Source organism: Saccharopolyspora soli (assembly GCF_022678645.1).
Lineage (GTDB): Bacteria > Actinomycetota > Actinomycetes > Mycobacteriales > Pseudonocardiaceae > Saccharopolyspora > Saccharopolyspora soli.
On record NZ_JALBWV010000023.1, the window covers coordinates 57,452 to 114,923 of the forward strand.

Below are 57,472 nucleotides of genomic sequence, written 5' to 3' on the forward strand. Positions count from 1 at the left end.
CAGCATCTTCGGGCCGAGTGCGCTGAGCCAAACCGGGAAGTCGGCACCGTAGGTGAGCTGGTCGCGGGTCGCCGTCAGCTTGTCCAGGAATTCAGCGGCATGCGTCAGTGGCGACGACGGGTACGGCTCGCCGCGGCGCCGCATCGCCACGGGATGGGACACCCCGCAACCCAGCACGAAGCGGCCGGAGGAAGCTTCGTGCAGCGAGGCGGCCGCAATGGCCATGCTGTAGTAAGGCCGAACCACGGTGGCCGCCACACCGGGTCCCGCGCGCAGCGACTTGGTGGCTCGAAGCGCCGCCGCCGCGAGCACGAACGGATCACGCCCGGTGATCCGCCACGGCGCGGCATGACCGCTTTCCGGAAAGAAGATGTCGGTGAAACCGGCCTGCTCGGCGAGACCTGCGATGCGCTCGACATCCAACGCCGGAAGGTCGCGCAGGACAAGGCCAAGCGCGGTGTTTGCGGTCGTCACCGTTATGCCCTCCATACCTGGGGAACGCAATCTTGTCGCGCTAGAGCTCGGGCAGGACCTGCTCGGCAAAACGCGACATGGAATCCATGGCCTGCCCGAGCGGCATCCCAGGCCAGTTCATCCGGAAGTGGGCGTACCCGATACCCAGATCCAGGTACCTGCGCACTTCGCTCGCGCAGTGCTCGGCATCTCCGACGATGAACCGATCCCGGCTCAGTTCCCGCACCGGCGCGGTGAAGTCGTCCCGGCCCGGCAACGCCTTGTGCTGGCCCCATCGCGCATAACTGTCGTACTTCGCCGCCAGGTAGGGACCGGCCTCCTGGAAGGCGGTCTCCTGACTGCTGCCGCAGTACATTTCCCGCTCGATCGGCAACGCGATGTCCGGATCGTGTCCAGCCGCCGCGGCTGCGGCCCGGTACAACCGGACCTGACGGGCCACGGTGGTCAGGTCGGCGTGCGCGTTGATGTTCCACGGGAGTCCCCAGCGGGCCGCGCGGGTGATCGCCGCGTCGGCGTTGGCGGCGATCCAGATCGGCGGGTGCGGCCGTTGTGCCGGTCGGAGCGTCACTTTGGCATTGCGCAACTGCCACCACGGCTCGTCGCTGCTGACCTCCTCCCCCGACCACAGCGCCCGCAGGGTGCGGATCACCGCTGCCATCCGCTCGACCCGCTCGGCGCGGCGCACCCCGAACGCCAGGTACTCCTCATCCCGGTAGCCGAGCGCGAAGGACAACGTGAGCCTGCCGCCCGAGAGCACATCCAGCGAGCCCAGCGTTTCGGCCAGGTCCACCGGATTGTGCAGCGGCGCAAGCAAAGTCGGCGCCAGACGCATCCGGCCGCTTTCCGGGATCAGCCTGGCCAGCACCGGCACGGCCTGCAACTGTTGCAGCGGCGTGGTCAGGAAGTGCTGACCGGTGGTCAGGTAGTCGAAGCCGTGGTCGCGCGCGTGGTGCACCCAGCGCAGCGTCTCGGCCGACCGCGCCGCCATGTCCTCTCCGACCGGTTGCTGGGTGAGCCCCAACAGCGATACCCCGAACGCCGTCGTCGTTGCCGCCACACCAGGACACTGACACGACATCGTTCATCCTGGCAAACTTGTTGGCACTATTTGAAATTCCGCCATCGAATCCGCGGACGCCGAGCTGCTGCCACCTGCTGGGCGGAGCAGCGCCGATGCGGTGGCACGAAAGCGGTTCCGCCGCCGCGTCGATGACGGGGAGGTGCCCGCCTCGGTATTGACGTCCGTCGCCATCCATCACTAGGGTAATTTCAGATTATTCAATTATATTTCACTATTTGAAGAATCGAAGGCCGGTTGCGGGTCTCGCCACGGAGCACGTCCTCGCGCACTTTCCCGGCCTTCCACAGGGAAATCAGCGGAGTCGCCGTCGGGGAACCCGGTCGACGCCGTGCCGGACGCACACCGGAGTTCGCCGTCCGACACGGGCCGATCCGAGACGAGGTGGAGGAAACTGATGATCATCGACCTGCACCGGCACCTGTGGTCCATCTTCGAGCGGTACTCGGCGGTCCGCGAAATCGCCGCTCGCGCCGGCACCGGCGGCATGAACCAGCACTCGGCCGCAACAGCGCAGGACGTGACCCAGCGCGCGGCGGAAATCCGCGCGGAGATGGACAAAGCCGGTGTGGACCGATCTTGCCTGCTGCTCGGCGACTACGGGCTGCGCCTCGGCGAAGGAGACCAATCCATCCAGGCCGAAAACCAACTGGCAATCGACCTGGCGGCCGACGACCCGGACCACTTCATCGCGTTCTTCGGCGTGGACCCGCGCCGACCGGAAGCGGCGGAGCTGTTCCGCGACGCGCTGGACGCCGGTGCCAAGGGGCTCAAACTGCACCCCTGCGCGGGTTTCTACCCAAACGACCCCGTGTGCCGACCCCTGTACGAGCTGGCGGGCGAACGCGGCGTGCCGGTCGCCGTGCACACCGGGCCGATGGCCTCGCCGCTGATCAGCGCCCCGGCCAGCCCGATCTACCTGGACGAACCTGCCGCCGACTTCCCGGACACCACGTTCGTGGCGCTGCACGCCGGGCAGCGGTGCTGGTTCTCGCTGGCGCTGGACATCGCGCGCTGGAAACCGAACCTCTACTTGGAACTGTCGCTGTGGCAGGGACTTCTGCTGGAGGACGAAGCCCGATTCGTGCACCACCTGAGCGAGATCAAACACGGAATCGGGCTGGACAGGGTGGTGTTCGGCAGCGACTGTCCCGGAGTGTCCGCCGTGATGCCGCTGGACCGGTGGGTGCGGACCTGGCAGGACCTGCCGGAGATCGCCGCACGGCACGGCTTGCAGGTCACCGACGACGAGGTGGCCCTGATGCTCGGCGGCACCGCGGCCCGCCTGATGGCCTGGAATGAGTAGCCCTGTGTCAACCCCAGTCCTCCCCAACCGCAGCTCAGGGGACCGTGACGCAAACCAGCCACAAGAAACCACGAAACGCGAGACTCGGCTGGACGCAACCACCACTGCAAATCGCGGAGAGGCGGAACTGGAGGCGGCACAGTATGACGGAACCGAATCCGCGACGGTTGGACGGGAAGGTCGCCATCGTGACCGGCGGGGGCTCCCGAGCCGCTGGCATCGGCACCGGCCGTGCGGCGGCGGTGCTGTTCGCCCGGCACGGCGCGAGCGTGTTGGTGGTGGACCGGGAGATCTCCGCCGCCAGGGACACTGTGCGGATGATCGAGGAAGAAGGCGGCCGGGCCGTGCCGCACCAGGCCGACCTGACCTCGGAGGACGACTGCGCGGCGATGGCCGAGGCCGCAGTGCGGCGGTGGGGCCGGATCGACGTCCTGGACAACAACGTCGGCACCGAGGGCGCGGGCACGATTCTCGATGTTTCGCCGCAGCAGTGGGACCAGGTGCTCGACGTCAACGTCAAGACGATCATGCTCGCCAGCCGGGCCGTGGTGCCGGTGATGGCCGACACCGGCGGCGGTGCGATCGTGAACCTGTCCTCGATCTCGGCGTTCCGGCCGCGGGGCCTGACGCCGTACACCGCTGCCAAGGGAGCGGTGATCGCGTTGACCCGAGCGATGGCGATCGACCACGCCGGGCAGGGGATCCGGGTGAACTGCATCGCGCCGGGTCCGATCTACACGCCGATGGTCTACGCCGACGGGATGGATCCCGAACTGCGGGACCGCCGCCGGGCTGCCTCGCCGCTGGGCGTCGAGGGCACCGGGTGGGACGTCGGGTACGCCGCGTTGTACCTCGTGTCGGACGAGGCTCGCTACATCACCGGATGCACGCTGCCGGTCGATGGCGGGGTCTCCATCCGCAGCCCGGACCGCTGATCGCGTCCGCCCGGGAATGTCATCAGCGAGGATCGTGGGGACGGGATGAGTGAGGACAGTACGAAAGGGACGCGGATCCGGTCGGTGTCGCGAGCCGCACGTCTGCTGATGCTGATCGCGTCGCTGCCCGAGCACGAGCGCTCGGTGAACCGGTTGGCCAAGGAACTGGGCACCTCGCTGCCGACGGTGTACCACCTGCTCAACACGCTGGTCGATGCCAAGCTGCTGGTCAGGGACGAACGGAAGCAGTACCGCTTCGGACTGGCCATGGAGGTGCTCTCCATCGCCTACGCGCAGCAGACGGTGCCGTCACCCGAACTGCTCGCCCCGCTGCGCTGGATCACCGAAACCACCGGGGAGAGCGCCTATCTGACGGCGTGGCGCGGTGGCAATCCGGTCGTGCTGGCGCACCTCAGCGGGACGCACGCGGTGCAGGTGACGAACCTTCGGCCGGGTTATCGAGGCGCGGCCAACGCGCGGGCGTCCGGCAAGGTCCTGCTGGCGTTCGCCGAGCCGGGAGACCGGGAGCGGTACCTGGCGATGCACCCGTTGGAGCGGGTGACCGAGCGGACGATCGTCGACCCGGAGGTCTTCGCCAACGAGCTCAAACAGGTGGCGGAGCGGGGCTACGCGACCGATGTCGAGGAGTTCTCGATCGGGGTGGCATGCCTGGCGATACCGATCTGGAGCAATGGGGTGCTGGTGGGCTCGTACACCATCGCCGGGCCCGTGGAGCGGTATCGCAGGCAACAGGAGCATTATCTCGCCTGCCTGCGGCAAGCCGTCGAGATGCTGGACCAGAGCCAGATCGAGGACTCGCCTCAATCCGCCGCTTCGAGCAACGTCGCCGCGTCGCGGAGGCAGGCCAAGTAGTGCTCCTCGTTCTCCCGGTAGCGGTGGACCGGGGCGGAAATGGTGTAGGCACCGACCAGAGTTCCGGAACTCCACACCGGAACCGAGATGCAGGCGACTCCGACCGCGAATTCCCCTCACGGGCTCATGACCCGCCCGCAGAGCCATGCTGCCGGAGACGACCCAGCCCGTTGTCGGCGCTCAGGCCACGCTCCCAACCCATCGCAGATGGCTGCGGACGATGTCGCTGAACTCGCCTGGTTTCTCCAGGAACGCCATGTGCGGCGCGTCCATCGTGACCAACCGGGCATGCGGCAGTCCCTCGGCCAGTTCGGTCATCACCGACAGCGGCGTGGACACGTCCACCAGCCCCGCGACACACGTGGTCGGCGCCTGGATCTCCGGCAGGCGGTCGCGGACGTCATGGCCAGCGATGGCCCGCCAGGTGTCCGCCAGCGCCCCCGCATCCGCGGCGATCAGACGATCGCGCGCATAGGCCACCTGCGGATCAAGCGGCTTGCGCGCCAGTGCGTCGGCGGTGAACCACCTGGTCAGCGTCTCGTCGAGCATGCCTGCCGACCCTCGTTCCGCTGTCGCATCGGCACGGCTGCGCATCACCTCGGGATCACCGGCGGCAGTGGTGCAGGACAGCACGAGCGACCGCACCCGGCTCGGATGCTGGAGCGCCAGGTGCAGTGCCACCATGCCCCCGAGGGATGCGCCGACGACGTCGAGCGGACCGGTCGTCCACCCCACGATCTCGTCCGCCATGTCCTCCAGGCGCAGACCTGTCCGGGCGCGAGCGCGCGCACCGTGGCCGGGGAACGTCACAGCGCGCAACTCCGGGATGTCGAGCCATTCGGTGCTGTGCGCGTCGAGGCCCACCGGATGCAGGAAGAGCAGCGTCATGGCGTGATCTCGCGGTACACGTTCCGCACGAAGTGCGTGAAGTGCGAGGTCACCCGACGGGTCCACTCGGTCGGCGGCACCAGGCGCTGGTACTCCTCGCTGTCCAGGACCTCCGGGTTCTCCAGTTCGTAGAGCGCCAGGTACTTGGGTTCTCCCTCCACCGCGACGAACCTGCGCGCCGAGAGAAAACCGGGGCAGCCCCTGCGTTCAGCGAGGTGTTCCTCGTCGTACCAGCGGTTGAGGTCCTCCTCGTGCTCCGGATCCACGTCGATCATCACCAGCAGCAAACCGGTTCCACGGTCACTCATCTCGAACCTCCCTGTGTTGTCGCGGCGATCGTGTACGTGTCCGCGACCAGCTCCATCACCTCGGCCATGTCCGTCATGGACGCCATCGGCGGTTCGCCTGCCGCCAGCCTGCGCAGCACATCCCGCACGAAAACCGGGTAGTGGGCGACGTTGGTGGTGTGGGCACGCAGTCGCTCGTGGCGGCCATCGGGCGCGAAGACCTCCATCTCCTCCGGGCCGGTCGCGATGACGTAGTGGTCGCGGGCCCTGATGCTGAACCGCATGTCGAATTCGGAGTGCCTGCCGGGCCGGAGGTAGCCCGTCTCGACAAGCGCGGTTCGCTTCCCGTTGCGCAGCACGACCAGCGAGTAGTCCTCGATGGGCAGCCCGTAGGCGCGGTTGGACATCACCGCCGTCGCGACCCGCGTCGAGTGCTCCCCGAAGATCACGCGGGTGAGATCGATGAGGTGCACGCTCAGGTTGACCGTGCAGCCACCACCGGAGCGCGCGGGATCCAACATCCAGTCGCATCCGGAGTCCGAATACCGCGTCGGCGGCCCGGCAATCCACCGCAGCGACAGGTAGTCGACGGCGGACGGATCGAAACGGGCACGCATCTCCTGCAGGAGTTCACTGTGCCGCCAGACGAACGGTACGGCGGCGAAGGCGTTTTCGCGCTCGCACCGATTCGCCAGGGCGCGCACCTCCGCCGCGTTGAGACCGCAGGGTTTCTCCATCGCGAAGGGAATTCGGTGGTCGAGCAGGTGGCTGGCTTCCCCGAACATCTCCGCGTGCGTGCCGAGGGCGAGCACGAACTCCGGGCGAGTGTCCGCAGACAGTTGTGCGTACGACGGCGACCAGGCACAACCGAGTTGTTGACCGACGCGACGTGCCACCTCGGCCGACGGGTCGCTGACGCCGATGATGTCCACCTGGTCCATCGCCAGCAACGTCGGCAGGTACAGGTCCAAGTGCCAGTGGGACACCCCGAAGATCGCGACCCGGACCACCGTCACACCGCCCGATCCGGATGCAGCCCGAGGTTCATCACGGGGCTCCGAGCGGCAGCGCCGGAGTCGTCGCGACGTTGGGCGGGTGGACCGTGCGCAGTGCCCCGCTCTGCCACTGCACCAGGATGGGTTCGATGAACCTGTTGGCACCGGTGGCGTCGTAGCCGACCTTGCCCGGCGGCACGGCCGCAGCGGGGCCGGAAGCGAACTCGGTGCCAGCGAGTCCGTCCCGGATCTTGACCGGATCGCAGGTCGCACCGCTGTCCATGACCTGGGCCAGTTCGTGCACGGCGGCCCAGGACTCGCCAGCCTCCTGGGGCATGAAAGTCCCGAACCGCTGCTGGTAGGCGGCCGCGGCCTCGGCCACACCAGGCAGCTTCAGGTCGCTGTTCCAGGCGCCGGTGCCCATGATGCCCTCGGCCTCGGGGCCGAGCGCCTGGGCGAATTGCGGAGTCAATGCTCCCCCGCCGCCGGATGTCGCGATCGGTGTCCGAATGCCCCGGGACCGCAACCCCTTGATGATCAGCGAAAGGTCCGAGACGTTCCCGCCCAGCGCGACCACGTCGGGCCGGGCGTCGGCGAGCCGACTCACCACGGAGGTCGCGTCGCTGAGCCCGTTGCGGAAGATCACCGTGTCCGCGACGGTCAATCCGAGCGCACGGGAACCGTCGACGACTCCCTGCGTCTGAGCTTTCGTGGATGCGTCGTCACTTCCGGCGACCGCCACCGTCCTGAGTTGCTTGCCCTGCTGCTCGAAGATCTCCTGAACGCCCTCCATCGTCTTGCTGCCCAAGGTGGACGCCTTCGGCGGAATCTGGAACAGGAAGCGGTAGCCCTTCTGCGTCAGATCATCCACATAGGACTGTGTCAGCAGCGGGACCTGCCTGGTTTCGGCGGCCACCACCGTCGTCAACGTCATGCTGCTCAGGTAGGAACCGACGAGCGCGGCAACGTTCTCCCGTTGCAGCAGGTTCTCCGTGACGGCCTTGGCCTGCCCTGGGCTGTCGGAACTGGTGTCGACGCTGACGATCTTGAGCTTGGCGCCGCGCAGTGCCTTGACGCCGCCAGCAGCGTTGATCTCGTCCGCGGCGAGTTCCATGCCGTGCAAGGAGCCTTGGCCGTTCTCGGCCCAGACACCCGTGAGCGGGTAAGGGGCGCCGATGGAGATTTCACCGCCGCAGTCGGCCGTCGCGGATTGCTGACTTTGCATCGCGACACCGCAGCCGCAGGTGGACAGCAACAACGCGGACGAGAAGACCACCGCCGCCGTCCGGCCCATCACGCCGCTTCACCCGCCGTGGCCGAAGCCAGCAACTTCCGCAGGAACGCCACCGATGCGGTCAGCCGCTCGCGCTGATCGGCGACGCCAGGATGGTTGTCCAGCCCTTCGATGGAAAGCAGGTACGGCCCGTCCTGCTGGGTGGCGACCAGCGCACCGACCAGGGCTTCGAGGTCGGCGACCCCTTCACCGGGATAGCAGTACTGGACGTCGAAACCTCGCCGGTGGAAGCGATCTTCGACGTAGTGCGAGACCAGCCGGTAGTCCTTGGCGTGGCCAGCGGGTGCCCACGGAGCCAGTTTGCGCACGACCGGAAGGGGATCCCGCAGCATGCTGACCGGATTGATCACGTCCAGGAACACGGCGACGCGGTCGGAACCGACTCCTTCGATGATCTCCACGTATTCTTCCGGCGTGAAGTCGGAGTGGTTCTCCAGCAGAACCCGCACGCGGCCCGGAGCCTGGCTGGCCGACGCCGCCAGCACGTCGGTCACATAGCGTTGTTCGGCGCGAATCCGCTCCGGGAATCCGAGCAGTTCGTTGCGGTAGAAGCCGGAGGAGACGCGGACGAACGGACTACCGAGGCGCTCGGCCAGCTCCGCCCAGCGCAGCACCCGACGCACGCCGGACTCGACGCTGTCACCCTCGGCGGCCCGCCCGACCACGTCGCCTGACAAGGTCAGGCCCAGCGACAGTTCCGCGGCCAGCGCGCGCAGGCTGTCCAGTTGATCCGGTGAGCGGTCGCGGAGGTGATGCGCGTTGAGCTGGACGAAGCTGCCACCGCAGTCCACGACCTCGCGGAACACCTCTTCGAGCGCGATGTCGCCGTCTTCCAGTCGGCAGTGGTAAGAGAGCGTGTCTACGCCTAGGACAACTTCCATGACTGTCCCTCCACGTCGTTGTGGTGGTCGAAACGCGATGTGTCAGGAATGGACCAGTTTCCGCAGGGATTCCGCGATGCGCGGCGCGTCCGGCATGAGCCCGGCCACGAGACTTGGCGCGGCGGGCACGCGGCTGTCGGGCAGCCCGATCCGCAGCGCGGGCGACCGCAACGCTACGCCCGCCTCCGCCATGCGAACAACCACCTCGGCGCCGAAGCCGCCGGTGACGTTCGCCTCGTGCACCACGGCGAGCCGACCGGTGGCGCTCACCCTGGCGGCCACCTCGTCGGTGGGGAACGGATTGAGCCAAGGCGTCTCCACCACCTCGACCGAGATCCCCTCCCCCGCAAGGAGTTCAGCTGCCTCCAGCACCTTCGCAGTGATGGCTCCCCACGTCACCGCAGTGACATCCGTGCCAGCGCGGCGCACGCGGATCTCGCCCATCCGCTGCACCGGGCCCGCCAGCACGACTTCCTGCTTCCCGGCGTTGTAGAGCGTCCGATTCTCGATGACGACAACGGGATCGTCGCTGTGCACAGCGGTGACCAGCAGATCGTAAGCATCCTGCGCTGTCCACGGTAGACAGACGCGCACACCGGGGACGTGCAGGAACAGCGCCTCCAGGCTTTGGCTGTGTTGTGCGCACGCTCCCGGTGCCGAGCCCTGCTGGGTGCGGATGACCACCGGTGCGTGGAGCAAACCCTGGCTGACGTAGCGCACGTTCGCAAGCTGGTTGATGATCTGGTCGAAGGCCACCATCGCGAAGTCGATCCACATGATCTCGACGATCGGACGGCGGCCGAGCATGGCCGCGCCCACCGCGGAGCCGAGAATGGCTGACTCGCTGATCGGCGTGTCGAAGACGCGGTCCCCGAAGTCGCGGTGCAGTCCCCTGGTCACCCCGAAGACCCCGCCCGGTTTCGCCACGTCCTCGCCGTAGAACAGGGTCTCCGGCAACTCGGTCAGGCAGCGGCGCAAGGCAGCGCGGACGGCTTCACCGTAGGTCAACTTCTCGCTGGCCAGCGTTGTGTCAGGCATAGAGGTGGTCCTTCGCGGTCGCGGGATCGGCATGTTCGGACCGAAGCGCTTCGGCGGCGGCGGATTCCATTTCCTCGCGGGCCACCAGCTCCGCCTGCTCGATATCGGCATCGGCGGCGCCGTTGCGACGTGCCTGCTCGGTCAGCTTGGTCACCGGTTCGTGCCGCCGCGCCTCCTCCAGTTCGCCGGGACGCCGGTACTGCTCGGCATCGCCGATGTAGTGCCCGACCAAGCGCGCGGTCATCGCCTCCAACAGCGTCGGGCCACCGCCGGTCCGGGCGCGCTCGAAAGCGCTGGCGAGGTGGGTCCGGACCACATCCGGGTCGTTGCCGTCGATTCGTTCGCCGGGCAGGCCGTACGCCGCCGCCCGGCGGTACAGCCTGTCGTCGCCGACCATGTCCGAGATCGGGGTCAGCTCGGACCACGAGTTGTTCTCGCACAGGAAGACCACCGGCAGCAGCATCGCCGCCGCGAAGTTCATCGCCTCGTGGACCGCGCCCTGGTTCATCGCACCATCGCCGAACACCGTGAGCACGACCCGGTTGCTGTGGTCGTAGCGGCCAGCAAGCGCCGCGCCAACCGCGATCGGAGCTCCCGCCCCGACGATGCTGTTCTCCCCGAAGAAGCGGTATCGCGGAGCAGTCAGGTACGCGGAACCGCCCCGACCACCATTGATCCCGCAGGTTCTGCCCAGCACCTCCCCGAACAGGTTCTCCGGCGGCACTCCGCACGCCAGCGCCCACGAATGGCCCCGGTACGTGGCGAACACCGCGTCGTCCGAGCCGATCAGCCCCGCGGCACCCACCGCGATGGCCTCCTGCCCGATCCCCAGGTGCACCGAGCCGACCACTTCTTCGGCCAGCCGGAGCTCGCGGACCTTCTCCTCGAAGGCGCGCATCCGCCACACCTGGTGCAAGTCTGTCAGTTCCCGCATGGCCATGAAGGTGCTCCCTTTCCCCGTGCCCGCCGGTCGTTTCAGCCCGTCACCAGGCTCTGGCCGCCGTCGACGGTCAAAGTCGCGCCGGTGATGAAGGAAGCCTCCTCCGATGCGAGGAAGAGCGCGGCGCGTGCGACGTCCCAGCCCGTGCCCATCTTGTTTCCCAAGGGGACGTGGGAATTCCGTTCCGCGATGACCTCTTCCCGGGTCGCGCCACCGCGTCCGACGCGGTTCTCGATCGCCATCGGAGTGTCGATCAGTCCGGGCAGGATGACGTTGGCCCGAATGCCGTACCGCGCGTTGGTGATCGCGATGTGCTGCGTCATCGTGATGACACCGGCTTTGGACGTGCGGTAGGCGACGAACGGGTAGTTGATCACAGCCGCGAGCGACGAGATGTTGACGATGGCACCGGATCCCTGCCGTCGCATGACCGCCAGCGCGTGCTTGCAGCTGATGACCATGCTCTGGAGGTTGACCGCCGTGACGCGGTCGAAAGCGGCTGCATCGATCTCGGAAATCGGGGCGTCCCCGCCCGCGATGCTGATGCCGGCGTTGTTGTGCAAGATGTCCAGGCGGTTCCAGCGGTCGACACAAGCCGCGATCATCGCCGTGATGTCCGTCTCGCTGGTCACATCTGCCTGCACGGCGAACGCTTCGCCGCCCTCGGCGCCGATTTGGTCCACTGTGGCCTGAGCGGCATCCAGGTCGCGATCGACGGCGACGACGCGGGCGCCTTCCCTCGCGAACAAGATGGCGGTAGCCCGCCCATTGCCGATCGTCCGTCCCGGTGTTTGTCCGGCGCCCACCACCATGGCCACCTTGCCCGACAGTCGAAGATCACTCATCGCGATCCCTTCGCGCACCGTCAACGCCCGATGTCACCGACACCGAGATCGACCGCGAGTTTTTAGAGTGCGCGGATTGGCTTGCGTGGCGGTGCCGGTAGCGGAACCTCAGAGGTCTTCTCGACTCCGGGATCCCCGACTCATGTATGTCCAATACACCACGTCGGGGCTGTCCTCGCGGGGAGAACCCCAGAGGGGTGGGCCACCGTGAACCCGCAGCGGCGCAAGCCGCGAGCGTCGAAGGAAGCGGCTCGCCGCCGCTTGCCTGACGACCACCCGCGGCACACCAATCCGCGCGCCCTCTTTTTCATATTATGAATACTTGCATCATTTTATGAAGGACAGTAATCATGGACCCGCAGCACGTCAAGAACCGTCCAGGCCCTGCCAGCGAGGGAGCGCCAATCCATGGCACTGGTTCCGTACCTTTCCGAATCCGACCTTTCGGCAGCTGATCGACCGCTGCTGAAACGGCCGATCAACCTCTTCCGCGCGCTCGCGAACAGCCCCGGTGCGCTGCGCAGCCATTCGGTGCTCGGCGAGTGGATCCGCTGGCACTGCGAGCTGGATCCCCGGTTGCGGGAACTGGCCATTCTGCAGGTCGGCTATCTGACATCAAGCCGCTACGAATTCAGCCACCACGTTCATATCGGACATCAATTCGGCGTGACGGACGACGATATCGACGGACTCATCGCGGCCACCGCCGGTGACGAACACGGGCTGGGTGAAGTGGAATCCGCGGTGCTGTCGGCCGCCCGCCAGCTCAGCGGCGGCACACGGGTCGACGAGGAAACGTGGGAAACGCTGACCCGGCATCTCGACAACCAGGGACTCGTCGATCTCGTCATGGTTATTTCCTTCTACAACGCCGTGGTCCGGATCCTCGAAGGGCTCCAGATCGACGTGGAACCGGAATACCAGCACTACCTCGATCGCTTTCCGCTTCCGGACGACCGCAATGCCGGGAATCAACGGCCGAAGTAAGCCTGCCGGAGATACTCGCTGCCCATCACCTCCTCGCGCGTTCCGGTCGCGCTGACCTGGCCCGTGGTGAGAACAACGGCTCGCTCGATCACTTCCAACGCCCTGGTCGCGTTCTGCTCGATCAACAGGATGGACGCGTCCAGCTGGCGGTGGATCTGGTCGAGGCGATCGAACATCTCCTCCACGACCACGGGTGCGAGGCCCAGCGACGGCTCGTCCAACATGAGCAGCCGGGGCCGCAACATGAGGGCGCGGCCCACGGCGAGCATCTGCTGCTCGCCACCGCTGAGCGACCCCGCGAGCTGGGTGCGCCGCTGCGCCAGCTTCGGGAACAGGCTGAACACGTCGTCGAGCAATTCCCTGCGGGCGACATCGGGCAACGTGGTGTACCCGCCAAGCGTCAGATTGTCCACAACGGACAGTGAGGGGAAGACGCGCCGACGTTCCGGAACGTGCGCGATCCCCGCGGCGGCGACATCGTGCGGTGCGAGGTCGGGCAAGGACAACTCGCCCAGCTTGATGGTGCCCGCCGTCGGCGGGACCAGCCCCGAGATCGCCTTGAGCAACGTCGATTTCCCCGCTCCGTTGGCGCCGAGCACCCCCATGAACTCTCCGGGATGGAGCTCGAAGGACACGTCGGCGAGTGCACGAATGCTGCCGTAGTCGACGCACAGACCTTGAACGCGCAATGATGCGGGCTCCGGTGCTCGGCGGGAGTCCGCGCGGATCCGCCACGGCGACTTCACGCGGACTCCCCCGAGGTGCGTGAACCGCTCCGTCCCAGGTACGCCTCGACGACTCGTGGATCGCTCATGACCTCCTGCGGCCTTCCCCGGGCGATGAGCACCCCGTGATCGAGGACGAGCACCCGATGGCTCAACTCGTTGATCACCTGGATGACGTGTTCGATGACGATGACGGCCAGCCCCCTGTCGTTGAGTTGCCGGATCAGGCCGATGATGTCGCGCGTCTCCTCGGGGTTGAGGCCGCTCATCATCTCGTCCAACAGCAGGACCTTCGGTTTGAGCGCCAACGCACGGGCGATCTCCACGCGCTTCTGGTCAGCCAGCGGCAGCGCGTCGACCTCCTTGTCCCGCGAGGATTCCAAGTCGAGCAATGCCATGACCTCGCTGGCCTGCGCCCGCGCGGCGCCCATCGAACGGCACACCAAGACGGCGGACAGCGTGACGTTCTCCGCGACCGTCATGGCGCGGAACAGCCGCACCGACTGGAAGGTCCGGGCGATGCCCAGCCGCGCCACTTTCTCCGGTGGACGACCCGCGACCGTGGCACCGTCGATCCGGATGGTGCCGGAACTCGGCCGACACGCTCCGGCGATCGCGTTGAAGATCGTCGTCTTCCCCGCCCCGTTCGGCCCGATGATGCCCAGCAGTTCCCCCGCACCGACGTCGAAACTCACCTCGTGCACAGCCGTCAACCCGCCGAAACGCACGGTCAGATCCCGAACCTGGAGCAATGCGGCGCCCGTTGTCATGCTCGGCTCCTCGACGACGCGGCACGCTGCTCGACATGGGACTGCGGCGTGTCCCGCTTGCGGTGCCGAGCGCGCCACAGCCTCGCCCAGCGAATAGACATCAGTCCCCGCGGTTCGATCCAGAGGACGACGAGGACGACCATCGCGTAGACGACCAGGTTGAACCCGGCCGGGTAGGCCGAGAGCTGGGAGTTCAGCAACTGCTGCAACGGGACCAGGAGGGCGGCGCCGATGACCGGCCCCCACAGCTGGCCCGCGCCCCCGACGAACGCGATCAGCGCGATCTGGGTCGCGATGGTGGGACCGAAAGCGCTGTTGGGATCGATGAACTGGACGTACTGGAGGTACAGCGACCCCGCCAGGGAAGCCAGCGCGGCGGAGTATGCGATGGCTGTCGTCTTCACCCGCAGCGCCCGGACGCCGCAGGCTCGGGCGGCGTCCTGATCGGCTTGGATCGCGCGCAGTTGCAACCCGAGGCGGGACCGCAGCACCATCCACGAGGCGACGAAAGCCGCGCTTGCCAGCGCGAGAGCCACGTAGTAGTAAACGAGCTTGTTGGTGAATGACAACGCACCGGGATTGTTCCCCAGCAGCGGCAGGGTGATTCCGACGTCACCGCCGGTGAAGTCCGCGAAATGGCTTGCCAGGATCCCGAACACGAGTGTGAGGGCGAAAGTGGCCAAGGAGAAGTAGATGCCCCGCAGCCGCATGGTGACCCACTCCAACAGCACCGCGACGACGACCGCGAGGACCACACCCAGCAGCACGCCCAGGTAGGCGTTGCCGTGGTACCGGGTCTGCAGGATGGCCGTGGTGTATGCGCCGATCCCGAAGAAAATGCTGTGCCCGAACGAGATCTGCCCGCCGAACCCGCTGATGACGTTCCAGCCCAGCGAAGCCGTCATGAAGATCAACGTCAGCGTCGCCACGCTGAGGATGTAGTTGGTCTGGATGAACCAGAACGGCAAGCTCGCGATCAGCAGCAGGACGATGAGTCCGCGTCGGCCGGTGGCATTCATACCCGCGCCCTCCGACCGGTGAGAATCCCCTGTGGACGAAGGGCCAGGACCAGCACGAAGGCCAGGAACAGGCCGACATCCTGCAGGTCGACGGCGACGTAGATGGCGGTCATCTGCTGGATCACCCCAACCAGCAGACCGGCGACGAAAGCGCCGACGATGTTGCCGAGCCCGCCCATGATGACCGTGACGAACGCGATGACCAGGAAGCTGCCGCCGGTCGACGGCGTCACCGGGTAGTACGTCGCGAGCACGCATCCGGCGACACCGGTGAGCATGCTCCCGACGCTGAAGGTCACCGCGTAGACGCGATGCGTGTCGATCCCCACCATCGCCGCCATGTCCCGATCGTCCACTGTGGCCCGGATCGCCTTCCCGTACAAGGTCCTGGTCAGCACGGAGTACAGCACCAGGAAGATCACCACTGCGATCCCGAACGAGACCAGCCGGGCCTCGGCGATGAACACGCCGAACACGTTGTAGACCGCGGGCAGGACCCCCTGCACGGCTCGCGGAGCCGGGCCGAAGATCATCAACAACCCGTTGGCGAGCAGGATCGACAGACCCAGCGTGAGGACGAGTTGGCCGTGCTGCGCGTCCACCGCGCTGATCCCCTTGATGGCCAACGTTCTTCGCACGATCAGCTGGTAAACGAGCACGCTCAGCAGGAGCGAGAAGACCGCAACGGGCACGATCCCGACCAGCGGGCTGAGCCCGAAGCCGCTGAACAGCAGCACGGCGCCGTACATGCCCAGGGTCACGAAATCGCCGTGCGCGAAGTTGATGACGCGGGTGATGCCGAAGATCAGCGTCAGGCCGCTGCTGAAAAGCCCGTACAGGCCGCCGACCAGGATGCCGCTTACGAGCGTTTGCAGGAGAGTGGTCACGGTAGAAATCACGCTCCAGTTCGCCGCCGAGCGTTGCCCATCACGCGATCGAACCGACTTGGAAAGCCGCGACTTCGAATTTCACATCATGAATAACTTGTGCGCGACGTGAAAAAGTTAGCGTAACCCAGATCACAAGTCAAGGACGGGTCATCCGCGCTTCTCCATCCATTGTGGATCGTGCCTCATCCGCGTCCGACCCGATCTCGGACGCCCGCGGTCACCGGCTTCGCCAGCCGGGGCGGTCTCAACAGCAGGAAAGCAACCGTGCCGAGCGCCGTGATCGTGGCCAGCGCGCCGAATGCGGCCGGGTACCCGCCGACGCCGCCAGCGATCGCGGTCGCCAGCAGCGGGCCGGACATCATGCCCAACGAGACGAAGCCCATCGACCAGCCGATGATGGTGCCGAACGAGGCGAGCCCGAAGTAATCGGCGCGCAGCGAGTTCATGATGGGACCTCGCAGCCCCCAAGCCAGACCGTGGACCACCGCTGCCGCCACGACGGCCACGCCCGGCAGCGCGGCCAAGCCGACGAGCACGGCGGTTTGCACCACCATGCACGAGATGGCGAAGCGCCGTTTGTCGAAATGGTCCCCGATCATTCCGGTGATGATCTGTCCGACCAGTTGGGCCACGGACATCGCCGCCACGGCGACGCTGGCGACGGCCAGTGAGAAGCCCCGGTCCCTGGTCATCAGCGGGATCAGGTGCAGGTTCACGGCGCCGACCGCCATCAGCGCGGAGCCGTGGCCCGCGACCAACAACCAGAACGCCGACGTCCGCACCGCGCTGCGCAGATCGTGCCCCGGCACCGGAGTCGACGGCACCTCCTCACCGGGCGGCGAGACATCGCTGGTGCGGTTGGTAGGCAGCACCGCGCCCGCGACCAGGCCGATCACTGCGATCGCTACCGCAACGGTCAGGAAAGTCGCGCGCCAGCCCATGAGCGTGAGAGACCAGACGACCGCGGGAACCAGCAGCCCGCCCAACGCCACGCCGCTGGGCAGCAGGCCCAGTGCCAGAGTCCGGCGTTCGGCGAGGGCTTGAACCACCGCGACGGTCAGCGGCGTCATGCCCGCCGCCGAACAACCCAGCGCGATCACGCATACCGCCCCGACGAACAGCCCGCCCCCGTCCGCCCGACTGGCCAGCGCGCATCCCGCCGCCGTCACCGTGGTGCCGATCTGCACCACGGCGCGGGTCCCGAGGCGGTCGCAGCACCAACCGGTCACCGGGGAGAGGGCTCCGTTGCCCAGCTGGACGATCGCGAACCCGATGGCGATCACCCGCGGATCCCAGCCGGTGTCCTCGGTGATCGCGACGAAGTACGCGCCGAACGCACTGATGATCAAGCCGTTCTGCAGGGTCAGCAGGATCGCACCGCCCGCAACGATCCACCAACCGCTGCGCCGACGTCCGCACCGTCGCTCCTGGACCGCCCCAGCCCCCATCACCGGGAGCCGCGCGTCATCGCGCTGGGATCGGGCAATCGGATGAGGCACGTCGCTGATGTGGTCCTGGCTGTGCGGCGTACAACGCCGTTGTGGACCAGCATTCAGCCTCCCACCGAGGGTGTCGGCGCCGCTTGCACCCGCTCCGCGACATCAGCGTCGAGGATCGGGTGGTGGCATGCGGCGAGGCGACCCGGTGCGACTTCGCGCATCTCCGGCACCTCGGTCGCACACCGCTCGGTGGCCAGCGGACAGCGCGTTCGGAATCGGCAGCCGCTGGGCGGTGACATCGGAGACGGCATCTCGCCTGCGCCGACTTCGCCGTCGCTCGTCGTTTCCACGGACGGGATGGAGGAGACCAGCAGCCGGGTGTAGGGGTGCACCGGCTCGTCGAAGACCGCCTCGGTGTCGCCCAGTTCGCAGATCCGGCCCAGGTACATCACCGCGACGCGGTCGCTGATGTTGCGCACCACGCCGAGGTCGTGCGCGATGAACACGAGCGTGAGGCCGTAGCGCCGCTTCATGTCCTCCAGCAGGTTGAGGATCTGCGCCTGGACCGACACGTCCAGCGCCGACACCGGTTCGTCGCAGATGAGCACCTCGGGTTCGAGCACCAAAGCGCGGGCGATGGACACGCGTTGGCACTGACCACCGGAGAACTGGTGCGGTCTGCGGTCGGCCACCTGCTTCGGGTCCAGCCCGACCGCTTTGAGCACCTCGGGCACCACTGTGGACTGTTGCGCCTTGCGGCCCCACACCACCAGCGGATCACCGACGATGTCCGGAATCTTGCGCCGCGGGTTCAGCGACGAAATGGGATCCTGGAAGATCATTTGCATCTTCGACCGCACCTGGCGCATCTCCGCGGCGGACAGCGTCGTCAGGTCACGACCGTCGAAGTGCACCGATCCGCTGGTCGGCCGGAGCAGCTGCATGATCGCCCGACCCGTGGTGGACTTGCCGCAGCCGGACTCACCGACCAGCCCGAGGGTCTCGCCACGGCGCACCTCGAGACTTATCCCGGACACGGCGTGCACCGTGCGCCCGTCGCCCGCCGGGAACTCGACGACGAGATTTTCCAGGCGGAGCACGAAGTCCAGGTCCTGCGTTTCGCTCATGACAGTTCCGCCTCTCCGCGATTCACAGTGGTGGTTGCGTCCAGCTCAATCTCGCGTTTCGTGGTTTCTTGTGGCTGGTTTGCGTCACGGTCCCCTGGGGTGCGGTTGAGGAGGACTGAGGTCGACACAGAACTACTCAAGTCAGCGCTACCTTCTCGTCGACCGGCATGCCCGCCGCGGTCTTGCCGCGCTCGACGTTCCGGCGCCGTGCGTCCTCCCATTCCGGACTGCCCAGCGGATACCAACATCGGAACGCGTGGTCTCCCGACCCGACGGCGCGCAGTGGCGGGTCCTCCGCGAGGCACCGCTGCTGCGCGTAGGGACAACGGGTGCTGAACTTGCATCCCGCGGGCGGGTCGAGCAGGTCCGGTGGTTGTCCGGGAATGACGTGCAGCCGGGCATGGTTCGGACCCGTGATCGGCGGCACCGCCTTCATCAGCGCCTCCGTGTAAGGCATGCGCGGCGCGGCGAAGAGTTCTGCCGTCGGCGCGGTCTCCACGATCTTGCCCGCGTACATCACCGCGATCCGGTCCGTGCGGCTGCGCACCACCCGCAGGTCGTGGGTGACCAGCAGCATGGCCATGCCAAGACGGGACCGCAGGTCGTCCAGCAAGTCGAGGATCTGCGCCTGGACCGTGACGTCGAGCGCCGTGGTGGGCTCATCGGCGAGGAGCAGTCGAGGGCTGTTGGCCAGCGCGATCGCGATCGTGACGCGCTGGCGCATGCCACCGGAGAGTTCGTGCGGGTACTGGCGAACCCGGCGCTCCGGCTCGGAAAGCCCAACCGAGCGGAGCAAATCCACCGCACGCGCCTTGGCAGCTCGCTTGGTCACGCTCTGGTGCAGCAGGATCGACTCGGTGATCTGCGCACCGATCCGCTTCACCGGGTTCAACGACGTCATCGGATCCTGCAGGATGAGCGCGATCTCCGCGCCCCAGATCCGGCTGAGACCGGGTCTGTCCAAATCGGTCAACTGCGTGCCGTCGTAGGTCACCGCGCCGGACACCTCGGTGCCGCGATCACCGGAGATCAGGCCCATCAGCCGCCGGGTCAGCACGGTCTTGCCCGACCCGCTCTCGCCCACGACGGCCAGCACCTCGCCGACCCGGACGGTCAGCGAGACCCCGTCAACCGCGTGCACCACGCCTGCCTTGGTGTGGAACCGCACCTGGACGTCCTCGGCCGTCAGGAGGTCCTGGGACAGCTCCGCGTCGTCGTCCTGCCGTCCTGCCGTGCTCGTCGGCTGCGTCGATGGCTGCATCAAAGGTTGCTCTCCCTGAATTCGAACAACTTCCGGGTGCGCTCGCCGATGTAGTTGATGGACAGCACGGTCAGGAACATGACCGCGGCGGGGAACAGCGAGATGTGCGGGTAGTCGATCAGCTCCGTGCGACCCGCCGCGATCATGCCTCCCCAACTGGGCGTGGGCGGCGGGATGCCCAGACCGAGGAAGCTCAGCGACCCCTCCACGACGATGAACGTGCCGACCATGATGAAGGCGACCGCGGCGACCGGGAGGACGACGTTGGGGGCGATCTCCCGCGCGATGATCCGCAGTGGCCGACTCCCGTACGCCCGCGCGGCCAGCACGAACTCGCGCTGGGTCGCCACGAGCGTCGCCGCTCTGGTCAACCGGATGAACGTCGGCACGGACAGCACCGCCAAGCCGAGGATCAGGTTGGTCAGGTTGGGCCCGAGGATGGCCACGATCGCGATCATCAGCACCAGGCCCGGAAACGCCAGCACGATGTCGGTGACGAGGGCTAGCACTCGTTCCGTCCGACCGCCGAAGTAACCCGCGATCATGCCGAGTATCCCGCCGACGACCGCGCCGAGACCCACCGCGCAGATGCCGACCAGCAGCGACGCCCTGGCACCGTGGATGACTCGGGAGAAGGTGTCCCGGCCCAGGGTGTCCCCGCCCAGCCAGTGCTGCGGAGTGATCCCGCCGAAGACGTTCTCGTAGTCGGGCACCGCCGGGTCCCACAGCGGCAGCAGCGGGGCCAGGACCGCCGCGAGGACGACCGCGCCGAGCCAGGTCCAGCTCAGCCACCAGCCCAGCGGGGCACGAGCACCGTTGCGGCGCGTGGCCGTCTGCGGAACCGAAACGTCTCCCGCCGACGGGGCGGCGGTGGTCGAGGTATCACGCATCTCTACGCACCCTGGGGTCCAGGACCAGGTAGACCAGGTCGATGATCATGTTGATGACGACGTAGGCGACCGCCACGAACAGCAGCGCACCCTGCAGGATCATGTAGTCCCGGTTGAACACGGACTGCACGATCAGCTGCCCGAGACCGGGGATCGCGAACAGGGTCTCCACGATCACCGTGCCACCGAGCAACCGCCCGATGTTCACTCCGGACAAGGTGATCAGGGAGAAGGAGGACGGCCGCAGCGCGTGGCGGAGCAGGATCGTCCGCGGGCTCAGCCCCTTGGACCGGGCCATCAGGATGAAGTTCTCCTGCAACGTCGAGATCATGTCCGAGCGCAGCAGTTGTCGGTAGACAGCGGCCTCGGCGATCATCAGGGTCAGGCACGGCAGGATGATCGACCGCAGGTTGCCCAGTGGGTCGTCGAAGAACGCGGTGTAGCCGGTGGCGGGCAGGATGCTGGTCATCCCGCCCGCGAACAGCACGATCAGCACCATGCCGAAGACGAACTGGGGAATCGCGGCGGCGCCGAATCCCAGCGTCATCGATGTCCGGTCGACCAGCCGCCCCGGACGGTAGGCCGAGTACACCGCCAGCGGCACCGCGATCAGCAGGGCCAGGATCTGCGCGGTGATCGCGATCTCGAAGGAAACCGGGATGCGTTGCGCGAGCGCCTCGGCCACCGGCTGGCCGGTGCGGAACGACCGCCCGAGGTCACCCTGCACCACCCCGCCGAGCCAGTCGAGGTAGCGCACCGGCAGCGGCCGGTCGAGCTGCAGCTCGGCTCGCACCTGCTGCACCTGGGCAGGCGTCGCGTTGTCCCCGGCCACGACGACGGCGGCGTCGCCCGGTAGCAGATCGACGGCGACGAAGGACAGGAACGTCACCGCGAGCAGCACGATCAGCAGGTGCACCAACCGGTTTCGGACCCGGCGCGCGACCACGCTGCGGCGCCGGGCCGGTGCCTCATCCGGGCCGGGTGCGGACCGAGTGGTGTCCTCGGCTGCCTTCGGACTCGTGTCGGTCACGGTGGACCTCAACTCGACCGCGGCGGAAGGTCGGCGACCAGCGGCGTGTCGGCGTCGACCGGGCCCAGCACGTTAGCTCCGCCGGGGTCACCGATCGGCTGCTCCCGTCCGGGTAGCACGTCGTAGAAGAACGCGGCGTTGTCGGCGAGGTGGACGGCCTCCTCGTCGGTGGCTTGCTGCTCGATCACGATCGCTTCGACCGGGCACTCGGGTTCGCACGCGCCGCACTCGATGCACTCGGCCGGGTTGATGTAGAGCTTGCGGGCACCCTCGTAGATGCAGTCGACGGGGCAGACGTCGACGCAGGTGCGGTCCTTGAGGTCCACACAGGGTTCGGCGATCAGGTAGGTCATACCGGCACATTCCTCCCGTGGCGAAGTGCGATTCGACGGCCGTCGGGCCGGGCGGTGGTCATCGGTCGAGCCACGTCGTCGCGTAGAACATGTCGCGGGACCCGTAGCGGTCGATGCCCTTGACGTCGGCCTTGGTGATGGTGGACAGGTAGCTGCGGCTGAAGAACGCGACCGCGAGGTCTGCCCCCGCGATCAGCTCGACCTGTTGGTACGCCTGCTTCCGCACGGACTCGTCGGTGGTGCTCGCGGCCTGGTCCAGCAGGGCGTCCACCTGGGGATTCGAGTACTTGCCGTAGTTCGTGTTGGCGCCGGTGCGCAGCAGCCGCATCGCACCGGGATAGGGCGAGTCGAACGCCCCCACCCAGGTCGTGAGTTCGAAGTCGTTGCTCTGCACGACCGACGACGAGAATTGCGCCAGGTCGTAGAACTCGACCTTCACGTTGAGGCCGACCGCGGCCAGCTGCGCCTGGATGTACTCGGCGAACGGCCGTCGGGCCGTCGTCGTCTTGAAGGTGAAGTTCGGGTTGCCCCCGCTCGCCTGGTATTCCTGGATGAGCTGTCTCGCCCTTTCCGGGTCGAACTTCGGCCACGCGTCGGACGCCGCCTGCGTGTGGTACGGGCTGTCGGCGTCGAAGAGGCTGTCCGCGTGGACCAGTCGGCCGTTGTACTGACTCGCACCCAATGCGTTGAGGTCCAGCGCGCGAATGATGGCCTCGCGCATCCGGCGGTCGTTGAACGGCGCCCGGTTGAAGTTGAAGTACAGGTACTCGCCCGCGTTGCCCGGCCCGTAGTAGACCTTCAGCTTCGGATCCTGGATACCGCGGACCAATTCGTCGTTGTAGCCGCCGAAGATCACGTCCACGTCGCCGTTCTGGATCGAGGCGTACCGGGATTCCGTGTCCGGCAACGGCCGGAACTCCAACCCGTCCAAATACGGCTTACCAGCCTGCCAATAACCCGGATTGCGCGCCAGAACCAGCTTCGAGTCCCGCACCCAGCTGACGAACTTGAACGGACCAGCACCCACCGGATTGCTCCCGATGTCCTTGCCGTACTTCTGCAACGCCGCAGGCGAAACGATCATCCCCAACGACCCGTAGGTGATCGGCTGGGCGAACACCATTGGAAACGCTCCCGACGGGGACTTGAGCGCGAACTCAACGGTCGTGGGGCCGACCGCGCGCATGGACGCGATCTGCGCCGCGTAGGCGTGGGCTGGCGACGACACCTTGTCGATGTGCCGCTGCACGTTCACCATCACCGCATCGGCATCCAGATCAGTGCCATCCGAGAACTTCACCCCGGGCCGCAACACCAACCGCCACGTCGACCCGCCGTCCGGACTGTCCATCGACTGGGCCAGGTACGGTTCGGCGGACCCGTTGGGCGTCAGCTTCATCAGCGAGTCGTAGACGGCCAGGGCGGCCATGTTCGAGTTCTGCACGGTCGGGTCGAAGCTGACGATCTCCCGGTCCATGCCCAGCAGCAGCGTGCCGCCGGATTTCGGCGTGCCTTCCGCGGCATGGTCGCTGCCGAAGGGATTGATCGCCGCCAGCGGGGCGGCGTCGTTGCCCGGCCCCTTTCCGATCGCGCCGCACGAAGCCACCAGGGCGAGGCTGAGCACGGCCGCCAGTGCACCGGCCGCTCGCAATGGAAAACGTCGCAAACCCATCGTCGAACACCTCATCCTCTTGGGGACCGCGGTCCACGCCGACCGCGCTGTCGGCGGCGTCCGGCCGCCGGTGAACGTCACCGATCGAGCCAGGTCGTCGCGTAGAACATGTCGCGGGACACGTACCGGTCGATGCCCTTGACCTCGGGCTTCGTGATAGTCGACAGGTACCCACGGCTGTACCAACCCAGGGCCAGGTCCTGGTTCGCGAGCAGTTCCACCTGCTGGTAGATCTGGTTGCGCTGGGCCGGGTCGCTGGTCGAGATCGCCTGGTTGAGCAGATCGTCCATCTTCGGGTTGGAGTACTTGCCGTAGTTGCCGCTGCCCCTGCTGCCGAGCAGGCGTTGCGCCGCTGGGTAAGCCGAGTCGAACGGCCCGCCGACCCAACTGGTCAACTGGAAGTCGCTGCTCTGGACCACCGACGAGGAGAACTGCGCGAGGTCGTAGTACTGCAGGTCGACCTTGATGCCTATCGCGGCCATCTGCGCCTGGACGAACTCGCCGAACGCGACCCGGTTCGGCGCGTTCGTCGTCTTGAACGTGAAGTTCGGATCTCCGCCCGTCGCGACGTAGTCCTTGACCAGTTGTTTGGCCTTCTCCGGGTCGTAGGTCGGCCACGCGTCCGAGGCCGCCTTCGCGTGGTACTGGCTGTCGTCGCCGAAGAGGCTGGCCGCTGGCTCCAACTGGTTGCGGTACTGGCTGGCGCTCAACGCCCTGATGTCCAGGCCCCTGATGATGGCCTCGCGCATCCGGCGGTCGTTGAACGGCGCCCGCGTGAAGTTGAAGTACAACCATTCCGCGCCGTTGCCCGAGCCGTAGTAGACGGTGAGCCTCGGGTCCTCCGCGGCCCGCGACAGCTCCGTGATGTAGCCGCCGAAAATCAGGTCCACGTCGCCGTTCTGGATCGAGGCGTACCGGGATTCCGTGTCCGGCAACGGCCGGAACTCCAACCCGTCCAAATACGGCTTACCAGCCTGCCAATAACCCGGATTGCGCGCCAGAACCAGCTTCGAGTCCCGCACCCAGCTGACGAACTTGAACGGACCAGCACCCACCGGATTGCTCCCGATGTCCTTGCCGTACTTCTGCAACGCCGCAGGCGAAACGATCATCCCCAACGTCCCGCCGAAGAACGGCTGGGCGAATCCCGTGGGGAAATCACCCGTCGGTTGCGCCAGATCGAACTCGACGGTCAGCGGATCCACCGCACGCATCGACTTGATCCGCTCGGTCAGGGCATGGGCTGGCGACGACACCTTGTCGATGTGCCGCTGCACGTTGACGATCACCGCATTGGCATCCAGATCAGTGCCATCGGAGAACTTCACCCCTGGCCGCAACACCAACCGCCAGGTCAACCCGCTGTCCGGACTGTCCATCGACTGGGCCAGGTACGGCTCGACCTTTCCGCCGGGGCCCAGCCTCATCAGCGAGTCGTAGACGGCGCTGGCCGCCATGTTGGTGTTCTGGACCGTCGGGTCGAAGCTCACGATTTCCCGATCCTCGCCCAACAACAGCGTTCCGCCGCGCTTCGGCGTCCCTTCCGCCGCGAAGTTGCCGCCGTAGGGGTTGGTGGACTGAACAGTCCGCTCCTTGGGCTCGCTGTTCTGGCCCACCGCACCACAACCGGTCATCACCAGCGCGGTGCTGAGCACGACCACCACGGCTGTGACGGCCCCCGACAGGCGTGATCGCATCCACATCGTGCAAACTCCTCGTTGAGTTTCGACGGGCTCCGCGTTCCGGCACGGGTGGCTGGAACGCGGAGCGATGCCGGGGCCTCGGACGCCGGATCAACCGCGGGAGGCGTCGGTGTTGGGCGAGCGCACGCACTCGGCTGGGAACTGCCGCGCGTGCGTCGCCAGCGTGCCCGTGCGGGACGGGCTATCGGGTCAGGATCGGGTCGCGGGGATTCCGTCGACGTCCATCTCTTGCACCATCGGGTCGTCGTTGGTGCCCAGTATGCGCCAGTCCTCGCCCTCTTCGAGGATCTTCTCGGCGGATCGGATGCTGCGGTAGTCGAGGTCGCCCGCGACAGCTGGCGGTTCGCCGCCATCGGCGACCTTCTTCGCCGCCGCGATCAGCAGTCGGCGCATCCGGATGAGCGCCTTGTCACTGGTGCCCAACCGCTCCTGCTCGCGGTCGTAGATCGGGCCCATCGACTCGGTGACCATCAGGTCCTGGCTGACGAACTCGGCGACACCCGAGAAGGTCCGGTGGCGCTGCTCTTCGCGGTCGATGCCGTAATCGTTCTCAGCGGTGTACTCCCGCGGGATGATGCCGTTGCCGTTCACCTCGGCGCGGCCGAACTTGAACGGGGCCACCGAGAACAGGTTGGCGCCGCCGATGTTGTTCGGGTTCTCGACGTTCCGGGTGGTGAAGCTGTACCGCCAGCAGTTCTCGTCGTCGATCGGCACGAACAGGCCCTGCCTGCAGCCGAACGGCACGGTCGCGATCACCGTGTGGTACGGGTAGCAGAACGCGCTCATCCGCACGTGGGTGAAACCGTTGGGGGTGGTCCGGATCCCGACGTACTTGAACCCGTACCAGGTGTCCTCGACTTCGAGCCGCGGCGCCCGGTCGTAGGCCCAGAACTTCCAGGACATCGGGTTGGACGGATAGCCGGGCTTGTCGCTGCCGTCGTCCTGGATGTCCTTGACGCCGTTGAACTGGTGCAGCCAGGAGATGTGCGAGGTGTCGAGGTTGCCCTCCATGGCCTGCACCCAGTTGCACGTGGTGTGCAGCTTGGTGGCCGAGACGTGTTCCGGGGCGAGGGTCTCGGTGCCGAAGTCGCGGAACGGCGTCATCTTCTCCGGCGGTCCCATGTAAGTCCACACGATGCCGCCCGACTCGTGCGTCGGGTAGGACTTCAGCCGGACCTTGTCCTTGAACACGCTCGTCGGAGGCTCGCTCGGCATGTCGACGCATGCGCCGCTCGCATCGAACTTCCAGCCGTGGTACGGACAGCGCAGCCCGCATTCCTCGTTGCGTCCGAAGTAGAGGGAGGCACCGCGGTGCGGGCAGTTCTCCCCCACCAGCCCGACGGTGCCGTCGGTGTCCCGGAAGGCCACCAAGTTCTCCCCGAGCAACCGCACCCGGACCGGGTCGCCGTCCGGTGTCGGCACCTCGCTGACGAGCAGCGCCGGAGTCCAGTAGCGGCGCAGCAGATCGCCCATCGGGGTACCGGGGCCGACTCGGGTCAGGAGCTCGTTGTCCTGTGCTGACAGCATTGTCATCCTCTTTCCGGCATCGTGGTGGACGGACGTCAGTGGTGGGTGGCCGCGAGTGGTTCCCGGCGCTGGCGTTCGAAGTCACCGACCTGGCGCGCGGGCAGCGCCAGGTGGCAATCGGCTGCGGCATCGCGGCCGTACTCGCAGCGCACTGGGCCGGGTGCGCGGTAGTTGGGGGAACAGCCCTGCATCGGCGACAGCACCAGTGGGCCGAGCGCGGCATTCCGCACCCGCAGCCCGCCCTGCCGATCGTCCCCGGCCAGATCGCGCGCACCCGCGATGACCTGGCAGGACACCATTCCACGTGGCTGCTCGTCGCGGAATGCGACAAGCTCGTCCGTGTTGTGTTCCGAGCGGAGGACCGGCTGGACATTCTCGCTCACGGCGACTCTCTTTTCTTCATATTATGAAGAGAGAAATCACTTGATGAACGAGCGTAATCACGTATCGACAAGGGCGTCAAGGAGGAATAACGGCCACGACCGAAGACGGCGTGAAACCGTCCACTTCGGACGTTCTGGCCCACGGAACGAGATTCCGCCGCCGACGCGGTCCAGCGATCCCGCTAAGTCACGGAGCGGAATTCTGCTGCGATGTTCCGCTTCCACGACGAGTCCGGAAGAACCACCCGATTGCTCCAGCACCGGTCCCCGCACACGGACCCGCCACCGGGAGACGACGCGAAAAAGCGCGTCCGGCTTTGCCGAACGCGCCCTCTTCGCCGGGGGTCGGGTTACTGGAGGCCCGCAAAGCATGGATGATGCGAATTCGCGCGTGAGCGCGACGCTGCCGCGCCCACCGCAGGCCGCGGTCACGCGCAGCGTCGATATCGGGACTGATTCGGACGGAGAAAGGCATGTGGAACGCGATGTCCTGGGGCATGAACACCATCCATTCAGTTCGCCGCGGCAGAGGCAGCGCGATGCCAAGTCAAGGAGCCGATGATCGGCGCTACCCACTCCCAGCAAGTACTAGGAACCAGGACACGTCGACGGCACCAGTGCGCGGCGACGTCGAGTGTTTCATTTCCAGCTCTGTTTAAATCGGCGGCGATCCCGAGGTGTTCCTGCGGCCCGAGGACTGGATGTTGCCCTTCGTGGTGGCTATCGGCGAGATCCGGAGACGTTTCGTCGCCGCCCCATGACAGTGAAACGATGGCCAGACTGCCGTCCCCACCGGATTCGGAAGAACTCGTCGCGGTTCAGCCGGACGAGGCCACTCGGCTGCACGTGCCGACGTCCAGCGAAAAGGCACGGTAGGTCGGTGGACACCGGGCGTGCGGGTTGAGCGCTTCATCGACACAATTCGAGGCAGCTCACCACCAACGCAGGAGGCCATGCATGACCCTGCCAGTCCTCTTCGGCGCGAACATCGACCCGACCTGGCAAGACCCGCACCAACCGCGGCACCTCGCACGCAGCGCCGACGAGAGCGGACTCGACCTCGTGACTGTGCAGGATCACCCCTACCAGCGCGCTTTCTACGACACCTGGACGTTGATCAGCTACCTCGCCGCGACGACCCAGCGCGTCACGATCGTCCCGACCGTGGCCAACCTGCCCCTGCGGCCACCGGCAGTGCTGGCGAAGTCCGCGGCGAGCCTGGACATCCTCTCCGGCGGCCGGGTCCAGCTCGGCCTGGGCGCGGGAGCGTTCTGGGACGCGATCGCCGCGATGGGTGGCCCCCGCCGCGACAAGAAGGAGGCCGTCGACGCGCTGGACGAAGCCATCGAAGTCATTCGCCTGATGTGGAGCGGTCAACGGTCCGTGCGGTTCGACGGCAGCCACTACCGACTTTCCGGAGTTCACCCAGGACCGGCACCGAGCCCTGCGCTCGGTATCTGGCTCGGCGCCTACGGCCCGCGCACGATCCGGCTGACCGGCACCAAAGCTGACGGCTGGATGCCCTCGCTCGGTTTCCTCGGTCTGGATCGGCTGGGCGAAGCGGTCGCAAGACTGCACGCGGCAGCCGAGCAGGCGGGCCGCGACCCGCACGCGCTGCGCAAGGTCTACAACCTCAACGGCATCATCGGTTCGGAAAGCCCGGAGCCCTTCCAAGGCTCGATCCGCCAATGGACCGACCAACTCGTGGACGTCGTCCAACGGTTCGGCATGAACGCCTTCGTCTACTGGCCGAACGACGACCACGCGCGCCAACTGCGGATCTTCGCCGAACAAGTGGTCCCGGAGGTCCGGCAAGCCATCACCGGATGAGACCGACTGTTCGCGCCAAGCCTCACTCCGGCGCGCAGTCGTAGCCGACGCTGAGTGTGATCATTTCGGATTGGACGTCCTACTTCACGATGATCTTGGAGTCGTCGTCGACGGACGCGTACACCGCTGACCGCGATGCCGACCGCCACCCTGCCGATCAGGTGCTGCTTCGAACTGCTTCCCATGTTCTCCATGACGTCTGTGCTGAAGAACAGTTGTTTCAGGTAAAAGCTACGTTTCGTTTGTCGAACGTGCCCGTGTGCGGCGCTTCGATCGTCGTTGGCGCGGTCGTGGTTCGACGGGCGATTTGGCTCCTGGCGGCTCGATCCGTCCACCCCATGACCGTTTTCCTGCTCGTTTCCGGGCGGATGGTCGGATTCCAGCGAAAGAACCAGGTTCACCCGAGCCGATCCCACACTGTTTCCCAACTTTCCGAGCCACCCGCAGAATTCGTAACCGCGCGAAGGAACCGGCATGTTGAGAACCGAGAGACGCACGCGTCTCGACCAGGTGTTGGGGATCGTCGAGCGGTTGGGCAACCGGCTGCCCAACCCGTTCATCCTGTTCGTCGCGCTGTTCGGGGTGATCGCGGTCGCCTCGGCCGTGGCCGCCGCGCTGGGCGCGACCGTGCAACTGCCCGGTGCCGAGGAACCCACCTCGGTCAAGAACATCCTCTCCGGCGAAGGCCTGGTGCACCTGCTCGACAACGCGGTCGACGACTTCGTCAGCTTCCCCGCGCTCGGTCCGGTGCTCACCGTGGTGCTCGGTGTCGGGGTGGCTCAGGGCACCGGTGCGCTGGAAGTGGCCGTCCGCCTGGTGTTCTCGCGAGTGCCCCGAGGTCTGGTCCCCTACGTCGTCGCGTTCGTGGCCTGCCAGGGGCACGTCATGTCGGACGCGTCCTTCCTGGTCATCCCGCCGTTGGCGGCGTTGGTCTTCCGCTCCGTCGGCCGACACCCGCTCGCCGGGCTGATCGGCGCCTACGCCTGCGTTGCCACCGGATACGGGGGTGGTCTGCTGATGGGCACCCTGGACGCGAGCCTCGCCGGAATCACCGAAAAAGCCGCCGCCCTCCTGCCGGGGATCAGCGGCTACGAAACGAACATCGCGATGAACTACTACTTCGGTGCCGCAGCCGGGGTCTTCCTCCCGTTGGTAGGCGGATTGCTGATCTCGCGGGTGTTGGAACCGGGGTTGCCGACGTGGCACCCGGCGGACGGGCCGGAGAACCACGGCGACGCAGTTCAGGTGAGCCCCGTTGAACGGCGGGCACTGCTGATCAGTGCGCTGGTCGTCATCGGCTTCCTCGCGCTGGTCGCGGTGGCCTGGCTGCTGCCCGGAAGCCCGCTGCGCGGTTCCGGTGGCACGTTGATCCCCTCACCGCTGCTGAACAACCTCGTGCTGATCATCGCGCTGTCCTTCTTCCTGTTCGGCTACACCTACGGACGCGCGAGGAAGCTCGACAAGGACGAGCGCGACGTTCTCAAGCTCATGACCGCGGCGATCAAGGAGATGAGCGGGTTCATCGTGCTCATCTTCATCGTGGCGCAAACGCTGAGCGTGCTGTCGTGGAGCGGCCTGGCCACGTTCCTGGCGGTGGAGTTGGCGGAGACGGCCCAGTCCATCGGCCTGGTCGGCTTCGGTGCGCTGCTGTTCCTCGTGCTGCTGTCCACCGTGCTCAACCTCGTGATCACCTCGGGTTCCGGCCTGTGGTCGCTGGAATCCACGGTGATGGTGCCCGCCCTGATGCTGCTCGGTCTGTCACCTGCGATCATCCAGGCCACCCACCGCATCGGTGATTCCATCACCCAGGCCGTCTCACCGATGCACATCTTCCTGTACTTCATCCTGGGCGAGGCCAAGAAGTACGAGCCGGACCTGAAACTGGGCACGCTGGTGTCCCGGCTGCTGCCGTTCGTGCCCGCGTTCGGACTGGTGTGGACGGCCATCCTCGCGGTCTTCTACTTCACCGGTCTCCCCGTCGGTCCGGGCGCCTCGATCCACCTGCCCTAGGTGGTCTTGCGTGGTGCTGCGGGTGCCAACCGTGCCGCTGGCGGTAGCGGTGAGTGCTTTGGGGAGGCTTGGAATGCCTGGATCGCGAGCGCGGCGAAGCGCCGGGATGCCGCGACCTGGGCGGCCGGTGAGGTTGCCTGGATGCCGCTGTTGGCCATGAACATGAGGATCAGGTCGTCCAGGACGAAGTCAGGGCGCAGGTGGCCAGTGCCCTTGGCGCGGCGGGCCAGCACAGCGATCGAGTTGAGCGCGTATTCGCGGTTCGCGGCGAAATCCATCGCGTCGGGGAAGGTCGACATGAAGGCTGTGGTGAAGCCTCGGTCGCGTGCGTGCAACTCACAAATTTTCTCGATCACGAGGCAGAAGCCGTGCCACGGATCCGCGTCGGCGAGCCCCTCGTCGACGATGGTCTGGCACGCGCGCATCTGGTCCGTGAAGGCTTCGGTGACCAGCATTTGCTTGGTTGGGAAACGGCGGTACAGGGTGGCGGGGCCAACCCCGGCGCGCCGGGCGATCTCCCGCATCGGCACGTTCAGACCTTCGGCTGCGAACACCGCGCGGGCCGCGTCGAGGATGCGCTCGCGGTTGTCCAGGGCGTCGGAGCGCAGGGTGTGAGGCAAACGGTCTGTCACCGCTCTCACTTTAGCTAACCGGACGGTGGCGTCCGTTAGCGTCCGAAGGCGTAGGAGCCCAAAACGAGGAGACGACGTTGAAGGCAGTCGCGATCCAAGCGTTCGGACGTCCCGAAGGTCTGGCGGTCATCGACCTCCCTGCTCCTGCTCCCGCCTACGGACAGGTGCTGATCGCCACGGAGGCCATCGGTGTCGGCGGCGTCGACGCCGTGATCCGAAGCGGTGCTCTCGCTGCCTACGGTTTCAAGGAAGGCCACATCCCCGGCAGTGAGGTAGCGGGTACCGTGACCGCAGTCGGCGACAACGTCGCCACGTCATGGATCGGTCAACGCGTGTGGGCTTTCACCAGCGCGGGCGGCTACGTCGAGCAAGCGATCGCCCCGGTCGAGGAGATCCTCCCCCTCCCCGCGAACCTATCCGCTGTTGACGCGGTGACGCTCGGGAGTTCCGGAGTGGTGGCCCACTTCGGGCTTTCCCACGCCCACTTCGCTCCCGGCGAGTCAGTGCTGGTGCGCGGCGCGGCTGGCAGCATCGGGATCATGACGGTCCAGCTCGCGGCTCGTGGTGGCGCCAGCGCGGTGGCGGTCACGACGTCGTCAGCCGAGCGCGGCGATCGCCTGCGCGAGCTCGGCGCGACCCACGTGCTGGACCGCTCCGGAGAGGGAGGCGAGGGCGCTCCCGCGGGCTACGACGTCATCATCGACATCGTCGCCGGTGTGGACATGCCTTCTTTCTTCGCCAAGCTCAACCCGAACGGTCGCATGGTGGCCGTCGGCGCCGTCGGCGGGCAACCGCCAGCGGACTTCGGCACGACGATGATGGCGGCGTTCCAGAAGTCGATGTCGTTCGCTACCTTCAGCGCCGCCACCGTGGCCGAACCCGATCGACGTCCCGTGCGGACCGAGCAGTTCGCTGCCGCAGGTCGCGGCGAGCTGCACACGGTGGTGCACGAGCTGCTGCCGTTGGAGCAGGCCGTGCTGGCGCACCAGAAGATGGCCGCTGGCGAGGTGTTCGGCAGGATCGTGCTGACACCGTAGCCCGCGCAGCTCGCACAGCCAAGAGCCCCAGATCGTCGAGTCGAGCCGACGTACGCGTCGGCCGAGCGGGATTCGTTCGCCCGGGTCCGCGTTTTCACTGGCTGCCCGTGCTTTCCAGTGCCCATGGGCCCAGCGGTGTCGCGGAGACCCAGCGGCCGGTGGCATCCAGCACCCGTCCGTACAGCTTCACCTGGCGCAGCACGATCTGCCGGTCGACGATCGTGGCGTGCGGGAACTGCGTCCGCAGTCGGGTTACCAGGCCGTGCAGGTCGGCCACCTGGTGCAACCCGACCGTGAGCAGCAGGTTGTGGGGCCCGGCGATCGCCGCGCAGGTCCGGGTCTCCGGCCACCGCAGCAACTGTTCACCGGTGGATTCCAGGTAGTCGTCGGGCATCTCCAGCCACAGCACTGCCGAGGCGTGCCAGCCAGCCAGTTGCCGCGCCAGGTCGCAGCGGAAGGCGATGTCGCCGACCGCGGTGAGCCGGTTGATCCGGCGCTGGACCGTGCGGGCGGTCATCCCGAGTTCCGCTTCCAGATCGGTGAAACTACGTCGGCCGTCCAGGCTCAGCGCGGTGAACAGGCGGCGGTCGTATTCGTCCATCGGACGCGCGGTCGCGGGACTCGCCGGGCACTGGCGCAGGCGCTCGACCTGTTCGAAGTTGAGCACCCGCAGCCGCCACCGCATGCTCAGGTCGAAGGCACGGGTCGCGATGTGGGTTCGGACTCGGGTGATGCCCGGCTGTCGCGGTAACTGGTGGAGCACGTACTCCGAGAGGCTGTTGAGGTTCGGCGCGACCGCGATGGTCCACAGGTCGTAGGAGCCCGCGACGTGCTGCACGGTGAACATGTGCGGCTGCCTGGCCAGTTCGCTCGCCACCTCGATGGCTGCGCCGGTTTCACAGGTCAGTTCGAGGAACGCCACGCTCATGGTGTGCAGCTGCCGCTGCCCGAGCGCGACCGTTGACCACGCCAGCCGGGCGTCCGACAGGCGCTTCCAGCGGCGGGCGACCGTCACGGGATCCAGGTCGAGCACCTCTCCAACGTCGGCCCACGACGCGCGCGGGTTGACCTGAAGTGCGTCGATCAGTTCCAGGTCGCCCTCCCGCAGGGCGGCGGAGGCGTTCATGGCACTCCCGAGGATGTTCGGTTTCCTGCACGCCGGGATGTGCGGTGTCGGATCCCAGCGGTGCGGGGGCGGATTCGGTTGCTGCCCGATGATTGAGCACGAAACTCACCGCTGCAAGGAGTTGTGCCAGTGACCGCACCGACAGAGGTCGCCGAGTGCGACGTCCTGTTCAACGGCGCTCGCGTATTGGATCCGGAGACCGGACTCGACGCGGTTCGCCACGTCGGGGTGACCGACGGGCGAATCACCTCGGTGTCCTCCGAACCAGTACCGGCGCGGAAGACGCTCGACGTGTCCGGGAGGGTTCTGGCACCGGGCTTCATCGACCTGCACAGCCACGCGCAGACCGTGTCCTCGTTGCGGATGCAGGCATTGGACGGGGTCACCACGGCGTTGGAGCTGGAGTCCGGCGCGGCGCCGGTGCGCCGAGTGTACGAGCGGGCGGGCGACGAGGGACGTCCGATCAACTTCGGCTACGCCGCGTCCTGGGCGATGGCCAGGATGCGGGTGTTCGACGGCGTCGAACCCGTTGGCGGCTTCGAGGGCTTCGCCGAGTTCTGCGGTGGACCGCGCTGGCGCGACAGGGCCAGCCGGACGGAACTCGAACTGGTCCTCGCCGAGGTGGAGGACCAACTGCACCAGGGTGCGCTCGGCATCGGTGTGCTGCTCGGTTACGCGCCACAGACCGGGCGCAACGAGTACTTCCAGCTGGCGCGGCTCGCCGCGAGGTACGACGTGCCGACGTTCACCCACGCGCGGTTCAAGAACCCGGATGATCCGGAAACGGCCTTGGAGGGGATCGCCGAGGTGGTCGCCGCCGCCTCCGGCACGAACGCGCACATGCACCTCTGCCACATCAACAGCACTTCGTTGCGCGCCATCGACGAAGTCGGCGCGGTGGTGGCCGGTGCTCGGGAGCACGGCTTGCGGGTGACCACCGAGGCCTACCCGTACGGGGCCGGGATGACGACCATCGGCGTGCCCTTCCTGCACCCGGACAACCTGCCCAGGTTGGGTATCAAGCCGAGCAACCTGGTTCTGCTGTGCACCGGTGAGCGGCCGAGGGACGACGCGAGGCTGCTGGAGATCCAACGGACCGACCCCGGCGCCATGGTCGCCATCCACTACCTCGACGAGAACGACCCGGACGACTGGTCGGTGCTCCAGCGGTCGCTGCTGCTGCCGGACACCGCGATCGCATCGGACGCGATCCCGTTCGCCTCCCCGGACGGCGAACTCGTCGAAGACGCCTGGCCACTGCCACCCAGATCCTCCGCGCACCCGCGAACCAGCGGAACCTTCTGCCGGTTCCTGGGCACGATGGTGCGCGAACTGGGCCTGCTGTCCCTGCTCGAAGCGGTGCGGCGCTGCACCCTGCAGCCCGCCACGGTATTGGCGGGGGTGGCACCGCAGATGCGCCGGAAGGGGCGCGTGCAGGTGGGCGCTGACGCCGATCTGGTGGTGTTCGACCTCGCCGCGATTTCCGACCGGGCGACCCACGAAGAGCCCTGGCATCCGTCGGTGGGCGTCGATCATCTGCTCGTCGGCGGCGAATTCGTGATCCGTGGCGGCCAACTCCTGCCGGAGGCCAGGCCGGGCAAGGCTGTGAAGGGACGACTCGGATGACCGAACTGGTGACCTTGGCCGATATCCGCGCCGCGAGCGAGCGGATTTCCTCGGCCGCGCTGCGCACCCCGTTGCTGCCCTTCGACTCCGCCGAACCGGACCGACCGCTGTGGATCAAACCCGAGTCGCTTCAGCCGACCTCGGCGTTCAAGCTGCGCGGTGCGTACAACAAGATCAGCATCCTGCTGCCGCAAGCACACGAGCGCGGCGTGGTCGCCCACTCCAGCGGGAACCACGCCAGGGCGGTCGCCTGGATCGCCCGCCGACTCGGGCTGCGCGCGGTGATCGTCATGCCCGACACCACACCGCCGAACAAGGTGGCCGCGGTCGAGCGACTGGGCGCCGAGATCGTGATCGTGCCACCGCACCAGCGGGACACCCGCGCATTCGAGCTGGCCGACGAACACGGCTACGTCCCGGTGCCCCCGTACGACGACGCGCACATCATCGCTGGCCAGGGCACCGTGGGCCTGGAGATCATGGCCGATCTGCCGGACGCCGATGTGGTGCTCGTGCCGGTCAGCGGCGGCGGGCTGTCCTCCGGGGTGGCCACCGCGATCAAGGCGTTGCGTCCCGAGACGCTGGTCATCGGCGTCGAGCCGGAGCTCGCCTCGGACGCCGCGCAGAGCCTGCGGGAGCAGCGCCGGGTGGTCTGGGAGCCGGAGGCGACCTACCGAACGGTGGCCGACGGACTGCGGACCACCGGCCTGGGCGTGCTGCCCTGGGAGCACGTCCGACGCTACCTGGACGGGATCGTGACGGTCGCGGAGGACGAGATCCTGCACGCTATGCGCCGTCTCGCGCTCGACGCGCGTTTGGTGGCCGAACCCAGCGGCGCGGTAGCGTTCGCCGCCTACCTCGCCGCCGACAACCGGTTGCCCACGACCGGCAAGCACGTCGCCATCCTCAGTGGTGGCTCGGCCGACCCCAGGCTGCTGGCCAAGGTGTTGCTCGACGGAACCGAGACCGAACAGTTCGACCACGACCAGCAGGGAGCCCATCCATGAGCACTGATCCGCAACACCCGTACAGCCAAGCCGTCGTCGCGGGTGGCCTCGTCTTCGTCTCGGGCTCCCTGCCGGTGTTGGAAGACGGCACCGTGGTCGCGGACGGCCGGGCGGCGCTGGATGCGGCGGTCGAGAACATGAAGAAGCGGATGGCCACGGTCGGTGCCGACCTCGCCGACGTGGTCAAGGTGACCTACTACGTCACCGACATCGCGTTGCGCGACGCGGCCAACCAGCAGTTCCTCGACCTCTGGCAGGATCCCCGACCGGCCCGCACGGTGATCGGTGTCCACGAACTGCCCTACCAGAGCATCGTCGAGATCGACGCGGTCGCCAGAGCGCACTGACCCGCGTCGGTGACGGGGAGCGGAGTCGACCGCTCCCCGTTTCGGTTCAGCGCTGAGGTCCCGGCGACGGATAGGGCATGCCATATGGGCCCGGCTGGGCGGGGCGCTTGGCCACGACGAACTGCACGATCCCGATGACGGCACTGGCGATCAGCGCAGCGAACAAGAACGGCACGGCCGCCAGAAACGTCCAGCGAAAACTGAGCGCGCCCGAAATCACTTGATTGATGAACGGGGCGACCACCACAGCCAGGACACCAAGAGCCGCCACCACTGCGGCCACGATGTTCCGCTGTTCCTTGATCCCCCGCACCAACGCCGTGGTCGCTCCGATAGCCGCGCCCGCGCCGAGCCCGGTGAGCACACGCCCTACCAGGAACATGCCAGCGCCACCGCTGAACGCGATCAGCAGCACACCGATGAACATGACGCCGATCGCAGGCAAGGTCACCGCCATCAGGAAACGCACGCCGAGCCGGAATCCGAGCGGAAAGGCGATCGCGGCCGCGATCAGATACGCGACGATGCCCATCATCAGGAACTCCGGGCCCGACAAACCAAGACCCATTTGAACGGGAGAGATCAAATCGGCGCGGTAGACCGCGGTCAGCATGAACAGGCCGATAATCGCGGCAAATCCGGGCCCGATCAGCGTCCACCAGGGGTGACCTTCATTCGAGGGTGCGTCATTCCGCTCTGGCGGTGCAACGGGCATGCGCCAACCATAGACCTCTTTGATCAACTAATGCCATATTCCGCGTGAACTTCGCGGGCACGACCAACCGGCTCCCGCGGAATCCTGGACACCCATGCCCGACACCCCGAGATCACCCCGGAAGTGGATCATCCCGTTGATCCACTTCCGGAACAGGCCTTAGCCCGCCCTAGCCCGTCATTTGGGGTCGAGCACGAACACGGGGATCTGCCGGTCGGTCTTCTCCTGGTACTCGGCGTACGACGGGTAGGCGGCCACGGCCCGCTCCCACCACTCGGCTCGTTCGGCTCCGTCGACCTCGCGAGCGACGTAGTTCTTGGTCGTGGTCCCGTCCTGCAGCGTGATCTCGGGATGTGCCTTGATGTTGTAGTACCAGGTGGGATGCGTCGGGGCGCCACCCTTCGACGCAACGACGGCATAGCTGCCGCCGTGCTCCACCCGCATCACGGGGGTGTAGCGCAGCTTGCCGCTCCGCGCGCCGCGCAGCGTCAGCAGCACGACCGGCGACCCCAGGATCTCGATGCCCGCGGTGGTCCCGGTCTCCAGGATCTTCCCCGTCTGGTCACGCACCCAGTCCGTCGGGCTGAACTCCACGTCCTTGCCTGATTCATCCACCTTGGACACTCCTTTCGGCGCTTTCGCCCATTTCCAAAGGGCGGTTGATCAGCCAAGAGCCGATCGACTCCGCCGAGCCCACGATAACTCGCTGATCATGATCGGACCCGAGGGCACAGCCGCTGCGACGACAGGGAGCGGCTAACCGCTGACTGCGGACTCGTGCTCCACAGCTCAGGTCCGGTGGCAGAAGGGCGGACGGCACTGGAGTTCGGAGTCGCGCCCCGCATGGTGGACGAACCTCGCAGACGAGCGCAGACGTTCTCGGCTGTGGTCGGTTTCAGCGCTTGACGCCGACGGCGCCGTAGATGAGGTTGGTGATTTCGGCCGTCGGCGTCAGCGGCGGACCGTCGGGCCACCAGTCCACCGTTGGGACGAGACCAGGTTCCAGCAGTTCGAGGCCGTCGAAGAATCCTTCGACCTGGTCATTGCTGCGCCACCAGCAGGACTGCACTTTCTCGTGCAACGTCTTCTCGATCTCGCGGGCCATGTCGCGGTGGTGGTCGGAATCCGGCGGCCAACTGAAGTGCGAGATGGCCACGTACGAGCCTGGGGCGAGCGCGCTGATGTACTGCTGCATGATGTCGTGGGGATTGTGCTCGTCGGACACGTGGTGCAGCGTGCCCGCGTGGATGAGGCCGATCGGCCGGTCGAGGTCCAGGGACCGCGTGACCACCGGGTCGCGTAGCAGCTCCTCGGGTTCCCGCAGGTCTTTCACGCAGAAATGGGTGCGATCGTTGTCTTCCAGCAGGGCTCGGGCGTGGACGGCGACCGTGGGGTCGTTGTCGACGTAGACCACGGCGGCTTCCGGGTTGTTGTGCTGGGCGACCTGGTGCACGTTCTGCATCGTCGGCAACCCGCACCCGCAGTCGAGGAACTGGTCGATTCCGGCGTGCAAGCTCAAGAACCGGGTGACCCTGATCAGCCATTTCCTGTTTTCCACGGCGAGCGGTCGGGCTTCGGGCACGATCGCTTCCACGGCCGCGAGGACCTGTCGATCGACCTCGAAGTTGTCCTTGCCACCCAACCAGTGGTCGTATCCACGGGCGACGCTGGGAACGGTGTGGTCTATGTGGGGCACGGACGGCTCGGCGTTCATGTAGTTGATGATCGCACGACCGAGTGCCGTGAACGGCGCGGTGTCGAGCGGTCGCAGATCACGCACCGGGTCGTGAGCGCGAAAGCCGGTTCCAGCCCGTTTTCGCACTCACGACCCCCTCATGCGCATGGGGAACTGCTGAAAGCCGTCTGCCTCCGGGGGTCGGCGGTGCGTTGGAGTGGGTGGTGTTCACGCTGGTGGCGGGGCGAGCTGCGACTTGAAGGTCTGGACCAGGTCGGTGGTCCATTGTTCCGGGATTTCCCAGGGGATGAAGTGGCCGCCGTTGGGGTGGGCGGCGATGTTGACGTGGTTGTACCAAGCGGTGCGGTCGCTCGCCAGAAACGACTCGATGCGCTCTTTCGAGCTGTTGATTCCCGGCGGGTTCTCGTAGTCGACGAACGTGATCCCGGTCGGTGCCTCGATGACTGGCGTCCGGTCGTGGGAGGGCGCCCAGGGGTATCGATTGTTGTTGGCGTACGTGCGGATCGAGCTGGCGATGGCGTTGCCGGTCCAGTAGATCGTTGCGTGGGTGAGCAGGTCGTCGCGGGTGAACACGGTGTAGATGTCTCCGCCGTCGTCGGACCAGTTCATCCATCGTTCGAGGATCCAGGCCAGCATGCCGACCGGGGAGTCGGCCAATCCGTACCCGAGTGTGCTCGGAGCGAGCACGTGTGCGGCGAGGTGCACAGCGAACCGTCGCTCGATTTCGACCAGTCTCTGCCGCAGTTCATCGGGTAGCTCGGGCGGGATGGGTCGGCCACCGGAGAAATCCCACGCGCGGTCGCCGGTGAACAGGTCGAGTTTCAGGGCTGATCCGATGTGGATGCCGTACAGCTCGTCGGCGTACTTGTGACCGAGCTGTCCCGTGACGAGGGCACCGACGTCGCAACCCGCCGCGGCGTACCGGGTATGGCCGAGCGTCTGGGTCATCAGTTCGTGCCAGACGTCCGCGATCTTCCAGAAGTTCATGTCCGGCTGGGTGGGTGTCGAATACCCGAAGCCCGGCAATGACGGGACGATCACCTCGAAAGCTTCCGCCGGGTCGCTACCGAATGCGGCCGGGTCTGCGAGCCGGTCGACGACTTTCGACCAGTGCCAGAAGGTCCAGGGCCACCCATGGCTGAGGATCAGCGGGGTGGGATCGGGCCCGACGCCCGGCTTGCGCATGAAGTGAACGCGTGTGCCGGACACATCAACCAGGTAGTGCTCGTAGGCGTTCATCGCTCGCTCGGCGGCTCGCCAGTCGTACTCCTCGGCCCAGTACTGCGCCAGCTCCTGGAGCAAGGCCCTGGGGACGCCGTACCGCCCGTCCTCGTTCCCGTCATCTTCCGGCCAGATCGTCGCGCGCAGCCGCGACCGCAGATCTTCGAGAACCCGCTCCTCAATGGCGATCGGCGTCGGCGATAGTGCGTTCACGCTTGTGCTCACTTCCCCGCTCCTTCATCGGGTTTTCCGTCTTGCTCGTTGGCGAGCTGAACGATCTGGTCGAGCACGCCCGCGATGCTCAGCAGCCGCGTGCGGTCAGCAGGCGAGAGTCGATCAATGAGACTGCGCAGCCGCTCCGCACGATCGGCATGGCGTCGGGACACAATCGACTGACCATCCGCGGTGAGAGACAACATCGAGGCCCGCCCGTCAGACGGATCGGGCCTGCGTTCGACAAGTCCGTCGCGTTCCAACTTCGCTACCGCCGACGTGAGCGCCGGTTGCTTGATCTGCTCCGTCCTGACCAGGTCACTCAGCCGACACGGCCCCACCCTCGACAGGGTGTGCAGCACCGAGAGCGCAGAGAAGTTCAACCGACCCGAGGCTGGAAGTCGGATGAACAACGAGTTGAAGTCCTCGATGGAGCGGGTCAGCCGCTCTACGGCACGGACTGCATCCATGCCGACACTATATCAATCTTCGATCTAACTCTACGATCGGTTCGCAACCTCCAGGGAAAGTACGACTAGGGCGCCCCGGCCCAGGTGACCTCGACTACTTCGAGGAGTTCGACGCCGGGCACGGTGACCTCGATGGCGCCTGCGTTGATGCCGATCTCGGTCGGGTTCGGGTCGCTGAGGGTGCGGACCGTCGCCGACGTGGCCGACTCGGGCGCCCGGACAGTCACCGTCTGCTCGCCGATCGGCTGGAACGCGCGCATCTGGCCTCGCATGGCCTTGGGGTTGTCGAGGTTGACGATCGACACGGCCACACCGCGGTTTGATTCGCGGACGGCGATGTCGACCAGACCGTCACCGGTCACTGCCACCGGCTCGTCCCCGTCGAGAGCCCAGCGCACGAGCGCCGCCAGGAGTTCGGCGTGATCCGACTGCAACGTCTCCCAGAACAACGCCGAGAGGTTGAATGCGGTGTAGGCGGTCCGACCGCCCCCGGCGTGCCGCCGGAGGGCGACAGCCGGATCGCGTGGGGCCTCGCGGGGGTAGACCTCTTCCATTGGCACGTCGGGGAAATCCGGGATGAACCGGAAGGGCACGGCGACTCCAGAAGTCACCTCGATCGGGACGATCGAGCTACCCCCTACGATGCGGTTGGCGGGTGCGAACGGTGCGGCGACCTCATGCGCCGCATCCATTACTGCCACGTAGTTGTTCCGCACCTCGTGCCGCGTCGCGCCGGTCACCTCGACGCCGAACAGGTCGGCCAGTCCGTTCGTCGATCCGTCCTCGCCGCGCAGGGCATCCGAGTCCGCGATGACGCTGCCGCCAGCGGTGACGAAGTCGTGCAGCAGGGCGACCTGTTCCGCGCTGAGGTCCGCGCTCGCCGGGGTCACGACGACGGAGAACGCCCGGATCCGATCTTCGGTGGCCGAGTCGGCGTCGAGGAACTCGAACGGGATGCGCGCTTCGATCAATGCTTGGCAAAGTCCGTTCTCGGCTGCGTCTTCTCCGGTGTGAGCGTTCAGCGCGGAACGAGCGGTCAACGGCGAGGCGGAGTCGAGCAGGGCGACGCGGGCAGTGGGTGTCTTGTCCCCGTACAGTTGCTCGGCGCGAGCGTGGAGTTCGAAGGCATGGGCGATCGGTTCCACCCATCGCCGGTCGGTAACGCGCGCGTTGAACTTCGTGAACCACGGCAGCGCACCGTGGACGAAACCGTCCACGATCCACGCCTCCAACTCCGGCCCGGCGGCGACCGAGTCCTTCCAGCGGTGGCGGATCTCCGGGCCGACCGAACTGATCAGGCTCACCGGCCGATCCGGGTACATGCCGCGGGCGCGTTTGCCCACCCGCCCTGCTATCCAGATGGGTTCACCCGGCGAACGCCCCTGCTTGTCGACGAAGAACGCCGGGTACATGTGCTTGATCAGCTCGGCGTTGAGATCGCGGGTGAGCCGACTGCCGCGGTTGGGGATGAAGTTCCCCTTCGGGTTTATCTCCCGCACCGCGCGGTCCCACTCGACGATCTGGCGGCTGAGGTGGTCGCTGCGCCAGGCGAAGAACTCGGCCCACTCCGGCGTGGTGCGGTCCGAACCGGTGGGCAGCTCGTGTCCGGTGGCGGCGCGGTATTGCCGCCGCGCGCCGTCGCTGTAGGAGATGACCGCGCTGCCCTCCCACCGGTTCGCGAAAATCGCGTCGACGCCGTACTGGCGCACGATCTCCCGCGTCACCTCCACGACGAACTCGCTGTAGTAGGTGCTGAACGGGCATGTCAACCAGATACCGGGGAAGGCCCAGTGCTCGATGGGCTGGCCGTGCTCGTCCCGTGCGATCCACTCCGGGTGCGCCTCGGCGGCGTCTGCATGGATGGCGTGCGGATCGACCCGCGCCATGACACCCATTCCGAGTCGGCGCGCGTCCTCGTTCACCATCCCGAACAGGTCCAGATCCCCCAGGTGCCTGCTCCGGTAGTGGAAAGGCACCTGCGTCGGGTAGTACGCGATGTATCCACCAGCGCTGATGCACGCGCCGTTCGAGCGCGTCCGGCGCATGACGTCGACCCAGAATTCCCGGTCGAAGTGCAAGGGGTTGTCCTCGGCGAACGTGAGCTGCGTCCAGCGACGTGCCCGGCGGAACCACGGCTCGTCAGCGTTCGCCACGTCGCCCGCCACGGGAGCCTCGATCGTCATCCCAGCCTCCTTGCTCTTGGAGAGTGCGCGGATCGGCTCGCAGCGGCGCACGCCGCACGACCACCCCCGTCACACCCAATCAGCGCGAGTTCTTACTTGCTAGACAATCTTACAAGTCATACATGAATTCCAGAAGCGGCAGACCAGATCCGCATGCGGGGAAATCCGCCTGCGGCAAGACATTCCGAAGTGGACGGCCTGCGGTCGATCGGGTGAGGCCGTTGAAGCGTCACCTGGAGAGAGACGGGCAGCCCGTCGCAGCTCCCCGCGCTCAGGAAAGGACGAGGACTTCGAACAGCCCGATCTCGGGCAGCTCGATGGTGATGCGGCCGTCACCGGACTCGCTGCTCGGCTCGGCTCCCGCCACCAGCGTTCGCGCTGCGGAGATATCGTTGCCGCGCAACGTGATCTGGTGTCCCGCCGAGATGGTGACGGGGTCGCCGAAGGACTGGTGGCGAAGTCCGGTCAGGTTGCGCAGGTGGATCACGAGGCCAGCGTCCGAGCGTCCCACGACGACTTCCACCTGGGCGGGCAGATCCGTGTCGATCTCAAGCCGGTCACCGAGGAGTTCGCGGGCCGAATCGGCGAGGACAGCACCGAGCCCGCCGAGGCCGACGTCTCGGTAGGCACGGCCGGGCGTCCACGGCAGCGCGATGGTCCGGCCAGCGCCGTGCGCGAAGTCCAGCCGCGCCGGGTGGTCCAGCGGCAGGTGGCCGTAGCACTTCTCCGGGGGCCCGTACGGCGCACGGGACAGCACCGACATCCGCGCCTCGGCGCCCGCCCTCGCCCGCACGACGTGGAAGGCACCGAGCATCGGCAGCACGGCCGAGGAATCCTCGCGCACCACAGCCGAAGACCAAGTCATCTCCGGCGTGTCCATGGTGACCAATCGCTCGGCGACCCCGACCGATTCCAGTTGCGCCCGTTCGGCGTCGAGACCCGTGGAACCGGTGACGAGCAGCGATCCACCCCGCTGCACGTACGCATCGAGCTCCCGCGCCACCGTTTCTTCCAGCACTCCGAGGTCGGGCAGCACCAGCAGGGCGTAGCGGTCGAGCGCGCGGGACCGACCGAGCTCGGCGAGCCGGTTCTCGGGCAGCGCGTCGAACGGGATGTGCCGTTCGAGCAGCGCGGTCCAAGCGCCGCGGAACTCCGCCTCGGTGTGCACGGGGTCGGACGCCGTCGGCTTGAGCGGATCCGGCCGGACCAGCGCGGTGCGCGCGGCAGGGACCAAGCCGGTGTAGACGTCTTGGTGGTCGCGGTGGAACCGGACCACCCGCGAACCCGCGGGCAGGCACTCGTAGTCGAATTCGTCCGGCGTGCCCATGATGTAGGTCGACGGGATGGCGCCGCGCGCGACCGCCTGCAGCAGGTACTGCTCGAACAGCCGCGGCTCCTCGCTCACCAACCGGTACGGCATGTCCAGGAACGCCACGCAGTTGACCAGCACCGGCACCTGGGGATGGTAGCTGCGGGCCGCGCTGACGTGCTCGGAAGTCCGGTGCGGCCACAGCGGCCGACCGATCGCGTTGTTCGCCTCGTGGAAGACGATGTCCGCGGTGTTCCCCATGACCAGCGGCGCCTCGGGACGCCGGGCGGCGATGAATTCGCGGATCCGGCCCAGCAGGGTCTCCAGGGCGGCGCTGGTCAGCCGCTGCCACCGCGCATAGCCGGGCGAGTCCGGCCCGGTCGGCAGGGTGCCCCCGAGTTCTGGGCCGAACGCCGCCCGGCAGGACAGGCACTGGCACACACCCCGGTACCGCTTGGCGTAGTCGACCTCGTTGTAGCTCATCCAGTTGAAGAAGAACCCGTCCGGCTCGTACGAGCCGAGGATCTCCCCGAGCACCTCGACGACCTTCTCCTGGTAGTAGACCCCACTCGGGCACACACTGGTCAGTCCGTTGTAGACCTGGCGGGAACCGTCGGGGGCTAGGTAGCACCACTCCGGGTGGGCCTCCGCGATCGGCCGGGCGACCTTGGAGAAGTCCATCCGCGCCAGCACCCGCACGCCGCGGGCGTGCGCCGCGGCCAGCGCATCACCGAGCAGATCGCCCGAGGCGCGCTCGGTCAGCACTGGATTCGGGCTCTGGTGCGGCAACCTCGTCGGGTAGTTGGAGATGATCCCGCCAACGCTCAGCAGCCAGGCGTCCGCGCCGTAGTCCTCGATCTGGTCGAGCACCCGCGCCACGTCGAGGCCAGCATCGATCTCCCGGATGTTGGTCTGGAACATCCGGAACGGGCGCTGCCACCACAGATCGGTTGTCGCCGTGCGCACACCGTCACTGTCCACGTCGGTTCCTTCCCGTTCAGCGGTTGGTGACGGCCCGCCCGGCCCGGTTCAGTCCGTCGCCGCCATTCCGTTGAGATCCAGGGTCAGCCCGTAGAGAGCGGAGTGGTCCAGGTCGGCCCCACCTCGCGCCCGCACGGCGGCGACGAGCGAGGTCAGCAGTGCGGTGGCTGGCAGGGCGAGCCCCTGTTCCCGCATCGCGGCACTGACGATGCCGAGGTCCTTGTCGTGCAACGCGATCCGGAACCCAGGGGTGAAATCGCCGCTCAGCATCGCGGCGCGCTTGCGCTGCAACACGGTGCTGCCCGCCAGGCCACCGCCGAGCACGTCGAGCGCGCTGGACAGATCTGTTCCGTGCGCGCGCAGGAACACGAGCGCTTCGGCGAGCATCTGGATGTGGCCAGCCACCATGAGCTGGTTGGCGGCTTTGACCACCTGGCCCGCACCTGCCCCGCCCACCCGCACCACGGTCGTGCCCATCGCTTCCAGCAGCGGTCGGACCTCGTCGAGGGTCTCCTGCGCACCGCCGACCATGATGGACAGCGCGCCCTCGACCGCACCGGCCTCGCCACCGCTGACCGGCGCATCGAGGCACCGGATGCCAGCGGCGGCCGCGGACTCGTGGACTTCGACCGCTTCGGCCGGGCTGATCGTGCTGTGGTCGACGAGCACCGCGCCACGGGTCATCGACGCCAGCACTCCGTCGTCTCCAGAGATGGCGCCGAGCACCGCCGGGCCGTCGGGCAGCATCGTGCAGACGACCTCGGCGCCAGCGCAGGCATCGCGAACCGAGTCGGCGACGATGCCGCCGGTGGATTCGGCGCGCACGCGCGACTCCGGGGATCGGCCGTAAACCCGGACTTCGTGCCCCGCTGCGACCAGGTTGGCTGCCATCGGTCGGCCCATCACACCCGGACCTACGAATCCGATCACCGCCATGTCGTCGTATACCTCCGTCATCAGGTGGTGTGCAGGAAGTCTTTCCCAGTGAAGATTGTCTGTCAACGGTTCATGTATTACACCCTCAGGCGATCACGTTCGCGGCGACTCGCCGCGACTTTCCACCGATTGATCCGGGACACGCTCACCCGATGACCGCCACTTCGTGGTCGACGATCCGCGGCACGGTGAACGAAACCCAGCCGTCCGAGGCGTTGGCTGGCACATCGGTTTCCGCGACGAGCAAGCGAATCTTGGTGTCGCCATCCGGCATGTCCGCTCGTACCCGCACTTGCAGCGGCCCGACCGGCACCAAATCGGCTTGGCGTCCGGGGATCGGACTGGTGGCACCCACGTTTCCCAGGTGGAGGATTCTCCTGGCGTTCTGCCGGTAGAGGTTGCAGTCGACCAAGCCGGGGCCCGACACCGCCAACGGCATGTCCTCGCCGACCGCCCACCGGACGATGTTGGCGAGCAGCGTTGCATGATCGCGTTGGTCGTCGCGTCCGAGGCAGCGGTCCAGGTCGCTCGCGCGGTAGGCCACTCGGCCCGCGCTCTGGGCCACTGGAGGCAGCACGAGCGCCGGGTGGTCGGTCGCGGACTGCCGCATCCACGATGTCTCGGGCGGAAAGATCGGGAATGCGGGGATGAAGGTGAGTGGGACGATGGCCTCCGCGTCCGCGACGACTTCCTCCAATCGTCCCCCGAAAGCGACGATGTCGGTGTCATCGAGGCCGTCCAACACCTCGTGGCGGTCGCCGTTGATAGTCGGTTCGTCTCCTGTGGACGGTCCGTGGACCGCGTACCGGCACGGCGCGCGTCCTCGACGATTTCCCCGAAGAGATCGCGGTCTCCGAGGTGTTCGGCGCGATGCTGCAGGGGCAGGTCGCTCGGGTAGTAGGCCACGATCCCACCCGCGTTGACGATCAGCCCTTGGACCGACGTCGTGCGCCAGTGCGCACGCCAGAAACCCGCGTCGTAGCGAACCGGATCTACCTCGGTGAGGTTGGTCTGCCCCCACCTCAGCACACGTCAGTACCACGGTAATTGCCGGTTATTCACGAAGGACTCCTCGACGAGATCCACAGCACTGCGATCAGATCGGGTTGATGTGAAATACCCTTGCTGCACAGCGGATTCGCCCCCGACGAACACTCCATCGGAGGCGTCCTCGGCGCTCGCCAGAGACTAGCCACCTCTTGCCCATCATGCAATCTTGTCTAACAATCACATCGGAGAGAGCGGGCAGGAGCCGACCAGCTGCGGCACCCGCCCCGCAGGCAGGACAGCGGCACGGGATCGAGCGGCCCGAAGTCCGCGTCGCGCTGCGGTGATGCCGACTACTCCGGGGGAATAATTGTCTAACAACTATTCATGATGTCTTGACTGTCATGTCATTCCGATCTAACAATGTCAGCCGATCGCAGTACCCGGTACGCCCGCACCGGCCACCCCCAAGGAAGGGGAGCGGAATGATCAGAGTTGATCGGCGGAGATTCCTCCAATTCGCGATGCTTTCGGCGGCCGGGCTTTCCTCGGTCGCGATGGCCGGTTGCGGCAGCGACTCCGCGAGCGGCGAACTCGCGCTGCGCTACGGGGGCTGGGGTGACAACATCCGCCAGCGCAACTACACCGAGGCGCTGAAGCAGTTCAGCCAGGCCCACCCGGACATCCTCGTCCAGCCGGAGTTCGCCGAGTACAACGCGTTCCAGGAGCGGATGACGACGCAGATCGCCGCTCGCGAGGTGCCGGACATCTTCTGGATCGCCTCACCGCAGGTGCTGACGTACCACAAGAGCAAGCTGTACCGGAAACTCGACGACATCCCGACGCTCGACCTGTCGGCCTACGCCCCGCAAGAGGTCGAGTCGTTCAAGATCGGCGGCGAGCTGAACACGATGCCCTTCGGCGTCTTCGTTCCCGTAGTCCGCTACAACGAGACCTTCGCCGACCAGGACGGCGTCACGATTCCCACCGAAGGACCGGGCTGGACCTGGGACGCGCTGGCCCAACTGCTGCTCGACTACAGCAAGAACAATGCCGCCAAGCGCAAGGGCTTGCCGTACACGCCGCACGGCGATCTCCCCTTCGAGGCTTGGCTGAGGCAGCGCGGCGAACAGCTGTGGACCGAAGACGGCAGGCTCGGTTGGACCGTGGACGGCCTGGCGAGCTGGCTGGACTGGTGGGAGAAGCTGCGCCAGGGTGGCGCGACCCTGTCGATCAGCGAGCAGGAGGGCATGGACCCGGACTGGGAGCTCGTCGGTGACAAGGTGCTGCTGAACTTCGGCAACTCCAACCACATCATCGACGAAGCCACGATGTTCCCCGACTACACGTTCCGGCTGCGCCCCGCGCCCACCGCACCAGGCGCCGCGTCCGGCCACAAGTTCCTGTACTTCCCGCGCATGGCCATCTACCGGGGCATCGACGACGAGAAGGTCGAAGCCGCCGGCAGGATGATCAACTACAACACGAACGACATCGCGATGCTGCGGACGGTCGGCATGACGATGGGGGCACCGGTGAACCCCAAGATCGCGCAAGAAGTGCTGCCCAACGCCAATCCCAACGAGAAGGAGATGCTCGCCGTCGTGCAGAGCGACCGGGCCGTCGAGCGCAAGCCTCGGTACGAGGCGCCGCCCGGATCCAGCACCTGGCGAACCGCGATGTCCCGCGTCTGCGAGGGGATCGCGTTGGGCCGCACCAACGTCACCGACGGTGCCAAGACCTTGATAGACGAGATCAACGCCGGTATCGAACGCGCGCAGTGACATGGCCACCGTCATGACCCGAGGCGCCGCCCAGGACCAACAGGCGAATCCGCGCCGACGCGCGTTCCACATGAACCGCCAGGGCAAGGCCGCGCACGTCTTCCTCACCCCGTGGCTGCTGGGATTCCTGCTCGTGACCGCGATCCCGCTGCTGGCCTCGCTCTACCTCGCGTTCACGAACTACAACATCCTCGACTCTCCAGAGTGGACCGGGCTGGAGAACTTCCGGCGCATGGCAGGCGACGAGCAGTTCTGGGCGTCGGTGCGGGTAACGCTCGTCTACGTGCTGGTATCCGTACCGCTCCAGCTGGCGTTCGCACTGCTGCTCGCGCTGATCCTCGACCGGGGGCTGCGCGGCCTCGCCCTCTACCGCAGCGCGTTCTACCTGCCCTCCTTGTTGGGCACGAGCGTCGCGATCGCGATCCTGTGGCGGGTGATCTTCGGCGACCAAGGGCTCATCCCGCAGGCGCTCGGATTGTTGGGCATCGATACCGGGAGCATGCTGCAGAACCCGAAGACCGCGCTGCTCACCCTGATCGTGCTGAACACGTGGACCTTCGGCTCACCGATGGTGATCTTCCTAGCGGGCCTGCGGCAGATCCCGGGCGAGCTGTACGAGGCGGCGAGGGTCGACGGCGCGAACGTCGTGCGCCAGTTCTGGCACGTGACCCTGCCGCTGCTGACGCCGATCGTGTTCTTCAACCTCATCCTGCAGACGATCGGTGCCTTCCAGACCTTCACCCAGGCCCACGTGGTCAGCGACGGCACCGGCGGCCCGGCCAACTCCACGTTGTTCTACACGCTGTACGTCTACCAGCAGGGTTTCGTCAGCTACGACATGGGCTACGCGTCGGCGCTCGCGTGGGTGCTGTTGGCCGCGATCGCCGCCATCACGGCGGTTCACTTCCTGTTGTCGAAGTACTGGGTCTTCTACGGAGACAACTGATGACCACCAACTCCGCGTCCCCGCAGGTCGTGCTCGCGAACCGCCGCCCACCGATCGCCCGTCGGCAGATCCGGTCCGTGCTCAAGCACACCGGTCTGTGCGTCTTCGTGGCGTTGATGATCTACCCGCTGGTGTGGATGGTGGTCAGCTCGCTCAAACCGGCCAACGAGATCCTCACCGACCCCGGCATCATTCCCAGCGAAGTGACCTTCGAGAACTTCAAGGAGGGTTGGTACGCGCTCAACCAGCCGTTCTCGGTGTTCTTCCTCAACTCGCTGGTGGTCACCGTCGGCTCGATCGCGGGCAACCTGTTCTCCTGCTCGCTGACCGCCTACGCGCTGGCCCGCCTGCAGTTCCGGATGCGCCGGGTGTACTTCGCGATCACGCTCGTCTCGGTCATGCTGCCGCTGCACGTGCTGGTCATCCCGCAGTACATCTTCTTCTCCCAGCTGGGCATGGTGAACACGTACTGGCCGTTGCTGATCCCGAAGTTCCTCGGCACCGACGCCTTCTTCGTCTTCCTGATGGTGCAGTTCATCCGCACGCTCCCCCGCGAGTTGGACCAAGCCGCGTGGATCGACGGCGCTGGCCCGTTCCGCACGTTCTGGCACGTGATCCTCCCGCTGATGCACCCGGCCCTGGTGACGACCACGATCTTCACGTTCATCTGGACGTGGAACGACTTCTTCGTGCCGCTGATCTACCTGACCCGGCCCGAGGTCTACACGGTGCCGGTAGCGTTGAGCTCGATGGTCGACTCCGACAGCGGCCAAGGTGGCGTCGGCATGCTCTTCGCGATGTCGCTGCTGTCGCTGGTGCCAGTCCTGATCTTCTTCACGGTCGCGCAGAAGTACCTGATCCGCGGCATCGCCACAACGGGGTTGAAATGATCGTCGTAGTCGTGGGCGACCACTCGCCCGAGCCGCTGCGCGCCGCAGCTCCCGGAGCCGAACTGCGCTTCGTCACCGACCTCGCGGACGCAGCCGATGTGTGGCACTCGATGGATGCGGTGATCGGGCGGGTGCCACCGCAGGTTCTCGCCCAGGCCCCGAGACTGCGCTGGGTGCACAGTCCTGCCGCTGGCGTCGACGCGGATCTGACCAACGAGATGCTGGCGAGCCAGGTGGTGCTCACCTCGTCAGCTGGTAACGGCGCCGTCCCGTTGGCGGAACACGCCATGATGCTGATGCTGATGCTCAACCGCGACGCGACCCGGTGGCTGCGGGCGCAGGCCGACGCCAGGTGGGATCGCTTCGTGCACGGCGAACTGGCTGGCCGCACTGTTGGTATCTACGGCCTCGGCAACTCCGGACTCGATCTCGCAGCCAAAGCGAAAGCGTTCCACATGCGGGTCCTCGGCCTCCGGCGCCGCGCCGACCTGGTCGCGCCACAGGTCGACCGGGTGTACGGCCCTGAAGCGTTCGCGGAGTTCCTGGCCGCGTCGGATTTCGTCGTAGTGACCGCGCCTTTCACGCAACAGACGGCCGGGGGCTTCGATGCGGAGGCGTTCGCCGCGATGAAGCCGACGGCGTTCTTCATCTGCATCTCGCGCGGCGGCATCGCGGTCGAGGACGCGCTGTTGGACGCCCTGCGCCGTGGCGACATCGCTGGCGCGGGCCTCGACGCGCACGAAGTCGAACCCTTGCCCTCGGACAGCCCCTTCTGGCACCTGCCGAATGTCATCATCACACCGCACAACGCCGCCACCACTCGGGAGACAGCGCGGCGCGGTGCGGAGATCGCGGCAGACAACCTGCGGCGGTTCGTCGCCGGAGAGCCCCTTCGCAACGTGGTCGACAAGGCGGCCGGTTACTGAGCGCAGCTCGGATGGCCAGTACACTTGTCTTACCAAGGAAGGGTACTGCCGTGACCAATGACGTGAGCCTCGAACTCGGCCCGGCCTCGCTCACCGAGGCCCTGTACGAGTCTGTCCGCAAGCGGATCGTGAACGGCGAAATCCCGCAAGGAACCAAGCTGACCGAGATGCGGCTGGCCACCGAGTACAAAGTGGCCCGCCCCACCGCGAAAGCAGTCCTGGAGCGCCTGACCGCACTCGGCCTGCTCCGGCGCACCGCCCACAAGACGGCAGTCGTCCCGACCCTCGACCAGAGCGAGATCCGCGACCTGTTCTTCAGCCGCGCGACGATCGAACGCGCGGCGGTATCCTCGCTCGCCCGCACCGGCGAAGTGCCCGCCCAGGCCAAACGCGCCCAGACCGCGATCGAATACGCCACCCGCGACCGATTGTTCGAGGATCAGGTAGAGGCGGACATCGCCTTCCACTCGGCGCTGGTGGCCGCGGTAGGCAGCCGTCGCCTGTCCCGCATGCACGAACTGATCCTGGGCGAAGTGCACCTGACGATGGGCCAGTACAAGGCGCACCGCACGGTGAACCCGACGAGCGTGGCCAAAGAGCACGCGGCAATCCTCCGAGCGATCGAAGCCGGAGACCCCGAGAAAGCCGCCAAACACCTCGACCACCACCTGGGCCAAGCCGAAAAACGACTCATGAAGCTCTTCGAGTCCAAGGACTGACCCCTGCCCCGTGATTCTCTCCTGAGCGACCCGAGCGGGGGTACGTTCTGGGCCGTTCGGTGACTTCTTCGGTTGCTTCCAGGCGCGTAGAAATTTGTTCATGGATTCCTCACGCGGTCGCACATCCGCAGGGCACAGTCGTCGCGCGTTCCTCTCCGCCTCCGCCGGGATCGCCGGTGCCGTCGCGTTGTCCGGCACCGCCCAGGCCGCTGACCTGCGTCCCACCGCGAACGGGCAGCTGCCGCCCGGTAAGCCGATCGCAGCACAGCGGCCGGATGCGCAGCTGCGCGCGTTGCTCGCCGAGATCGACGAGCAACGCATCGAGGACGTGGTGCGCAAGCTGGCGAGCTTCGGGACCCGGCACACGCTGTCCAGTCAGGACGATCCGCAGCGGGGCATCGGCGCTGCCCGCGACTGGCTTCACGCGGAGATGCAGTCCTACGCCGAGCAGTCGCAGGGGCGGATGACCGTCGAGCTGCAGTCCTACGACCAGGAGCCAGCCGACCGGATCCCGGTCACGACGCGGATCACCAACGTGGTGGCCACGATTCGCGGCACCGCCCAACCCGAGCGCGTGCACGTGGTCAGCGGGCACTACGACTCGCGGGCCTCCGACGTGATGGACGCGGTCAGCGACGCCCCTGGGGCCGACGACGACGCCTCGGGTGTGGCGGTCGTGCTGGAGCTCGCCCGGCTGCTGTCCAGCACCCCGCTGGAGTCCACCGTCGTGCTCGCGGCGGTGGCCGCTGAGGAACAGGGCCTCTACGGCGCGCAGCACATGGCCGAGCAGTTCGCCGCCGCAGGCGCGGACGTGCGGGCGATGTTCACCGACGACATCGTGGGGTCCAGCCGGGCTGACGATGGTACCGAGGACCCGCGGACGATCCGGCTGTTCGCCGAGGGCGTGCCCACCGCGGAAACACCCGAGCAAGGGGAGATCCGGCGGTCCGTCGGCGGGGAGAACGACTCGCCTTCCCGACAGCTGGCCAGGTTTGTCACCGACGTGGCCGCAGGCGACGCCACCGGGATGCAGGTGCGCGTCATCTACCGCCGGGACCGGTTCCTGCGCGGCGGCGACCACATCCCGTTCCTCGAAAAGGGTTACCCGGCAGCGCGTTTCACCGAGCCGAACGAAGACTTCCGGCACCAGCACCAAGACGTCCGCGAAGAGGACGGCGTCCGCTACGGGGACTTGCCGGAGTTCTGCGATTTCGGTTTCATCGCCCGGGTCGCCAAGGTGAACCTGGCCGCGATCTGGTCGCTGGCCCAGGGACCAGGCGCGCCGACCGATGTCGCGGTGCGCACCTCGCAGCTCACCAACGACACGGAACTGGTGTGGGAGCGCGGGCCGGAACCGGACCTGGCCGGGTATGAAGTGGTGTGGCGCGAGACCACCGCCCCGGACTGGACGCACAGCATCGACGTCGGCGACACCACGACGGCGATCGTCGACCTGTCCAAGGACAATGTCTTCTTCGGCGTCCGCGCCATCGACGCCGACGGCCACCGCAGCCCGGTGGCCTTCCCCGTCCCACTACGAGACTGACACCGGTAGGCGCACCACGTCGGTATGGTCACGCTGCCGCATGGTCCACACAGTGATGGATGGAGTTCGTATGAAGCTACCGGCCTTTCTGCGGCGGCTTGCGGCGCGATCCGGAGCGACCTCCAGGAGGCGTTCCGCCCAGGTGCTGCGCTTCGTCGCGATCGCTGTCTTCGCCGGTGCCGGAGCATACCTGTCGCTGTTCTCGGAATCCGACGCGCTCTCGACGGAGACCCGAATCGTATTGGGAGTCGTCGCGGCGTTGGTCGTCGGACTGTTGACCTCGATCCAGGTCGTGCTGTCGTTGGAGGCCCGCGGCACCGCCATGAACGCCTCGTCGCGGCGGCCGACGCTGAACCAACTACCCAGAGATTTGCTGGACTTCACCGGCCGAAGCCACGAGGTGGGTTTGCTATCCCGCACTCTCGTTCGGGCACCGAAAAGCGGGAAAGCTGTGCTGGTGACCGCCATCTCAGGGCAGGGCGGCATCGGGAAGACCGCGCTGGCGATACATGTCGCCCATCAAGTGGCGTATTCGTTTCCCGATGGTCAGATCTACGTCAATCTCCGCGGGCCGGAAGCCGAAGCGCTCGACCCGTACGAAGTGCTGGGGGCACTGCTGCGCGAGCTGGGTGTGGCCCCGGATGCCGTGCCGATCTCACTCGACGACAGGTCACGTCTGTTCCGCTCGATCCTCGGTCGACGCCACATACTCATCCTGCTGGACAACGCCCAGTCCGAGGCCCAGGTGCAGCCGTTGCTTCCCGGCGAGTCAACAAGCGTCGTGCTCATCACGAGTCGGGCGCGGCTGGCCGCAGTCGACGGAATCACCAGGCTGCGCCTGGACGTCATGGCGCAAGACGAATCCATCGAGCTGCTGCGCGAGATCGTGGGCCGGGAGCGCATCGACCGTGAAGCGGATGCGACCAAGAAGCTGGTTGAGCTGGCATCGTACCTCCCGCTCGCGATCAGGATCCTTGGGGCACGGTTGGCGGCCAACACGCACTGGTCGGTGCACGAGTTGGTGCAGCGTTTGTTGAAGCAGCAGACCTTGCTGCCGGAGCTGTCCAACGGAAAACGCGCCATCCGGTCGACGCTGGAGATCAGTTACGTCGCGCTTTCAGAGCAGGCGAGCCTGTTGTTCGCGTCGCTCGGGGCGCTCAATATCAAAACCTTTCCTGACTGGATCTTCGAGTTGCTCGACACCGATGAGCTGCACGCGACCCGCACGAGTCACGGCGAACTGCTGGAGCAGGAGTTGGCCGAATTCCTCGGGCCGGACCCGATCGGCAGCAGCCGCTACGGATACCACGACCTGCTTCGCGAGTTCTCCCAGGAAAAGCTGGCAGCACGTCCCGACAGCGCGGCGGTGACCGCCGCGACGTTGGAGAAGGTCGGCGGCGCATACGCCGCCACCGCTCGGGCCGCCGACTCGTGGATCCGGCACGGCGCTCCTCGGCACAACATCTTTCCGGCGCTGCGGCTGCCCGACGATCAACAGCCGTCGGCCGTTGCGTTGGACTCCACCGCGAAGGCGACGCTTTGGTGCGAGACGGAACTCCCGAGTTTGCTCCTGATCACCAACCAGATGCTGCTCGACGGACATCTGGAGCACGTCACCACACTGGCATTCTCGCTCAGCGCCTTCTGCGAGGAACGCTCGTACTGGCGGGAGTGGGAGTCGCTCGCCAAGTGCGGGATGTCCGCCGCTTCCGCACTCGACGACGCCGCCGCACACAGCCTGTTCCTGTTCCAACTCGGCCGGGTCCACCACCTCCTGGGCGCGTGGTCGGACTCGATGTCGGAGTTCGAACAAGCTCATGCGCTCGCCAACCAACACGGACTTCGGTCGATCGAGGCGGCATGCCTCTGCGCGATTGGAAAGGTCCATCAGCTCGGCACTCACGACGCGACAATCCCGTTCTTCGAACAGGCACGCGCCATCTACGCCGAGATCTCGGACGACCACGCGTGGGCGTACGTGACCGCGAACCTCGCGGACATCTACCACCTGAAATTGGAATCCCACCGGTCACTGCGGGAATTCGACCTGTGCATGCCGATCTTCCGGCGCCACGGGGACGACTGGTGGGAGGCGAATGCCGGCATCTGGATCGGGGACGTACACCGAGATCTTGAAGACTACGCGACAGCTATTGCTCAACTGGATGCCAGCCTGGCGACGATGAGACGCCTTGGTGACCAACGGCGGGCAGCCGTCGCACTGGTGCACCTGGCCCGCGCCCACGCCGACTCCGGCGATGGCCACAGCGCCATGGGCGCGCTGGGCACGGCGATACCCGTACTGGATCGAGTCTCGGACCGGTGGTGGAAGGCGATGGCGATGATCGAGATGGGCAAGGCGCAATGGCTCCTGCGAAAACCCGCCGAGGCACTGGCGTCCTGGAACCAAGCGCTTTCCGTTGTCAAGGAACGGAAGAATTCGAACATCTTGAACGATCTGATGCCACGCGTGGAGGCCGCCAAGTCCGCGCTAGGTCATTCCCACGGGAAGCGCGGAAGCTGAACGCGTTCCTCGACCACGAAGTCCAGGTCCGGAATGGACGTGGGCTGCCGGAAGTACGCCGCGGTCTTCAACAGTTCCACCTGGGGCTGGATGGCCTCGGCAGCATGCATCAGGCTTCGGCCGCTCTCGATGGCATCCTCGACGAGCAGAACCTTGTCGGAGGGGCGCAGACCGCTGGCCGACGCGACGATCTCCGGCGTC

The 57,472-nt window shown here is 66.7% G+C and carries 54 protein-coding genes (2 of these 54 cut by a window edge); 17 read left to right on the plus strand and 37 right to left on the minus strand.

Annotation, left to right across the window (positions count from 1 at the left end):
• Both MOQ72_RS18985 and MOQ72_RS18990 read right to left on the minus strand, forming a co-directional pair.
• Positions 1-474: the 5' portion of an LLM class flavin-dependent oxidoreductase gene (locus tag MOQ72_RS18985; RefSeq protein ID WP_242185147.1), read on the minus strand. The gene continues 387 nt to the left of window position 1, outside the view; 474 of the gene's 861 nt are visible here — the first part of the coding sequence; the start codon lies at positions 472-474; its stop codon lies beyond the left edge, outside the window.
• 40 nt (positions 475-514) lie between these two features.
• Complete coding sequence (locus MOQ72_RS18990) at positions 515-1,531, minus strand: LLM class flavin-dependent oxidoreductase (protein WP_242185148.1); 1,017 nt, start codon at positions 1,529-1,531, stop codon at positions 515-517.
• Positions 1,532-1,949: 418 nt separating this feature from the next.
• Here MOQ72_RS18990 and MOQ72_RS18995 point away from each other — a divergent pair, with 418 nt between their 5' ends.
• From MOQ72_RS18995 to MOQ72_RS19005, 3 genes are all read left to right on the plus strand, one after another.
• Positions 1,950-2,858, plus strand: coding sequence for an amidohydrolase family protein (locus MOQ72_RS18995; protein WP_242185149.1), 909 nt, complete (start codon positions 1,950-1,952; stop codon positions 2,856-2,858).
• Between the two features lie 143 nt (positions 2,859-3,001).
• The gene (locus MOQ72_RS19000; RefSeq protein ID WP_242185150.1) at positions 3,002-3,793 is read left to right on the plus strand and encodes an SDR family NAD(P)-dependent oxidoreductase; all 792 of its coding nucleotides are present in this window, start codon (positions 3,002-3,004) and stop codon (positions 3,791-3,793) included.
• Between the two features lie 45 nt (positions 3,794-3,838).
• A complete protein-coding gene (locus MOQ72_RS19005; RefSeq protein WP_242185164.1) occupies positions 3,839-4,666 on the plus strand; it encodes an IclR family transcriptional regulator in 828 nt (275 codons plus the stop codon).
• On the opposite strand, the gene MOQ72_RS45630 is transcribed toward MOQ72_RS19005, so the two are convergent.
• The 9 genes from MOQ72_RS45630 to MOQ72_RS19045 form a co-directional block, all read right to left on the minus strand.
• Positions 4,615-4,743, minus strand: coding sequence for a hypothetical protein (locus MOQ72_RS45630; protein ID WP_372495461.1), 129 nt, complete (start codon positions 4,741-4,743; stop codon positions 4,615-4,617). The two genes, MOQ72_RS19005 and MOQ72_RS45630, sit on opposite strands and share 52 nt — an antisense overlap.
• 103 nt (positions 4,744-4,846) lie before the next feature.
• Positions 4,847-5,554, minus strand: a complete 708-nt coding sequence (locus MOQ72_RS19010; RefSeq protein WP_242185165.1) for an alpha/beta fold hydrolase — start codon at positions 5,552-5,554, stop codon at positions 4,847-4,849.
• Positions 5,551-5,862: a DUF4286 family protein gene (locus tag MOQ72_RS19015; protein WP_242185166.1), complete on the minus strand. Its 312-nt coding sequence runs from the start codon at positions 5,860-5,862 to the stop codon at positions 5,551-5,553. Before MOQ72_RS19015 ends, MOQ72_RS19010 begins: the two co-directional genes overlap by 4 nt.
• On the minus strand, positions 5,859-6,857 hold the full coding sequence (locus tag MOQ72_RS19020; RefSeq protein ID WP_242185167.1) for a Gfo/Idh/MocA family protein: 999 nt from the start codon (positions 6,855-6,857) through the stop codon (positions 5,859-5,861). Before MOQ72_RS19020 ends, MOQ72_RS19015 begins: the two co-directional genes overlap by 4 nt.
• A gap of 31 nt (positions 6,858-6,888) precedes the next feature.
• A complete protein-coding gene (locus MOQ72_RS19025; protein WP_242185236.1) occupies positions 6,889-8,130 on the minus strand; it encodes an ABC transporter substrate-binding protein in 1,242 nt (413 codons plus the stop codon).
• Positions 8,130-9,011 carry a sugar phosphate isomerase/epimerase family protein gene (locus tag MOQ72_RS19030; protein WP_242185169.1) on the minus strand — a complete coding sequence of 294 codons (882 nt, stop codon included), beginning with the start codon at positions 9,009-9,011 and terminating at the stop codon, positions 8,130-8,132. The genes MOQ72_RS19025 and MOQ72_RS19030 overlap by 1 nt, the downstream gene beginning before the upstream one ends.
• Positions 9,012-9,053: 42 nt before the next feature.
• Positions 9,054-10,049, minus strand: coding sequence for an alpha-ketoacid dehydrogenase subunit beta (locus tag MOQ72_RS19035; protein ID WP_242185171.1), 996 nt, complete (start codon positions 10,047-10,049; stop codon positions 9,054-9,056).
• Positions 10,042-10,983 (minus strand): thiamine pyrophosphate-dependent dehydrogenase E1 component subunit alpha, encoded by a 942-nt coding sequence (locus MOQ72_RS19040; protein ID WP_242185172.1) that lies wholly within the window; start codon positions 10,981-10,983, stop codon positions 10,042-10,044. The genes MOQ72_RS19035 and MOQ72_RS19040 overlap by 8 nt, the downstream gene beginning before the upstream one ends.
• Positions 10,984-11,024: 41 nt before the next feature.
• On the minus strand, positions 11,025-11,834 hold the full coding sequence (locus tag MOQ72_RS19045; RefSeq protein ID WP_242185173.1) for an SDR family NAD(P)-dependent oxidoreductase: 810 nt from the start codon (positions 11,832-11,834) through the stop codon (positions 11,025-11,027).
• Positions 11,835-12,242: 408 nt separating this feature from the next.
• Between MOQ72_RS19045 and MOQ72_RS19050 the strand changes: the two genes are divergently transcribed.
• Complete coding sequence (locus tag MOQ72_RS19050; RefSeq protein ID WP_242185174.1) at positions 12,243-12,821, plus strand: carboxymuconolactone decarboxylase family protein; 579 nt, start codon at positions 12,243-12,245, stop codon at positions 12,819-12,821.
• On the opposite strand, the gene MOQ72_RS19055 is transcribed toward MOQ72_RS19050, so the two are convergent.
• The 14 genes from MOQ72_RS19055 to MOQ72_RS19120 form a co-directional block, all read right to left on the minus strand.
• A complete protein-coding gene (locus MOQ72_RS19055) occupies positions 12,806-13,567 on the minus strand; it encodes an ABC transporter ATP-binding protein (protein WP_242185175.1) in 762 nt (253 codons plus the stop codon). The two genes, MOQ72_RS19050 and MOQ72_RS19055, sit on opposite strands and share 16 nt — an antisense overlap.
• A complete protein-coding gene (locus MOQ72_RS19060) occupies positions 13,564-14,316 on the minus strand; it encodes an ABC transporter ATP-binding protein (RefSeq protein ID WP_242185176.1) in 753 nt (250 codons plus the stop codon). The genes MOQ72_RS19055 and MOQ72_RS19060 overlap by 4 nt, the downstream gene beginning before the upstream one ends.
• Positions 14,313-15,335, minus strand: a complete 1,023-nt coding sequence (locus tag MOQ72_RS19065) for a branched-chain amino acid ABC transporter permease (RefSeq protein ID WP_242185177.1) — start codon at positions 15,333-15,335, stop codon at positions 14,313-14,315. The genes MOQ72_RS19060 and MOQ72_RS19065 overlap by 4 nt, the downstream gene beginning before the upstream one ends.
• Positions 15,332-16,222: a branched-chain amino acid ABC transporter permease gene (locus tag MOQ72_RS19070; protein WP_242185178.1), complete on the minus strand. Its 891-nt coding sequence runs from the start codon at positions 16,220-16,222 to the stop codon at positions 15,332-15,334. Before MOQ72_RS19070 ends, MOQ72_RS19065 begins: the two co-directional genes overlap by 4 nt.
• 185 nt (positions 16,223-16,407) lie before the next feature.
• A complete protein-coding gene (locus MOQ72_RS19075; protein ID WP_242185180.1) occupies positions 16,408-17,724 on the minus strand; it encodes an MFS transporter in 1,317 nt (438 codons plus the stop codon).
• A 53-nt stretch (positions 17,725-17,777) separates the two neighbouring features.
• Entirely contained in the window at positions 17,778-18,791 is a 1,014-nt protein-coding gene (locus MOQ72_RS19080; RefSeq protein WP_242185181.1) for an ABC transporter ATP-binding protein, read from the minus strand.
• Positions 18,792-18,927: 136 nt separating this feature from the next.
• Positions 18,928-20,052 (minus strand): ABC transporter ATP-binding protein, encoded by a 1,125-nt coding sequence (locus MOQ72_RS19085; protein WP_242185182.1) that lies wholly within the window; start codon positions 20,050-20,052, stop codon positions 18,928-18,930.
• Positions 20,052-20,942: an ABC transporter permease gene (locus MOQ72_RS19090; RefSeq protein ID WP_242185183.1), complete on the minus strand. Its 891-nt coding sequence runs from the start codon at positions 20,940-20,942 to the stop codon at positions 20,052-20,054. The genes MOQ72_RS19085 and MOQ72_RS19090 overlap by 1 nt, the downstream gene beginning before the upstream one ends.
• Positions 20,935-21,972 (minus strand): ABC transporter permease, encoded by a 1,038-nt coding sequence (locus MOQ72_RS19095; protein ID WP_242185184.1) that lies wholly within the window; start codon positions 21,970-21,972, stop codon positions 20,935-20,937. The genes MOQ72_RS19090 and MOQ72_RS19095 overlap by 8 nt, the downstream gene beginning before the upstream one ends.
• An 8-nt stretch (positions 21,973-21,980) precedes the next feature.
• Complete coding sequence (gene fdxA, locus MOQ72_RS19100; protein WP_242185185.1) at positions 21,981-22,325, minus strand: ferredoxin; 345 nt, start codon at positions 22,323-22,325, stop codon at positions 21,981-21,983.
• A gap of 58 nt (positions 22,326-22,383) precedes the next feature.
• Complete coding sequence (locus MOQ72_RS19105) at positions 22,384-23,997, minus strand: ABC transporter substrate-binding protein (RefSeq protein WP_242185186.1); 1,614 nt, start codon at positions 23,995-23,997, stop codon at positions 22,384-22,386.
• A 77-nt stretch (positions 23,998-24,074) separates the two neighbouring features.
• Positions 24,075-25,700, minus strand: coding sequence for an ABC transporter substrate-binding protein (locus MOQ72_RS19110; protein WP_242185187.1), 1,626 nt, complete (start codon positions 25,698-25,700; stop codon positions 24,075-24,077).
• A 189-nt stretch (positions 25,701-25,889) separates the two neighbouring features.
• Positions 25,890-27,227 (minus strand): Rieske 2Fe-2S domain-containing protein, encoded by a 1,338-nt coding sequence (locus tag MOQ72_RS19115; RefSeq protein WP_242185188.1) that lies wholly within the window; start codon positions 27,225-27,227, stop codon positions 25,890-25,892.
• Between the two features lie 35 nt (positions 27,228-27,262).
• Positions 27,263-27,610 carry a hypothetical protein gene (locus MOQ72_RS19120; protein WP_242185190.1) on the minus strand — a complete coding sequence of 116 codons (348 nt, stop codon included), beginning with the start codon at positions 27,608-27,610 and terminating at the stop codon, positions 27,263-27,265.
• Between the two features lie 957 nt (positions 27,611-28,567).
• Here MOQ72_RS19120 and MOQ72_RS19125 point away from each other — a divergent pair.
• Both MOQ72_RS19125 and MOQ72_RS19130 read left to right on the plus strand, forming a co-directional pair.
• Positions 28,568-29,440, plus strand: a complete 873-nt coding sequence (locus MOQ72_RS19125; protein WP_242185192.1) for an LLM class flavin-dependent oxidoreductase — start codon at positions 28,568-28,570, stop codon at positions 29,438-29,440.
• Positions 29,441-29,914: 474 nt separating this feature from the next.
• Entirely contained in the window at positions 29,915-31,450 is a 1,536-nt protein-coding gene (locus MOQ72_RS19130) for an AbgT family transporter (RefSeq protein WP_242185194.1), read from the plus strand.
• On the opposite strand, the gene MOQ72_RS19135 is transcribed toward MOQ72_RS19130, so the two are convergent.
• Positions 31,447-32,082, minus strand: coding sequence for a TetR/AcrR family transcriptional regulator (locus tag MOQ72_RS19135; protein ID WP_242185196.1), 636 nt, complete (start codon positions 32,080-32,082; stop codon positions 31,447-31,449). The two genes, MOQ72_RS19130 and MOQ72_RS19135, sit on opposite strands and share 4 nt — an antisense overlap.
• A gap of 77 nt (positions 32,083-32,159) precedes the next feature.
• Here MOQ72_RS19135 and MOQ72_RS19140 point away from each other — a divergent pair, with 77 nt between their 5' ends.
• A complete protein-coding gene (locus tag MOQ72_RS19140) occupies positions 32,160-33,119 on the plus strand; it encodes a zinc-binding dehydrogenase (RefSeq protein WP_242185197.1) in 960 nt (319 codons plus the stop codon).
• A 94-nt stretch (positions 33,120-33,213) separates the two neighbouring features.
• On the opposite strand, the gene MOQ72_RS19145 is transcribed toward MOQ72_RS19140, so the two are convergent.
• Positions 33,214-34,245 (minus strand): Lrp/AsnC family transcriptional regulator, encoded by a 1,032-nt coding sequence (locus MOQ72_RS19145; RefSeq protein ID WP_242185199.1) that lies wholly within the window; start codon positions 34,243-34,245, stop codon positions 33,214-33,216.
• A 129-nt stretch (positions 34,246-34,374) separates the two neighbouring features.
• Here MOQ72_RS19145 and MOQ72_RS19150 point away from each other — a divergent pair, with 129 nt between their 5' ends.
• The 3 genes from MOQ72_RS19150 to MOQ72_RS19160 are packed head-to-tail and all read left to right on the plus strand — an operon-like array spanning position 34,375 to position 37,225.
• Positions 34,375-35,871, plus strand: coding sequence for an amidohydrolase family protein (locus MOQ72_RS19150; RefSeq protein WP_242185201.1), 1,497 nt, complete (start codon positions 34,375-34,377; stop codon positions 35,869-35,871).
• Positions 35,868-36,878 (plus strand): threonine ammonia-lyase, encoded by a 1,011-nt coding sequence (locus MOQ72_RS19155; RefSeq protein WP_242185202.1) that lies wholly within the window; start codon positions 35,868-35,870, stop codon positions 36,876-36,878. The genes MOQ72_RS19150 and MOQ72_RS19155 overlap by 4 nt, the downstream gene beginning before the upstream one ends.
• Positions 36,875-37,225 carry a RidA family protein gene (locus tag MOQ72_RS19160; protein WP_242185203.1) on the plus strand — a complete coding sequence of 117 codons (351 nt, stop codon included), beginning with the start codon at positions 36,875-36,877 and terminating at the stop codon, positions 37,223-37,225. Before MOQ72_RS19155 ends, MOQ72_RS19160 begins: the two co-directional genes overlap by 4 nt.
• A gap of 46 nt (positions 37,226-37,271) precedes the next feature.
• Here the strand turns inward: MOQ72_RS19160 and MOQ72_RS19165 are convergent, their stop codons facing one another.
• The 9 genes from MOQ72_RS19165 to MOQ72_RS19205 form a co-directional block, all read right to left on the minus strand.
• Complete coding sequence (locus MOQ72_RS19165; RefSeq protein WP_242185204.1) at positions 37,272-37,940, minus strand: MFS transporter; 669 nt, start codon at positions 37,938-37,940, stop codon at positions 37,272-37,274.
• 177 nt (positions 37,941-38,117) lie between these two features.
• Entirely contained in the window at positions 38,118-38,555 is a 438-nt protein-coding gene (locus tag MOQ72_RS19170) for a nitroreductase family deazaflavin-dependent oxidoreductase (protein ID WP_242185205.1), read from the minus strand.
• 280 nt (positions 38,556-38,835) lie between these two features.
• A complete protein-coding gene (locus MOQ72_RS19175; protein ID WP_242185206.1) occupies positions 38,836-39,720 on the minus strand; it encodes an SAM-dependent methyltransferase in 885 nt (294 codons plus the stop codon).
• A 123-nt stretch (positions 39,721-39,843) separates the two neighbouring features.
• Positions 39,844-41,082 (minus strand): epoxide hydrolase family protein, encoded by a 1,239-nt coding sequence (locus tag MOQ72_RS19180; RefSeq protein ID WP_242185207.1) that lies wholly within the window; start codon positions 41,080-41,082, stop codon positions 39,844-39,846.
• Positions 41,079-41,453 carry a MarR family winged helix-turn-helix transcriptional regulator gene (locus MOQ72_RS19185; RefSeq protein ID WP_242185208.1) on the minus strand — a complete coding sequence of 125 codons (375 nt, stop codon included), beginning with the start codon at positions 41,451-41,453 and terminating at the stop codon, positions 41,079-41,081. Before MOQ72_RS19185 ends, MOQ72_RS19180 begins: the two co-directional genes overlap by 4 nt.
• Before the next feature lie 152 nt (positions 41,454-41,605).
• Complete coding sequence (locus tag MOQ72_RS19190; protein WP_242185210.1) at positions 41,606-43,723, minus strand: alpha-amylase family protein; 2,118 nt, start codon at positions 43,721-43,723, stop codon at positions 41,606-41,608.
• A gap of 271 nt (positions 43,724-43,994) precedes the next feature.
• Positions 43,995-46,013 carry a beta-galactosidase trimerization domain-containing protein gene (locus MOQ72_RS19195; RefSeq protein ID WP_242185211.1) on the minus strand — a complete coding sequence of 673 codons (2,019 nt, stop codon included), beginning with the start codon at positions 46,011-46,013 and terminating at the stop codon, positions 43,995-43,997.
• A 48-nt stretch (positions 46,014-46,061) separates the two neighbouring features.
• Positions 46,062-46,970, minus strand: coding sequence for an NAD(P)-dependent oxidoreductase (locus tag MOQ72_RS19200; protein ID WP_242185212.1), 909 nt, complete (start codon positions 46,968-46,970; stop codon positions 46,062-46,064).
• A gap of 124 nt (positions 46,971-47,094) precedes the next feature.
• Positions 47,095-47,694: a hypothetical protein gene (locus MOQ72_RS19205; RefSeq protein ID WP_242185213.1), complete on the minus strand. Its 600-nt coding sequence runs from the start codon at positions 47,692-47,694 to the stop codon at positions 47,095-47,097.
• Positions 47,695-48,421: 727 nt separating this feature from the next.
• Here MOQ72_RS19205 and MOQ72_RS19210 point away from each other — a divergent pair.
• From MOQ72_RS19210 to MOQ72_RS19240, 7 genes are all read left to right on the plus strand, one after another.
• Positions 48,422-49,720: an ABC transporter substrate-binding protein gene (locus MOQ72_RS19210; protein ID WP_242185214.1), complete on the plus strand. Its 1,299-nt coding sequence runs from the start codon at positions 48,422-48,424 to the stop codon at positions 49,718-49,720.
• Between the two features lie 13 nt (positions 49,721-49,733).
• Positions 49,734-50,666 (plus strand): carbohydrate ABC transporter permease, encoded by a 933-nt coding sequence (locus MOQ72_RS19215; protein WP_242185215.1) that lies wholly within the window; start codon positions 49,734-49,736, stop codon positions 50,664-50,666.
• Complete coding sequence (locus MOQ72_RS19220; protein ID WP_242185216.1) at positions 50,666-51,556, plus strand: carbohydrate ABC transporter permease; 891 nt, start codon at positions 50,666-50,668, stop codon at positions 51,554-51,556. Before MOQ72_RS19215 ends, MOQ72_RS19220 begins: the two co-directional genes overlap by 1 nt.
• On the plus strand, positions 51,553-52,482 hold the full coding sequence (locus tag MOQ72_RS19225) for a D-2-hydroxyacid dehydrogenase (RefSeq protein WP_242185217.1): 930 nt from the start codon (positions 51,553-51,555) through the stop codon (positions 52,480-52,482). Before MOQ72_RS19220 ends, MOQ72_RS19225 begins: the two co-directional genes overlap by 4 nt.
• Positions 52,483-52,532: 50 nt before the next feature.
• Positions 52,533-53,201, plus strand: coding sequence for a GntR family transcriptional regulator (locus MOQ72_RS19230; RefSeq protein ID WP_242185218.1), 669 nt, complete (start codon positions 52,533-52,535; stop codon positions 53,199-53,201).
• A 100-nt stretch (positions 53,202-53,301) separates the two neighbouring features.
• Positions 53,302-54,747 (plus strand): M20/M25/M40 family metallo-hydrolase, encoded by a 1,446-nt coding sequence (locus MOQ72_RS19235; RefSeq protein WP_242185219.1) that lies wholly within the window; start codon positions 53,302-53,304, stop codon positions 54,745-54,747.
• 142 nt (positions 54,748-54,889) lie between these two features.
• Positions 54,890-57,271, plus strand: coding sequence for an ATP-binding protein (locus tag MOQ72_RS19240; RefSeq protein ID WP_242185221.1), 2,382 nt, complete (start codon positions 54,890-54,892; stop codon positions 57,269-57,271).
• Here the strand turns inward: MOQ72_RS19240 and MOQ72_RS19245 are convergent.
• Positions 57,244-57,472: the 3' portion of a phosphoribosyltransferase gene (locus tag MOQ72_RS19245; protein ID WP_242185222.1), read on the minus strand. Its footprint extends 227 nt past the window's final position; the window shows 229 of its 456 coding nt (coding positions 228-456); its start codon lies off the right edge, out of view; it ends in the stop codon at positions 57,244-57,246. The two genes, MOQ72_RS19240 and MOQ72_RS19245, sit on opposite strands and share 28 nt — an antisense overlap.

Excerpts from the sequence above, each read along its gene's own strand:
- MOQ72_RS19080 (WP_242185181.1), bottom strand. The coding sequence starts at position 18,791 with ATGAGCGAAACGCAGGACCTGGACTTCGTGCTCCGCCTGGAAAATCTC.
- MOQ72_RS19030 (WP_242185169.1), bottom strand. The coding sequence starts at position 9,011 with ATGGAAGTTGTCCTAGGCGTAGACACGCTCTCTTACCACTGCCGACTG.
- MOQ72_RS19190 (WP_242185210.1), bottom strand. The coding sequence starts at position 43,723 with ATGACGATCGAGGCTCCCGTGGCGGGCGACGTGGCGAACGCTGACGAG.
- MOQ72_RS19090 (WP_242185183.1), bottom strand. The coding sequence starts at position 20,942 with ATGCGTGATACCTCGACCACCGCCGCCCCGTCGGCGGGAGACGTTTCG.
- MOQ72_RS19005 (WP_242185164.1), top strand. The coding sequence starts at position 3,839 with ATGAGTGAGGACAGTACGAAAGGGACGCGGATCCGGTCGGTGTCGCGA.
- MOQ72_RS19060 (WP_242185176.1), bottom strand. The coding sequence starts at position 14,316 with ATGACAACGGGCGCCGCATTGCTCCAGGTTCGGGATCTGACCGTGCGT.
- MOQ72_RS19010 (WP_242185165.1), bottom strand. The coding sequence starts at position 5,554 with ATGACGCTGCTCTTCCTGCATCCGGTGGGCCTCGACGCGCACAGCACC.
- MOQ72_RS19040 (WP_242185172.1), bottom strand. The coding sequence starts at position 10,983 with ATGCGGGAACTGACAGACTTGCACCAGGTGTGGCGGATGCGCGCCTTC.
- MOQ72_RS19050 (WP_242185174.1), top strand. The coding sequence starts at position 12,243 with ATGGCACTGGTTCCGTACCTTTCCGAATCCGACCTTTCGGCAGCTGAT.
- MOQ72_RS19105 (WP_242185186.1), bottom strand. The coding sequence starts at position 23,997 with ATGGGTTTGCGACGTTTTCCATTGCGAGCGGCCGGTGCACTGGCGGCC.
- MOQ72_RS19025 (WP_242185236.1), bottom strand. The coding sequence starts at position 8,130 with ATGGGCCGGACGGCGGCGGTGGTCTTCTCGTCCGCGTTGTTGCTGTCC.
- MOQ72_RS19125 (WP_242185192.1), top strand. The coding sequence starts at position 28,568 with ATGACCCTGCCAGTCCTCTTCGGCGCGAACATCGACCCGACCTGGCAA.
- MOQ72_RS19130 (WP_242185194.1), top strand. The coding sequence starts at position 29,915 with ATGTTGAGAACCGAGAGACGCACGCGTCTCGACCAGGTGTTGGGGATC.
- MOQ72_RS19235 (WP_242185219.1), top strand. The coding sequence starts at position 53,302 with ATGGATTCCTCACGCGGTCGCACATCCGCAGGGCACAGTCGTCGCGCG.
- MOQ72_RS19015 (WP_242185166.1), bottom strand. The coding sequence starts at position 5,862 with ATGAGTGACCGTGGAACCGGTTTGCTGCTGGTGATGATCGACGTGGAT.
- MOQ72_RS19210 (WP_242185214.1), top strand. The coding sequence starts at position 48,422 with ATGATCAGAGTTGATCGGCGGAGATTCCTCCAATTCGCGATGCTTTCG.
- MOQ72_RS19160 (WP_242185203.1), top strand. The coding sequence starts at position 36,875 with ATGAGCACTGATCCGCAACACCCGTACAGCCAAGCCGTCGTCGCGGGT.
- MOQ72_RS19220 (WP_242185216.1), top strand. The coding sequence starts at position 50,666 with ATGACCACCAACTCCGCGTCCCCGCAGGTCGTGCTCGCGAACCGCCGC.
- MOQ72_RS19225 (WP_242185217.1), top strand. The coding sequence starts at position 51,553 with ATGATCGTCGTAGTCGTGGGCGACCACTCGCCCGAGCCGCTGCGCGCC.
- MOQ72_RS19115 (WP_242185188.1), bottom strand. The coding sequence starts at position 27,227 with ATGCTGTCAGCACAGGACAACGAGCTCCTGACCCGAGTCGGCCCCGGT.
- MOQ72_RS18995 (WP_242185149.1), top strand. The coding sequence starts at position 1,950 with ATGATCATCGACCTGCACCGGCACCTGTGGTCCATCTTCGAGCGGTAC.
- MOQ72_RS19000 (WP_242185150.1), top strand. The coding sequence starts at position 3,002 with ATGACGGAACCGAATCCGCGACGGTTGGACGGGAAGGTCGCCATCGTG.
- fdxA (WP_242185185.1), bottom strand. The coding sequence starts at position 22,325 with ATGACCTACCTGATCGCCGAACCCTGTGTGGACCTCAAGGACCGCACC.
- MOQ72_RS19215 (WP_242185215.1), top strand. The coding sequence starts at position 49,734 with ATGACCCGAGGCGCCGCCCAGGACCAACAGGCGAATCCGCGCCGACGC.
- MOQ72_RS19035 (WP_242185171.1), bottom strand. The coding sequence starts at position 10,049 with ATGCCTGACACAACGCTGGCCAGCGAGAAGTTGACCTACGGTGAAGCC.
- MOQ72_RS19045 (WP_242185173.1), bottom strand. The coding sequence starts at position 11,834 with ATGAGTGATCTTCGACTGTCGGGCAAGGTGGCCATGGTGGTGGGCGCC.
- MOQ72_RS19110 (WP_242185187.1), bottom strand. The coding sequence starts at position 25,700 with ATGTGGATGCGATCACGCCTGTCGGGGGCCGTCACAGCCGTGGTGGTC.
- MOQ72_RS19165 (WP_242185204.1), bottom strand. The coding sequence starts at position 37,940 with ATGCCCGTTGCACCGCCAGAGCGGAATGACGCACCCTCGAATGAAGGT.
- MOQ72_RS19155 (WP_242185202.1), top strand. The coding sequence starts at position 35,868 with ATGACCGAACTGGTGACCTTGGCCGATATCCGCGCCGCGAGCGAGCGG.
- MOQ72_RS19145 (WP_242185199.1), bottom strand. The coding sequence starts at position 34,245 with ATGAACGCCTCCGCCGCCCTGCGGGAGGGCGACCTGGAACTGATCGAC.
- MOQ72_RS19200 (WP_242185212.1), bottom strand. The coding sequence starts at position 46,970 with ATGACGGAGGTATACGACGACATGGCGGTGATCGGATTCGTAGGTCCG.
- MOQ72_RS19085 (WP_242185182.1), bottom strand. The coding sequence starts at position 20,052 with ATGCAGCCATCGACGCAGCCGACGAGCACGGCAGGACGGCAGGACGAC.
- MOQ72_RS19065 (WP_242185177.1), bottom strand. The coding sequence starts at position 15,335 with ATGAATGCCACCGGCCGACGCGGACTCATCGTCCTGCTGCTGATCGCG.